The organism is uncultured Dokdonia sp. (genome assembly GCF_947492535.1).
In the GTDB taxonomy this organism is placed as follows: Bacteria; Bacteroidota; Bacteroidia; order Flavobacteriales; family Flavobacteriaceae; genus Dokdonia.
The window spans coordinates 1-57,671 of sequence record NZ_CANLNH010000005.1 but is presented as its reverse complement, the minus strand read 5'-3'; the positions used below and the strand labels follow the sequence as shown (position 1 = coordinate 57,671).

51 protein-coding genes are annotated in these 57,671 nt (G+C 34.6%); 33 read left to right on the top strand and 18 right to left on the bottom strand.

Going from position 1 to position 57,671, the window contains the following annotated elements; all coding sequences use genetic code 11:
• Positions 1-22: 22 nt before the first annotated feature.
• The 5 genes from Q1A60_RS08160 (at position 23) to Q1A60_RS08140 (ending at position 6,651) form a co-directional block, all read left to right on the top strand.
• Positions 23-958, top strand: a complete 936-nt coding sequence (locus tag Q1A60_RS08160) for a hypothetical protein (protein ID WP_299768069.1) — start codon at positions 23-25, stop codon at positions 956-958.
• 166 nt (positions 959-1,124) lie between these two features.
• On the top strand, positions 1,125-2,897 hold the full coding sequence (locus tag Q1A60_RS08155; protein WP_299768073.1) for a DUF6119 family protein: 1,773 nt from the start codon (positions 1,125-1,127) through the stop codon (positions 2,895-2,897).
• Positions 2,898-3,299: 402 nt separating this feature from the next.
• Positions 3,300-5,051 (top strand): hypothetical protein, encoded by a 1,752-nt coding sequence (locus Q1A60_RS08150; protein ID WP_299768076.1) that lies wholly within the window; start codon positions 3,300-3,302, stop codon positions 5,049-5,051.
• A 675-nt stretch (positions 5,052-5,726) separates the two neighbouring features.
• Complete coding sequence (locus Q1A60_RS08145) at positions 5,727-5,981, top strand: autorepressor SdpR family transcription factor (RefSeq protein ID WP_299681045.1); 255 nt, start codon at positions 5,727-5,729, stop codon at positions 5,979-5,981.
• A 19-nt stretch (positions 5,982-6,000) separates the two neighbouring features.
• Positions 6,001-6,651, top strand: coding sequence for an SdpI family protein (locus Q1A60_RS08140; RefSeq protein ID WP_299681042.1), 651 nt, complete (start codon positions 6,001-6,003; stop codon positions 6,649-6,651).
• On the opposite strand, the gene Q1A60_RS08135 is transcribed toward Q1A60_RS08140, so the two are convergent.
• From Q1A60_RS08135 to Q1A60_RS08125, 3 genes are all read right to left on the bottom strand, one after another.
• Positions 6,648-6,938: a type II toxin-antitoxin system RelE/ParE family toxin gene (locus Q1A60_RS08135; protein ID WP_299681039.1), complete on the bottom strand. Its 291-nt coding sequence runs from the start codon at positions 6,936-6,938 to the stop codon at positions 6,648-6,650. The two genes, Q1A60_RS08140 and Q1A60_RS08135, sit on opposite strands and share 4 nt — an antisense overlap.
• Positions 6,931-7,236 carry a CopG family transcriptional regulator gene (locus Q1A60_RS08130; RefSeq protein WP_363322579.1) on the bottom strand — a complete coding sequence of 102 codons (306 nt, stop codon included), beginning with the start codon at positions 7,234-7,236 and terminating at the stop codon, positions 6,931-6,933. Before Q1A60_RS08130 ends, Q1A60_RS08135 begins: the two co-directional genes overlap by 8 nt.
• 69 nt (positions 7,237-7,305) lie before the next feature.
• Complete coding sequence (locus tag Q1A60_RS08125) at positions 7,306-7,596, bottom strand: DUF493 family protein (protein ID WP_299768080.1); 291 nt, start codon at positions 7,594-7,596, stop codon at positions 7,306-7,308.
• Positions 7,597-7,852: 256 nt separating this feature from the next.
• Between Q1A60_RS08125 and Q1A60_RS08120 the strand changes: the two genes are divergently transcribed.
• From Q1A60_RS08120 to Q1A60_RS08080, 9 genes are all read left to right on the top strand, one after another.
• Complete coding sequence (locus Q1A60_RS08120) at positions 7,853-8,389, top strand: ATP-binding protein (RefSeq protein WP_299768082.1); 537 nt, start codon at positions 7,853-7,855, stop codon at positions 8,387-8,389.
• Positions 8,386-10,278 carry an ATP-dependent DNA helicase RecQ gene (locus Q1A60_RS08115; RefSeq protein WP_299768084.1) on the top strand — a complete coding sequence of 631 codons (1,893 nt, stop codon included), beginning with the start codon at positions 8,386-8,388 and terminating at the stop codon, positions 10,276-10,278. Before Q1A60_RS08120 ends, Q1A60_RS08115 begins: the two co-directional genes overlap by 4 nt.
• Positions 10,275-11,288, top strand: coding sequence for a methionyl-tRNA formyltransferase (gene fmt, locus Q1A60_RS08110; RefSeq protein ID WP_299768086.1), 1,014 nt, complete (start codon positions 10,275-10,277; stop codon positions 11,286-11,288). Before Q1A60_RS08115 ends, fmt begins: the two co-directional genes overlap by 4 nt.
• A gap of 185 nt (positions 11,289-11,473) precedes the next feature.
• Entirely contained in the window at positions 11,474-11,746 is a 273-nt protein-coding gene (locus tag Q1A60_RS08105) for an HU family DNA-binding protein (RefSeq protein ID WP_299681025.1), read from the top strand.
• A 165-nt stretch (positions 11,747-11,911) separates the two neighbouring features.
• Positions 11,912-13,108, top strand: coding sequence for an LETM1-related biofilm-associated protein (locus Q1A60_RS08100; RefSeq protein WP_299768088.1), 1,197 nt, complete (start codon positions 11,912-11,914; stop codon positions 13,106-13,108).
• A 102-nt stretch (positions 13,109-13,210) separates the two neighbouring features.
• Entirely contained in the window at positions 13,211-13,834 is a 624-nt protein-coding gene (locus Q1A60_RS08095; RefSeq protein WP_299768090.1) for a hypothetical protein, read from the top strand.
• 156 nt (positions 13,835-13,990) lie between these two features.
• Positions 13,991-14,638 carry a hypothetical protein gene (locus Q1A60_RS08090; protein WP_299768092.1) on the top strand — a complete coding sequence of 216 codons (648 nt, stop codon included), beginning with the start codon at positions 13,991-13,993 and terminating at the stop codon, positions 14,636-14,638.
• Between the two features lie 43 nt (positions 14,639-14,681).
• Entirely contained in the window at positions 14,682-15,248 is a 567-nt protein-coding gene (locus tag Q1A60_RS08085; RefSeq protein WP_299768094.1) for a hypothetical protein, read from the top strand.
• A 214-nt stretch (positions 15,249-15,462) separates the two neighbouring features.
• Entirely contained in the window at positions 15,463-15,969 is a 507-nt protein-coding gene (locus Q1A60_RS08080) for a hypothetical protein (protein WP_299768096.1), read from the top strand.
• 3 nt (positions 15,970-15,972) lie between these two features.
• Here the strand turns inward: Q1A60_RS08080 and Q1A60_RS08075 are convergent, their stop codons facing one another.
• From Q1A60_RS08075 to Q1A60_RS08045, 7 genes are all read right to left on the bottom strand, one after another.
• Positions 15,973-16,731, bottom strand: a complete 759-nt coding sequence (locus tag Q1A60_RS08075; protein WP_299768185.1) for a LytTR family DNA-binding domain-containing protein — start codon at positions 16,729-16,731, stop codon at positions 15,973-15,975.
• Between the two features lie 157 nt (positions 16,732-16,888).
• Positions 16,889-18,025 (bottom strand): amidohydrolase family protein, encoded by a 1,137-nt coding sequence (locus Q1A60_RS08070; RefSeq protein WP_299768097.1) that lies wholly within the window; start codon positions 18,023-18,025, stop codon positions 16,889-16,891.
• A 64-nt stretch (positions 18,026-18,089) separates the two neighbouring features.
• Positions 18,090-18,425: a 2TM domain-containing protein gene (locus Q1A60_RS08065; protein WP_299768099.1), complete on the bottom strand. Its 336-nt coding sequence runs from the start codon at positions 18,423-18,425 to the stop codon at positions 18,090-18,092.
• Positions 18,426-18,445: 20 nt separating this feature from the next.
• Positions 18,446-18,796: a 2TM domain-containing protein gene (locus Q1A60_RS08060; protein ID WP_299768101.1), complete on the bottom strand. Its 351-nt coding sequence runs from the start codon at positions 18,794-18,796 to the stop codon at positions 18,446-18,448.
• A 50-nt stretch (positions 18,797-18,846) separates the two neighbouring features.
• Positions 18,847-19,182 (bottom strand): 2TM domain-containing protein, encoded by a 336-nt coding sequence (locus Q1A60_RS08055; protein WP_299768103.1) that lies wholly within the window; start codon positions 19,180-19,182, stop codon positions 18,847-18,849.
• Positions 19,182-19,481, bottom strand: a complete 300-nt coding sequence (locus Q1A60_RS08050; protein WP_299768104.1) for a 2TM domain-containing protein — start codon at positions 19,479-19,481, stop codon at positions 19,182-19,184. The genes Q1A60_RS08055 and Q1A60_RS08050 overlap by 1 nt, the downstream gene beginning before the upstream one ends.
• 12 nt (positions 19,482-19,493) lie before the next feature.
• The gene (locus tag Q1A60_RS08045; RefSeq protein WP_299768106.1) at positions 19,494-19,775 is read right to left on the bottom strand and encodes a 2TM domain-containing protein; all 282 of its coding nucleotides are present in this window, start codon (positions 19,773-19,775) and stop codon (positions 19,494-19,496) included.
• A gap of 488 nt (positions 19,776-20,263) precedes the next feature.
• On the opposite strand from Q1A60_RS08045, the gene uvrB reads away from it, so the two are divergent.
• Positions 20,264-22,264: an excinuclease ABC subunit UvrB gene (gene uvrB, locus Q1A60_RS08040; protein ID WP_299768108.1), complete on the top strand. Its 2,001-nt coding sequence runs from the start codon at positions 20,264-20,266 to the stop codon at positions 22,262-22,264.
• Between the two features lie 237 nt (positions 22,265-22,501).
• Entirely contained in the window at positions 22,502-25,090 is a 2,589-nt protein-coding gene (locus Q1A60_RS08035; protein ID WP_299768110.1) for a CHAT domain-containing tetratricopeptide repeat protein, read from the top strand.
• Here Q1A60_RS08035 and Q1A60_RS08030 read toward each other — a convergent pair.
• Both Q1A60_RS08030 and Q1A60_RS08025 read right to left on the bottom strand, forming a co-directional pair.
• On the bottom strand, positions 25,070-25,780 hold the full coding sequence (locus tag Q1A60_RS08030) for a hypothetical protein (RefSeq protein ID WP_299768113.1): 711 nt from the start codon (positions 25,778-25,780) through the stop codon (positions 25,070-25,072). The two genes, Q1A60_RS08035 and Q1A60_RS08030, sit on opposite strands and share 21 nt — an antisense overlap.
• Positions 25,773-26,333 (bottom strand): sigma-70 family RNA polymerase sigma factor, encoded by a 561-nt coding sequence (locus Q1A60_RS08025; RefSeq protein WP_299768116.1) that lies wholly within the window; start codon positions 26,331-26,333, stop codon positions 25,773-25,775. The genes Q1A60_RS08030 and Q1A60_RS08025 overlap by 8 nt, the downstream gene beginning before the upstream one ends.
• 386 nt (positions 26,334-26,719) lie before the next feature.
• On the opposite strand from Q1A60_RS08025, the gene Q1A60_RS08020 reads away from it, so the two are divergent.
• From Q1A60_RS08020 to Q1A60_RS07995, 6 genes are all read left to right on the top strand, one after another.
• The gene (locus tag Q1A60_RS08020; protein WP_299768119.1) at positions 26,720-28,930 is read left to right on the top strand and encodes a tail fiber domain-containing protein; all 2,211 of its coding nucleotides are present in this window, start codon (positions 26,720-26,722) and stop codon (positions 28,928-28,930) included.
• Positions 28,920-30,941: a tail fiber domain-containing protein gene (locus Q1A60_RS08015; RefSeq protein WP_299768122.1), complete on the top strand. Its 2,022-nt coding sequence runs from the start codon at positions 28,920-28,922 to the stop codon at positions 30,939-30,941. The genes Q1A60_RS08020 and Q1A60_RS08015 overlap by 11 nt, the downstream gene beginning before the upstream one ends.
• A complete protein-coding gene (locus Q1A60_RS08010; protein ID WP_299768125.1) occupies positions 30,938-31,813 on the top strand; it encodes a hemagglutinin protein in 876 nt (291 codons plus the stop codon). The genes Q1A60_RS08015 and Q1A60_RS08010 overlap by 4 nt, the downstream gene beginning before the upstream one ends.
• A gap of 147 nt (positions 31,814-31,960) precedes the next feature.
• The gene (locus tag Q1A60_RS08005) at positions 31,961-34,312 is read left to right on the top strand and encodes a T9SS type A sorting domain-containing protein (protein ID WP_299768128.1); all 2,352 of its coding nucleotides are present in this window, start codon (positions 31,961-31,963) and stop codon (positions 34,310-34,312) included.
• A 251-nt stretch (positions 34,313-34,563) separates the two neighbouring features.
• Positions 34,564-38,550, top strand: a complete 3,987-nt coding sequence (locus tag Q1A60_RS08000) for a T9SS type A sorting domain-containing protein (protein ID WP_299768131.1) — start codon at positions 34,564-34,566, stop codon at positions 38,548-38,550.
• Between the two features lie 297 nt (positions 38,551-38,847).
• On the top strand, positions 38,848-41,394 hold the full coding sequence (locus tag Q1A60_RS07995; RefSeq protein WP_299768134.1) for a TonB-dependent receptor: 2,547 nt from the start codon (positions 38,848-38,850) through the stop codon (positions 41,392-41,394).
• A gap of 292 nt (positions 41,395-41,686) precedes the next feature.
• Here Q1A60_RS07995 and Q1A60_RS07990 read toward each other — a convergent pair whose 3' ends face one another.
• The 3 genes from Q1A60_RS07990 to Q1A60_RS21615 form a co-directional block, all read right to left on the bottom strand.
• On the bottom strand, positions 41,687-42,157 hold the full coding sequence (locus Q1A60_RS07990) for a hypothetical protein (RefSeq protein ID WP_299768137.1): 471 nt from the start codon (positions 42,155-42,157) through the stop codon (positions 41,687-41,689).
• A 227-nt stretch (positions 42,158-42,384) separates the two neighbouring features.
• A complete protein-coding gene (locus Q1A60_RS07985; RefSeq protein WP_299768140.1) occupies positions 42,385-42,867 on the bottom strand; it encodes a hypothetical protein in 483 nt (160 codons plus the stop codon).
• 339 nt (positions 42,868-43,206) lie between these two features.
• On the bottom strand, positions 43,207-43,350 hold the full coding sequence (locus tag Q1A60_RS21615; protein WP_363322578.1) for a hypothetical protein: 144 nt from the start codon (positions 43,348-43,350) through the stop codon (positions 43,207-43,209).
• Positions 43,351-43,367: 17 nt separating this feature from the next.
• On the opposite strand from Q1A60_RS21615, the gene Q1A60_RS21610 reads away from it, so the two are divergent.
• Positions 43,368-43,538 carry a T9SS type A sorting domain-containing protein gene (locus Q1A60_RS21610; protein ID WP_363322577.1) on the top strand — a complete coding sequence of 57 codons (171 nt, stop codon included), beginning with the start codon at positions 43,368-43,370 and terminating at the stop codon, positions 43,536-43,538.
• Between the two features lies 1 nt (position 43,539).
• Here the strand turns inward: Q1A60_RS21610 and Q1A60_RS07975 are convergent, their stop codons facing one another.
• Complete coding sequence (locus Q1A60_RS07975; RefSeq protein ID WP_363322581.1) at positions 43,540-43,944, bottom strand: TerB family tellurite resistance protein; 405 nt, start codon at positions 43,942-43,944, stop codon at positions 43,540-43,542.
• Between the two features lie 224 nt (positions 43,945-44,168).
• Between Q1A60_RS07975 and Q1A60_RS07970 the strand changes: the two genes are divergently transcribed.
• Positions 44,169-46,325, top strand: a complete 2,157-nt coding sequence (locus Q1A60_RS07970) for an SIR2 family protein (RefSeq protein ID WP_299768146.1) — start codon at positions 44,169-44,171, stop codon at positions 46,323-46,325.
• 86 nt (positions 46,326-46,411) lie between these two features.
• Positions 46,412-46,984, top strand: a complete 573-nt coding sequence (locus Q1A60_RS07965; protein WP_299768149.1) for a sulfotransferase family 2 domain-containing protein — start codon at positions 46,412-46,414, stop codon at positions 46,982-46,984.
• Positions 46,985-47,407: 423 nt separating this feature from the next.
• Here Q1A60_RS07965 and Q1A60_RS07960 read toward each other — a convergent pair whose 3' ends face one another.
• The gene (locus tag Q1A60_RS07960) at positions 47,408-48,640 is read right to left on the bottom strand and encodes an FtsX-like permease family protein (protein ID WP_299768188.1); all 1,233 of its coding nucleotides are present in this window, start codon (positions 48,638-48,640) and stop codon (positions 47,408-47,410) included.
• Positions 48,641-48,686: 46 nt separating this feature from the next.
• Here Q1A60_RS07960 and Q1A60_RS07955 point away from each other — a divergent pair, with 46 nt between their 5' ends.
• The 8 genes from Q1A60_RS07955 (at position 48,687) to Q1A60_RS07920 (ending at position 57,209) form a co-directional block, all read left to right on the top strand.
• On the top strand, positions 48,687-49,982 hold the full coding sequence (locus Q1A60_RS07955) for a DUF1343 domain-containing protein (RefSeq protein WP_299768152.1): 1,296 nt from the start codon (positions 48,687-48,689) through the stop codon (positions 49,980-49,982).
• A 54-nt stretch (positions 49,983-50,036) separates the two neighbouring features.
• On the top strand, positions 50,037-50,423 hold the full coding sequence (locus tag Q1A60_RS07950) for a hypothetical protein (protein WP_299768155.1): 387 nt from the start codon (positions 50,037-50,039) through the stop codon (positions 50,421-50,423).
• Positions 50,389-51,180: a hypothetical protein gene (locus Q1A60_RS07945; RefSeq protein WP_299768159.1), complete on the top strand. Its 792-nt coding sequence runs from the start codon at positions 50,389-50,391 to the stop codon at positions 51,178-51,180. Before Q1A60_RS07950 ends, Q1A60_RS07945 begins: the two co-directional genes overlap by 35 nt.
• Positions 51,181-51,244: 64 nt before the next feature.
• Positions 51,245-52,660: a S41 family peptidase gene (locus tag Q1A60_RS07940; RefSeq protein WP_299768162.1), complete on the top strand. Its 1,416-nt coding sequence runs from the start codon at positions 51,245-51,247 to the stop codon at positions 52,658-52,660.
• Between the two features lie 150 nt (positions 52,661-52,810).
• The gene (locus tag Q1A60_RS07935) at positions 52,811-54,001 is read left to right on the top strand and encodes an ABC transporter substrate-binding protein (protein ID WP_299768166.1); all 1,191 of its coding nucleotides are present in this window, start codon (positions 52,811-52,813) and stop codon (positions 53,999-54,001) included.
• Positions 53,991-55,019 carry an iron ABC transporter permease gene (locus Q1A60_RS07930; protein WP_299768169.1) on the top strand — a complete coding sequence of 343 codons (1,029 nt, stop codon included), beginning with the start codon at positions 53,991-53,993 and terminating at the stop codon, positions 55,017-55,019. Before Q1A60_RS07935 ends, Q1A60_RS07930 begins: the two co-directional genes overlap by 11 nt.
• Positions 55,019-55,810, top strand: a complete 792-nt coding sequence (locus Q1A60_RS07925) for an ABC transporter ATP-binding protein (protein ID WP_299768172.1) — start codon at positions 55,019-55,021, stop codon at positions 55,808-55,810. Before Q1A60_RS07930 ends, Q1A60_RS07925 begins: the two co-directional genes overlap by 1 nt.
• Positions 55,811-56,345: 535 nt before the next feature.
• Positions 56,346-57,209, top strand: coding sequence for a hypothetical protein (locus tag Q1A60_RS07920; RefSeq protein WP_299768175.1), 864 nt, complete (start codon positions 56,346-56,348; stop codon positions 57,207-57,209).
• Between the two features lie 84 nt (positions 57,210-57,293).
• Here the strand turns inward: Q1A60_RS07920 and Q1A60_RS07915 are convergent.
• Positions 57,294-57,671 (bottom strand): transposase (locus tag Q1A60_RS07915; RefSeq protein ID WP_299768178.1); only part of this gene is annotated, 378 nt, incomplete at its 5' end.

Genomic DNA, 57,671 nt, shown 5'->3' with positions numbered 1-57,671 from the left:
TACCAGTAAGCTGAAGAAAGAAATGAAAATATTCACTGAAAGATCGAGTAAATTTTTAATTTGGACAGGAATTACCCTAATTATTTTGGCTTTAATTTCTTTTCAATTCGGCGAAAAATTATTTGATTTTTCGAACCAGATTAAATCAGATAAAGTTGGACAATTAGGAGATTTTATTGGTGGTGTAATTGGTTCTATATGGGCCCTCGCTGGGGTAATCCTCTTTTATGCGGCACTGAACAAACAATCAGAAGCTCTAGAAGATCAAAAAGCGGCGACTACAGCAGCAATTAAGTCATTAAACATTCAATCAACCGAACTACAACTTCAACGAGAAGAGCTTTCAGCAACAAGAAAAGAGTTTTTAATGAATAGAACAACTAATATAGTTTTCCATCAGCTAGAACGTTTTGAAAAAAGTATTAAAGAATTATCCTTGAGTAGGTCGACAGGAACAATAGTGGAAGGAAGCGAAGCCATATATTATTTGGATGAAACCATTGAAAAAGTACATCCAGGAACTTACACCGATGATAAAGAATATAAAGCTGAGTTAAAACAAGCGACAATCAAAAATTTAAAAATTTACACCAGAAATATTTCTAGTCTAGAGACCTTCTCCAACGGTATATATAATTCAACAGAGGTTATAAAAAGACTTATTTTTAAAACAAATCTTGAAATTCAAGAAATCAACGACATTAAAAATTTGTTCTTTGTAAACATCGGATTTGTTACAATGGGAGTAATTGAACAAATATCAGATGATTTAAATAACAAATTAACATATCTGAAAGGGCAAGATTATATAGCTAATGATCTTTTTGTGAGTGACTTAATTAATTCCGAAATCTTCTTAAGTTCTATCAAGGAGTTTTATAACCTCAGTCTAACAGAAACCAACTTTGAAGAGGAAAAGAAGAAGTGGATTAGTAACCAAGGAAGTCACTTTAGATAGTAATCGCCAGCAGGTAACAGGGTATATAGCACATTGCCAGAATTTGGCTAACTTTAAAATCTCCCCAACAAATAAAACTCAGTCACGACTTAATTATATGAACTAATCAAGATAGCAACGCGCCATATACAAGACCGTTAGGAATAATTATAAAACCAGTAATCAAATGACACAAAATCCTAAAATATATAGGATTGACAAAGAGCATAGACTTTTAAAAAAATTAGCTAGCTGTAAATTAATTATTGAGAAAATAATCAATACTGAATTTAAAAAGCAAGGAATTAAAGGAAAATTTGATACATCTTCTTTAAAACGAATAATAAGAGATGATATCACTTACTATTTATATTTATACGACTCAAATGAAACAGTTTCAATATGGAAGGATTTTCTCCCCAAAGAACTTACAAGTAGTGAAGGATTTACCGAACAAAAACTTTCTTTGGTTCTTTTTGTCGAGACTGAATATGATATTTACTGTATTATTGGTGGAAATGCATTCCAAATCATTTTACCTTTTATAGATAAGTCTTTTGGGTTAAATGTATATTCAAGAATTATGCAACCTGAATTTGATGAAATTGCATCAATTAAGTCTAGAGGTATAACAGGTTCTCGTGCTGGATTAAGCGAACAATTCAGGAATAATTACAGAATAATAGATTATATAAAGTTTGGAAAGGTAACTCAGGAAATTCACTTAAAACTAAGTCAAGAAACTACAGATTTACATTTTAATTTCCTAAAAAATAAAGACTCGGATAGAATTCAAATTTACGTTAGTAAAGCTTTCAAAATAAAGAAAAATGTTGATTTTAATGAATTGCATTTAGTCATTAAAGAATTAGTAGTCATATCAGAGCTTGCACCTTCCGACTATTTAGATTCTTACAAAGAAATAACAGATAAAAATCTTACCGAAAATCTTCTACATCAAGAATTAATTACAAGATTATTTAATGATACTGAGAATTTAGGAAGTAGGATTTCTAGTGCTCATAAATCTTTTCAACACGATTTTTGTAATCCAAACAACATTGAAAAATTCTATGAAGCTGACGAATTTAGACTCAAAGAAAAAACAGATAATGGAGGTTATACAGTATTCAAAATTGTTCATGACAGAAATGATATCTATGATGCAGTTTTAATACGCGCTGTAGAACGTTTTGGAGTTAGTGATAGGTTTAAGTTTATGAATTTCGTTAGAAGCGCATATGTAACTTGTTATCAAGATGGTAAACATTCTATGGGTTCTGGATTTTTATTTCATATATCAACCGAATTTCCTTTTGATGGTACTCCAGTTTTTTTAGTTGATACTAAATGGTATCGATTACAAGATACATTTGTAGAAGATTTAAAAACCAATACGAAACATGTATTAAATACATATAAAGCGCCAATCAACATTCTAACAGAATCTTGGGACAAAAGTGTTATAAGAACTGAGGGAGAATATAATTTTAAATATAATCCAAAACCAAATTATATTGTCATAGACACAATAATTGCAGATGGATTAGAACTGTGTGATATTATGTATTACGATGATAATAATTTATATTTAATTCATGTAAAGTATGGTTTTCAATCGAAAATCAGAGAATTAACAAATCAAATCACAATTTCTGCTCGTCGATTAAGAGAAACATTAGGAACAAAGAAAAAACCATTATTAGAGAAAATATATAAAAGATTAGTTGAGAAAAAATATGATATTAATAAATTATCATTAGACGAATTTAAAGCTCTTTTCGACAAGAAAATATCATTTATTTTTGCTTTCGCTTCACATTTATCGACTGATTTAGTAGTTGAAAAACACATTGAAAAGTACACTTCAAATATTGCAAGATATTCATTAATTCAGTGTTCTAGTGAGATGAGAGCATATTACTATGACTTACTTAACTACCAAATTCCAAGAAAATAACTATTTCCAACAAAGACGTGTATAATTAACTGCTTTGGAAAATACGAACCCGAGAAAATTCCTTCGGAATTTTCTCGGGTTCGTATTTGTTTACTAAATTAGCTACTAAACCACACAACTAACCATATACAAAAACGTTGGTGTTAAGCAGAACTAACTTCATCTTAAAAAGAAATAATATGCTCTGAGTTTATGAATTCCAATTTATCCAAGAAAGATTCTCTATTGATACAAGCAATACAACTTCAAAGGCAGAGAAAATTCAATTCCGCTCTAAAAAAAATTTAAGATGCAATTTTAATTGAGCCAAACGATTATTCTCTTTGGACTACAAAAGTTTCATTGTTAATTCGACTCAAACTATTTAACAAAGCTATCCTCGATATTAAAACATTGATTTCGATGAGAGGTGAAAACGCATTTCCATATATCTATTTATCAACTGCACACAAAGGTAATAGAATGTATTTTAAGGCCTTAGATGCTTCTATAATTGCAACGAAAGTTGAGCCTAAATTATATAGTTCTTGGAATTCAATAGGCGAATCATACAGATTAGTTGGTAAATACGAGAAATCATTAAATGCCTATAAAAACTCTATTGACTTAATGCCCTATGGTTTTGATGCATACACTGGAAGGGCTCTAACTTTATTGAGGTTAAATCAATATGGAGCTGCTCAAGCAAATTTTCTTAAGGCATTCACTATTGATAATAATGAATTTAAGTTGTTTCTTCCAAAATACCTAGCAGAATTAGAAAATCATTCTGCTCCATTTTGGATAATAAGATTGTATTATGAGATCTTTCCTGTATTACTAATTACAAACTATAAAAGAAACATTTTGTTGCAAGCAGAGAATGAATCGAAAGAAGCTTTATTAATTCTCACATTAATTCCGGATCAAACGTGGACTGATAATCAGAAAAATAGAGTAGCAGGAATTATACATTACCAAATGGGAGATCCAATAATTAGCGCTATATTTTTTGAACAATTGTTAGTTAATACAAAAGGGAAATTCTTCGACATGTACTATTTTCTTTGCTCATTGAAGTCTTTTGAATCGTTAAAACAGGAAGAAGTTAATCGAATAACTCAATTAATGGAGAGTATTGATTATAAAACTTGGGACCATTCTCAATTATATTATGCAGGTCATATTTATTTGTTAATCGGTGAGAATGATAAAGCATTTTTCTGTTTTAAAAGTGTTAACAGTGAAAATGATCATTTCTTACCTGCATTGTATATGGAATTATATATGGCAAACCTTCTTAGAAAAAACCCTAATTCGATTGACGAACTCGTTGATAAAATTTATGCTAAAGAAAAGTACTTTTATGAATTTGGAAGCGGCAACTTGATTTTGGATCTTTACCCTGAATTTATAGGTAACAATTATGAGATTGATTGGAAAGCTTTTAGATTTAAATACATTTATTATAATGAAGTTCTTCCTGCCATATCCGTTCTGCTAGATTATATTGAAAATAATCCTAGCCATATCTTTAATCAATTTGTCAACGAAAAAGAAGCTATTAATCAACAAAAAGTTCGAAAAACATTCAAAAGAGTCGATTTTTATATTAGCAATTATGATCGAATGGTTGATAATTTAATTAATAATTTTAGTCAAGAATTTGAAGAAGAGTTGTTATTAAATACTATCAATTACAAGAAATTTAACTCATTACAATTTGAAGACTTATGTGCTTCACTAATAGATAAATTTGCCAAAGATAAGTTCAATCATTTGCAACAAGTAATTTTTTGGGGGTTGAACCAAAACAAAATATCAAAAAAAACCGCCACTTACTTGCTATTATACTCGATATGGATAAAAGAAGATGTTTATACACAAATTCGAAATTCTAAAATAGTTAAAGGAAAGATTACCTATACTATTCTTGTTGCCCTTATAGGGTCATTATTCACAAATGGTTTTATGGGTAGTTTAGTCACAAATCTTGGATTTTCTGCTACGTACCCACTCTATTGTAAGTTTATAGAAAATTTCATCAAAAAACCCGATTCGATTGTAGGCTATATGAATTTTAAACAAGATGTATTGTTATTTATTGAAGAAAGTCAATTCAAAGATAAAAATTCGTTCTCAAGAGAATTTGGTGATAGTATTTTACTTACTTAGAATACATTTCTTTTACTTACATAATCTAACCTGCCAACCGCCAACACCACACCTCATAAAACCGTTAAACCATTTATTTAAAAATAGTTACTATTTATCCCCTTACTTAAACCACTTTTCTCTTTTTTAAACACTCGGTAATTTCGATTTCATTTCCTTGAAGAAGGAAATCGTATACTCCGTAACTTATATCTTTTTGACTAACAATTAGAACTCATCCTTCACAAGTTATTGTCTTCTGGTAGGCAGGTTCGCACAAGCGTACTTAGTATTTTTTAAAACATACTCCATATGGACACATCCCTTAGTCCCCTGCTTCGGCAAGCTCAGCACAGCGTCTTTCTAGAGGAAACGCTTCTCTTCATATCCGTGAAGGCGGATATCCCATTACTATTTCCCAATCATTCAAAATAGTGTAACACTTTAATTCAAAGTAGTAAGCTATTTTAGTCTATGTTCTCTTTTCTCTTTTCTCTTTTCTTTCTTCTCTTTTTCAGATCATTCAATATACAATTTCGCGCAAGCGTAAACCCCATAAACAAAGGAATTTCTGAAGGTAAACGCTTCTATCCATATCCGCGTAGGCGGATATCTCATAATTATTTTAAACAAAACATGTAACATTTTTTGAAAATTACGTCTATTAATTAGATATTTGTCTAAATACTTAATTACTTGAACAAACTATTTAAAGCTCTTAATGACGAGACACGAAGAGAGATTCTAAATCTTTTAAAAGAAAAGGATCTCACCGCTGGAGAAATCGCAGCCGCATTTGATATTTCAAAACCTAGTATCTCACATCATCTGGATTTATTAAAGCAAGCCAATCTTGTAAGTAGTATTAAAAAAGGACAATATGTGACGTATAGTCTTAACACGACCATTTTAGAAGAGGTCATGCAATGGATTATTCACTTAAAAAATTAACCTATTAACAGCCATTATTATGAATGCACGTAAAGAATTTCCGTTACTATGTATTGTTGTATTACCATTTCTATATCTAGCTTTTATTTATACAAGCTTGCCAGATATAGTACCAACACACTGGAATATTGAGGGACAAATAGATGATCGAGGCTCTAAACAACTGCTTTGGATCATTCCATTTGCAACTTCATTTTTAGGCTATATATTAATGAGCATTATCCCTAAAATTGATCCTAAAAAACAGATCAAACAAATGGGGGCTAAGTTTTATCAGCTCAAGTTTATTGTGGTCTTATTTTTAACTGTGTTGGGGCTTTATCTTTTATATGCTACCAAACAAGAGTCCATGTCAAATCCAAATATCCTCTTGATACTCATTGGGGTCTTTTTTACAGCTTTAGGGAATTACCTCCCGTCTGTAAAACCTAATTATTTTGTAGGATTACGCTCACCATGGACATTAGAAAGTGCTACGGTATGGAAAAAAACACATAGACTCGCTGGAAGATTATGGGTCGTAGGAGGCATTGCTGTTATTGTAGCTTCTCTTTTACTACCACAATCACAAAACTTAGTTGTATTTTTTGTGATTCTTGGAGTCATCACACTGATTCCTCTTATCTACTCGTATGTATGGTATAAACAAGAGAAGACAGAAGTAGTTTAACGAATACTATCTAAATCTTGTTTTCCTATGATGGTCATAATTTCGACAATAGTATCACTCCCTATTCTGTAATAAATAGTATCTGATCCACAAACACAACGTCTGTAACCTCTTCTTATATAATCAACAGATTCAAAAGATAAAGGACGTTGTGCTATAATTTCGAAATATTGAAAAAATGACTCAAAGTAACTATCTGCTTGTTTTACTCCAAATTTCTTAACACCATATTGATGAATCCTAATAATATCTTCTTTTGCTACGTTACTGAGTCTGTAGTTAGCCATTAAGTAATGACTTAGATTGTGTTAATAGCTGCTCTTTAGTATCTGCAGTAAAGCCACTCTTTTCTGCTCTTTCAAGCTTAGCTGTAATCCAGTCAACTTGCACTTGTTGCTTTCTAGCTTGTCGCACTAAATCGTTAATGAGTTCACTTTTACTAGCATACTCTTTACTATCCACTTGAGATTTTAACCATTCATCATTCGGATCTGTAAATGAAATACTCTGTCGTGCCATAATTTCTTTTTGGTGTAAATCTACACCAAATATGCGCATATTGCAAAAAAGATGTAATAGTTTCATCAGAATTCTTTTTCTAAAAAAAAACAGGTGTGGAAGTTCCACACCTGTTCATATATTTAAAACGTACTATTATAAAGAAATAACGCCTTCTACTTTTCCTACTTCTTTATATTTTGCGATTACTGCATCAGGATTTTTCATACGCACATTTATAGATACACTAGTATATTTACCTGTACGAGATTCTTTTCTATTAATAACAGCACCTGTATGATCAAAAATATCTTCTATCTCCTTTATTTTAGAGAGATCTGTAGGCACTATAAATTTATATAAATAAGGAGCGGGCCATAGTGATGTATCACTAAGCTGTTCTTTTAATTTTTTATAAAACTCTTCTTGATTATTATTGGGTGTCATACCGTTTATTTAAGTTGGCAAAGATAAGACAAGCATATAAATTTGTTGTTCGTCTTGGTTTACCTAATTTTGTCTAAATTATACTAGGTATTAATTGAATTTATTGAAAAATAAAATAATGGTTTTTTTCTTTATATGAGAAAGAAAAATAAAGCATAGCATAAGCTACGGTTTATTTTTTTCATGAAATAGAAAGGCAAAAAAGGGTGTTTTATTACAGTAAACTCAATTAATAAATAGTAATAGTACCATTTTTATGCCAAAAAGCATTTTACTGATAGGAGGTCCCTCTACAGGAAAGACAACACTTATCAATCATCTTAAAACACTTGGATATCCTTGCCTTGAGGAAATATCAAGAGATGTTATAAAAAAGGCACAAAACGAAGGGATAGATCAGCTTTTTCTAGAGAAACCATTGCTGTTCAGTCAATTGTTAAAAGATGCGCGAATACAACAGTTTCAAGATGTTACTACCTATGATACTAAGTATGTATTTCTAGACAGAGGCATTCCTGACACTGTGGCATATATGGACTACATAGGACAAGAATACACAAAAGAATTCGTTAACGACTGTAAGAAGTATATATATGACATCGTATTTATACTTCCCCTGTGGAAAGAAATCCATCAAACCGATGGAGAACGCTACGAGAGCTTTGAGCAAGCACAACAGATACAAGATCATTTAATAGCGACCTATCAAGCCTATGGATATGCACCTATTGAAGTTCCCAAAGGCGACGTGGCTGCTAGAGCATCATTCATTTTAAACACACTAAAGGGTTGAAGCACACCCCAAAAGACATACTAAAACAATATTGGGGATATGACTCCTTTAGACCTTTACAAGAAGATAGTATACAAAGCATTTTAAATGGCAAAGACACCATTGCTTTATTACCAACGGGTGGAGGTAAATCGGTATGCTATCAAATACCCGCTTTAGCCAGTGAAGGAATTGCCATTGTTGTTTCGCCATTGATTGCTTTAATGAAAGACCAAGTCCTGAACCTTCAGGAGAAAGGAATTAAGGCACTAGCCATTACAAGCGGAATACGCTATAGTGATCTTGATGCACTATTAGATAATTGTATTTATGGCAATTACAAACTCTTATATGTATCGCCAGAACGATTACAACAAGAGCTGGTGATAGAACGTATCAAGCAGATGAATGTCTCTCTCATTGCAGTAGATGAGGCACATTGTATCTCACAATGGGGACATGATTTTAGACCTGCTTATTGTAAAATTGCCCGCTTACGCGAAATAAAACCCAACACCCCTATCATTGCGCTTACAGCAACAGCTACTCCCAAAGTAATTCAGGATATTACCGAAGAATTACAATTGGCAGACCCATTGCTTTGTAAAGGTTCATATCATAGGGAAAACCTCACCTACACCCTTATTCATAGCGCCGATAAGAATTTTCGCCTTGAGCAAATCCTAAAAAACACCTCCAAAAGCGCTATAGTATATGTCCGCAATCGAAAAGCAACCATAAACACAGCCCAGTTTTTAAAAAGTAGAGGGATTACCGCTACTTATTATCATGGAGGGATGTCACGAGAAGACAGACACACACATTATAAAGACTGGCGAGATAATAAAACACAGGTCATGGTCAGTACCAATGCCTTTGGAATGGGCATAGACAAAGCCGATGTAGATACGGTTGTACATCTAGAAATTCCTGATAGTTTAGAAAACTATTTTCAAGAAGCCGGACGTGCTGGTAGAAGTGGTCAATCGTCTAAGGCTGTCCTTATATATAATGAGAATGATATCATACGCCTTAACAATCAGTTTTTGCAAGTCATTCCCACGGTAGCATTCGTAAAAGAAATCTATAGCCGACTCAATAATTACTTTCAAATCTCTTATGGCGAAGGGGAAGAAAGCAACCACCGATTTAATTTCAGTACGTTTTGCCAAACCTACTCCTTACCCACCATGCGTACCTATAATGCATTATTGGCTTTAGATCGTAATAGTATTATAAGCTTATCGCAAGAGTTTACTAAAAAAGCAACCGTAACATTTAATGTTACCGATGTGGCTCTGACGTATTACTTGATTAAAAATCCGCAATGGGATGAGATTGTAAAAACAATACTGCGTACTTATGGGGGTATTTTTGAACAACCTACCGCCATAAACTATAGTGTCATTGCAAATAAAGCAGGTACTTCTATAGATAAGGTACACAATGCATTATTAATGTTAGCCAAAGATGATATCATTACCTATGATCATCAAAGCTATGACACGGCTATTACCTTTTTAGTTCCTCGAGAAGATGATCGTACCATTCATGTGATTGCGCCTCATATTACCACACAGGCCAATTATAAAAAGCAACAAATAGCGACCATAAAAAACTATGTAGCAAACACAACTACTTGCAGAAATATACAACTACTCTCCTATTTTGGAGAAGAGGTAACAACACCTTGTGGTACTTGCGACGTTTGTTTGTCTCAAAATACAACCTCAAAACAAAGTGGTACTATTACAGAAGCTATTTTATATGCGCTTTCGCGAAAAGACCTAAGTTCCCGTGAGCTGTCTGAGTTGCCGTATACCGAAACTGAAATTATTACGACATTACAATTGCTTTTAGATCAAAAAAAGATTACACTTACCCCAGTAAATACATATAAGATATTATGAGAGACATACGCATCGTTTTTATGGGCACACCAGACTTTGCCGTTACCATATTAGAAACTTTAGTTACACAAGACTATACAATCGCTGGTGTGATTACAGCACCAGATAGACCTGCAGGAAGAGGACAAAAGGTACGTAAGAGTGCTGTAAAGGTATATGCAGAATCCCAAGGACTCACCATACTACAACCTACTAATCTTAAAAATGAAGATTTTCATAAGGAACTAGAAGCATTAAATGCCAATCTTCAAATTGTTGTTGCCTTTCGTATGCTTCCAGCTGTGGTTTGGAAAATGCCAGAATATGGCACTTTTAATTTACATGCGTCCCTCCTACCTCAATATCGTGGAGCTGCTCCTATTAATTGGGCTATTATCAATGGAGAGACAGAAACAGGCGTCACTACCTTTTTTATAGATGAGAAAATAGATACCGGCGCCATTATATTTCAAGAGCGTCTTTCTATAGGAGAAAATGAAAATGCAGGAAGTCTCCACGACCGTTTAATGCATCTGGGAGCAGGTCTTGTAACGAAGACTGTAAATGCCATTGCAGAAGGCACTGTCACCACCCACATACAACCGCAATCTGGCGACCTCAAAACAGCGTATAAATTATATCCAGAAAACACAAAAATTAATTGGGAAGCACCTACCCAAACTATCCATAATCATATACGAGGTTTGAGTCCATATCCAGCAGCTTGGTGTTACCTTATAAATAATGATAAAGAAGAACGAGTTAAAATTTATAACGCTTTCGCGAAATCGAACTTGAGAGATTCACAACTGGAAGGAGAGCAAAGCGTTAAAGCGTATACAGAAACTTCAGAAAAAAATAAAGCAAAAGAGCCTTTAGGAACGATTCAAATAGAAGATGGCCACCTAAAAGTCACAACCCTAAATGGATACCTTTTTATTACAGAAATACAACTTCCAGGCAAGCGAAAAATGGATGTAAAGTCACTTTTAAACGGCTATAATTTTAACAAAAATGCCAAAATGCGCTAAACCCGCACTCCCATTGGGCTTACAGAAATCGCCAAAAAAGGCCTTCTTTATTAACAATCGCCTTGATTTATTAACAAAATCGCCGATTTCCCTTGCTATTACTTGCATGAGTGAATTTTACGTATAAATTTGTTGTAGAATTAAACACACAGTTTAAGTAACAATAATTAATTAAATTTTACATTATGAACAAATCAGAATTAATTGATGGAATGGCGGAGCATGCAGGAATTACTAAAGCAGCAGCAAAAAAAGCATTAGAGTCTTTCTTAGGAAACGTAGAAGGAACACTTAAAAGTGGAGGACGTGTTTCTCTAGTTGGATTTGGATCTTGGTCTGTATCTCAGCGTAATGCTCGTGAAGGAAGAAATCCACAAACTGGAAAAACTATCCAAATCGCTGCTAAAAATGTAGTAAAATTCAAAGCTGGTTCTGAGTTAGGAAACGCAGTAAACTAATCAGACTTTGATATAGCATATATATGAGATACTAATCTCAGTATATACATGAAAAGCTCAGCACTATTGCTGAGCTTTTTTTATGTCTAAAAATGGAAGAATTTTATCTTTAGGAAATATATGGTTGCCGCAATTCAATTACATTTGTGATAAAGTTATAGATACATGAACCCATCGGCCTTAGGTTGGATAAAAAAACATCTCCCATATTTACTCCAGTTTATGGATACTCATCCTATGGATGAAGAAGAAATGTATAGACAACTTAGACAAAATGGCTTTATTTATGGTACCTCTATTAAAACACTTTGCGATGAAGAAAGTGAACAATTAAAATGGACTGAAGAAGAAAAGACAAAAATCAATTTATTTGATGCACTTACCTTCACTTATTTTGATTGTATAGAAAATGGAAGCGCGACAGATTGTATTAAAAGCATCATTTCTTTTTATAGTCACCTCAATAAAAATCAAGGAGGCCCGCCTATTAAATTAGGAAGTTCTACAGATGCCAACTATAGAATTTTGGAGAAGATCATTACAGAACGTATCCAAACCAATGAACCGCTCTTTAAAAAGAATTTTAGTCATATTATTACCAATGCATTATTATTCTTAGATGTATTGAGTTTTGACCATTATCTAATTTCTGGCGAAGATCCATTACCTTATGCCGTATGCCTAGAAAAAAACCTTACTCAAATTGTATGGTTAGCACTTCGTCAAAAAGAAAATAAAGATCATTATAACGAACTGCTTATTAAACTGTTTGAGAGTTCTATACGTTATAATACTACGATAAAAAGTGACAATCTCACACTAGAAGATATACAAAGCAATGTGGTATCCCAACCACTAGAACAACTATACTTACTCGACTTATGTGCCTTATCCTTATTTGATGATGAACAAATAGACGCCCATGAGCAGATTTTTATGAACGAAATCTCTCAAAAACTCCATATCACAGAAACAGAGAAGGAAACCTCCCTTAGTGCGGTTGGACATTTTATTTCTGAACATAAGGAAGATATTGCCTATCTGAATTATAGCAATCCCGTTAAGCATTTTTACAACCAAACCACACGAACGGTTTCTACCTTAATACTTCGTAATAAGAAGCGCCTTATTAAAGAAATTACACAAAGTAAAGACTTAGTAATTCTATTAGGAAATTCTACTGTACGTGACCTCTCTGACGATGAGAAAAAAGTCGTTAAAAACCAGTTGTTAGATATTTGTAAAACCATTCCCTCTCTAGCGATATTTTTATTACCTGGAGGAACGATACTACTGCCTATTCTTATGAAGTTTATTCCTACTCTATTACCAAGTGCTTTTAATGAAAATCAGGTGGATTAACTGTTATTAATAATCACTACAATACAGTTTTATTAAAAACAAGTTTTTGAACGTTAATTATATCCATATATTTAAAGAGAAACACATAGTATAATTAATTTTATGAAAAAAGTACTACTCATATTAATAACACTTTCACTTTTCGGTTGCATAAAAGATTCAGAAAAAATTATACATAAACAAAATGGTGATACTTCTATTCATAATAAAAATCAATATAAACGTGGTAAAATAAATGATAGTATTGCATCTGATATTTTAGATTTAGGAGCTGAACAAAGTGCTAAAGGTAATTTTGAAAAAGCTAAAGAACTATACCTTAAAGCATTAAATATCGAGCCAGAAAATATTATCATTATTAATGCAGTTGCTGGAATTTATGCAGATTTAAATAACAAAAAAAAGTCAATTTATTATTTCGAAAAATCATTAAAAATTGATAGCACAAATAATATCACTTATTTGAATTTTGGTCAATCATATAATCAACTATTAGAATTTGACAAATCAATCGAAATTTTGAATAAAGGATTAAAATTTGTCAAAGTAAATAACAATGAAAGAAAAAGCTATTTTTATTACAACTTAGCAAACGGCTATTACAAAAAAAAGGACTATGAAAAATCTAAAATATTTAATAATAAAGCATTAAAGCTAGTTAAAAATAAATTCGTAAAAGAAGATATTATTGAATTAAGAGATGTTTTAGAAAGTGATGAAAAATAACTAATTACAACAATGGACTATAAGTAATTGCTTCTTTTCCTCTATAACTGAAAATTTTTGCGAGTTTTCTATTCTGTTTGTATTTGCTAACTTTAGTACTTGAACCTTGTAACATGTCATATACAAAAATGGTTAATGGTAATTAAAACTAAGAATATGAAAACCCAAAAAACGAGTGTCCTTATTACAATTATTCTGTTTTCTCTCAATGCTTTCTGTCAACAAGAGATCAACTTATCTCATAAGGTTCAAAACAAGAAAATAAAGGCAGTAAATCGTTCGATATCAGTATTCGGAGAGCAACAAGATGCTGTAGAAATGAATGCAAAAAATGGAGATGGTATTGGAATAATTAAAGATATAGAATTTGAAAAAGGAATTATCGAAATAGAACTTTTAGGGGAGAATAATCCAGGAAAAAGCTTCATTGGAGTTGCTTTTAATATTCAAGATGACAAAACGTATGAAGCTATATATTTCAGGCCTTTCAACTTTGTTGCCAAAGAACAAAAAAGAAAAGAGCATATGGTTCAATACATTTACCATCCAGAATTTACTTGGAAAAAACTTAGAAAAGAGAGAACTGGAGAATTTGAAAATGAAATTAAGATACCTCCAAATCCTGACAATTGGTTCAAAGCAATCATTCATATAGAAGAAAAAACAGTCAAAGTTTTTGTCAATAATATACCTGAACCTATTTTAATTGTTGATAGGCTAACTTCAACAACATCAAAAACAATAGGTATTTGGACTGGATTCGGTTCTTCTGGACGATTTAGAAATCTGATTATAAAAGAATAATTAGTATCAATATCACCTATAAAACCTCAATCATTAACATCCTATGAAAAAGTATTTATTTCATATATGTATACTCTTTTTTACGATAAGTTGTGCTAATAAAAAAGACGATATCTCCCAACGTGTGAGCGATTATTATAATGGCTTTCAATCATCTAATTACAGCCAGGTTCAAAACACACTATCAGATAGTCTTACACTAATAGAAGGTGATTTTATCATGCCTTTTAATCATAAGAGTTATCACGAACAATTTAAATGGGACTCTGTTTTTAAACCTGTATATGAAATCATTGAGATAAAAAAACTTGATGATAAGGTATCTGCTACTGTTTCTGTACACTCGCCTCGATTTGAGTTTCTTAAAAACAACCCACTTACCTGTACTCACTTATTTTCTTTTATATCAGGAAAAATAGCTAAAATTGAAAACCAAGATTGTAGTAATGCAGATTGGGAAGTATGGCAAAAAGAAAGGGATTCTTTAGTAAAATGGACTCGTATACATCATCCAGAACTAGATGGATTTATTAATGATTTATCTATGAATGGTGCCATCAACTACTTAAAAGCTATTGAGTTATATCAAAAAAGGAAAGCTCGGGATTAAATTAATAGTAAAATGAGGCCGTCTAAAAAGATGTAACCATCGTCAAACTGAACTTGTTTCAGTTTCTCATTACATTGGTAATTAATGTGATAAGATTCTGAAATGAATTCAGAATGACGTATTAAGTTGCTTTTTAGACAGCCTCATCCAACTAGTATATTCCAAAATATGTAAATTGTAACACTACAATAAAAATAAAACTGAATTAATAAAAATGAAATCATCAATACCTATTATAGAACATGATGTATTTACAATTCGTAAATTACTTTTGATAATAGGTGTCATTGCTTTTGTTTTAGGAAGTCTAGCAGTTGCCTTGAAATGGCGAAGTGCGGGTAGTCTTTTGCTACTTACTTCAACATTTGTCATTTTCGGATACTACCTACTCAACAAAAGATATAAAGCATATAGAGAAATCTACTTAGAATATATACCAGATCACAATGTAAATGACATGTTACATCATGGTTCTTTTGAATTTACAAATGCGTATCTAAATTATAAAAATAAAAAAGTAGATCAGAAAATACATTGGACTGAAATTTCAAGTTACAAACTTGTCAAGTTACAACATATGGTGTTGTTTCATAAAGATGCAAAAAAGAACATCATCATCAGTAAGACTGAAATGGATGCATCAGATTTCATAGCAGTCATTGATTTTATAAAACAACATGTTGAAAAAAACTCATTTGACAGATCTTATATAAAACCTTAATTTTTAGTCTATCCAAGTTTTAAAATCTTTCACGCGCTCTCTACTGACAATAATTTCCTGTTCGCTCCAATTATTCAATTTAATCTGTAATCGAGAATTGGTGTACGAGATAATGTCATTAATGGCATTGATGTTTATATAAAACTTGCGACTTACTCTAAAAAAGGTTTTAGGTTCTAGTTCATCTTCCAAGTTTTCCAGTGTCGTATCTAATAAGTAATTCCTTCCTTCGGTAGTTCCTGCATATGTCCCTTTATTTTCGCTGTAAAAGCACTCTATTTCATCTACAGGAATCATTTTAAGATGTTGTCCAATCTTGGTTGTAAAACGACGTTTATACTCACGTTCTACCGCGGTAACACCTAATAGTTTTTTAATATCTTCAAAATTCAGCGCTACATCTTGCTGTTTTGGGATACGTTCCTTGTATTTGGCGACTGCTTTTTCTAAATCTTCATCATCTATAGGTTTTAATAAATAATCAACACTATTCAACTTAAACGCCTGCAAAGCATACTCATCAAAGGCGGTTGTAAAAATAATAGCGCTCTTTACTTCTACCTGATCAAAAATTTCAAAAGATAAACCATCAGACAATTGAATGTCTAAAAAGATCAAATCAGGATGGGTATTGGTTTTAAACCAAGCCACAGCTTCCTCTACAGAATGTAACATTTCATTTACGGTTACATCTAGTTCTGCAAGCATTCTATTGAGTCTTCGTGCAGATGGTTTTTCATCTTCTATAATTAGTACATTCATCATGACAGGTATACTATACGTTTTATTAAAATTACTTTAAGTGTAGAACAGGATCTAATAGTAGATAACAAACTATTGATTTGCGTTTCTAATTTTGCTTTCGCGAAAGCGTATATTTTACTATATAAATATAGTTTTAATTTATAGTTGAAACAGATTATTTTTTAAGTATCGTACCAGCCTTCCATATTGTTTCGATACTTGAAATATGATCTATGGTATCTAAAGGGCTTTTTGAGAGTAAGAGCATATCTGCAACATAGCCTTCTTTTATAAACCCAGTCTTTCCTATATTAAATTTTGTAGCGGGTAATGACGTCGCACTTTTCAATACATCTATGGCTGGAATTCCTGCTTTACTAAAAAAGATAAGCTCTTTATACAAATCGGTTCCCATATTGATTTCTGCATTAGGTGGATCTGTACCAGCCAATATTGGGATTCCTGCATCATACAGACGTTTTACCTCTTTCAATAGCTTTGCTTCTACAGCTGCGGTCTCTTCTTCTGTCTTTCCAAAATACAAAGGTTGTACTAATACATTGGTAAGAATGGTAGGAATGACAAAAAAATCTTTATTCTTGACAAGGTCATCTAAGTGTTCTTGGGGCATGTCTATATCTGTCCAGATATGTACCAATCCATCAGCTCCATTAGACAGTACTTTGTACGCGTCTTCTTCTTTAGAGATATGCACCACGGCTACTTTATCGTTTGCATGTGCTTCTTCTATCAATGCTTTTGCGATCTCATGAGAGATGGTGGTTTTCCAAGGTTCTACTATAATTTTAATATGATCAACCCCTGCTTCTACTCTATCTGCTATCCATTGTTTTGCATCTTCAGGTTTTTCAAGTGTGGGTACTTCAAAACCATACTGTGTCCCATGACCTCCCGGAGCTGTAGCAGCATAGCCCGCTCTATATAATCTTGCCGTTCCAGGTTGATCACGCATATCTGTCATATAGTGCTGCATCGATTCTAACCCATGCATATCTAATAGGTTTAACACTCCTGCATTTGCAGCTTCATACAATTGAGGAACCATAAATGAGTGTACATGACAATTAGTGAGCGCTGGCATTAAAAATTTCCCTTTACCATCTATCACTTCATAATCCCCTTTGATGTGTTTGCCTACTTTCTTGACAACACCATTTTCTACAAGTACAGATGTATTTTCAATAACAGTATCACCATCAAATAAAGTAACCTCTTTTATAACAAAAGAATCTTGTGCTTGTACTCCTAAAAATGTAATCCAAATAATTACAATAGTGCTAAAAAGTTTCATAATACATTGTTGTTTTTGATTGATTATTCATTTCTATTCTCTTGAAGAGGGAAGTTTATTTCTGTTATTTTCTATTATTATTTATATAATCCTCTTCCTCTGATTCCATATACTCTTGAATCTTGCGTTGTTCCCATTTTTTATAAAAGGCATTGTAACGAACTCCTTTAAAAACATAGAACCAATGTAACAGCAAGGCTATTCCCCATAAAACAGGTGTTATTAACCGTGTCCAAAAAGGGATATAAGAGGTAAACGATCCGCCATCAAAAACACCTGCATAAAATAATTGACCTACAGTACAAAAAACGATATAAGCAAGTAGATGTGAATACCAACTTCTTTCATTTTTTATTTGTTTTTTGACACGTTCGTATTTTTCTTCGTCGCTATGATTCATTTTGTAATACTTGTTATTAGTTATTTTTTAGAACCCCTTCTCTTAATTACATGAGAAAAATCCTCTTCCTCTTCTTCCATAAACTGTTTTATTTTGCGGGCTTCCCAATCCTTATAAAATTTTATAGAACCAACTTTCTTAAATACTTTAAACCAATGACCCAATAATCCAATACCCCAGAAAAACGGTGTTGTAAAATGAACCCACCAAGGCATGTGACTTGTTATTCTTCCATCATCAAAGAGTCCAAAATAAAATAACTGTAAACAGATATTAATAACCAGGTAGATAAAGAGGTGTGTATACCATCCTTTCTCATCTGCTATTTGTTTTTTTGCTCGTTGTAATTTTTCTTGATCTATACCTTCCATCTTCTTTCAGTGTTTAATAGTCCGCATTCATTTTCTTAAAAAAGAAATAGTTACTTTTTAATTGTACGTATAAAATCCTTTTCTTCTTCTTCCATATACTCTTTGATCTTACGTTCTTCCCATCTTTTATAAAAATTTGTAAAACGTACTTTTTTAAAAGCATATAGCCAGTGTACAAAGACATTAAGTCCCCAGAAAAATGGTGTCGTAAAACGTACCCACCAAGGAATATACTGCGTAAACTCTCCGTCATCAAAAATACCTGCATAAAATAATTGTAACAGTATATTTATAGTGATATAAATGAAAAGGTGGGAATACCATATTTTTTCATTTTCAACTTGCTTTTTTATACGCTCATACTTTTCTTGATCCATAGCTGCCATTAGAACCAGTTTTGACTATTTCTATTTTCTTTTTCCATTTGCTCACGAATTTTACGTTGCTCCCAGTTTTTACCTAAAAATAAGTCTGTTCCAAAAAGTTTAAATGCTTCCATCACAATACCTAATCCCCAAAATCCAATAATCCATAAGAACCAAGGATAACTCAATCCATTTGAATAGTAATTAAATCCTAAAAATAAAAGTCCAAACAAAAGGAAACTACCTAATTTACCGTAAAACTTTCTAAGCGCTGTAACTCTCTCTCTCGCTCTTTGATATCTATCTTCTTGATCTTCCATAATTCCTATATTTTAAAATTCATCATTACGTAAAAACTCTTCTATTTTACGTTTCTCCCATTCTTTATTAAACAATGGGTTCCAATTAAATGTTTGCGATGCATGACTCAGCAAACCAATACCCCATCCTACAATTGGAAATATCGCCCATGGAAAAGAAGTTGTATAGTAATTTATAAAAATAAACACAGGTACCATAATTAGATATGTAATTAAGTGTGTGTAAAATTCTTTAAGTTCTTTGATATACGCTTGTGCTATTTCGTATTTATAATCTTGTTTTCTATTATTCATGATTTCTATGTTTTAGTTTGATGATGTAAAGATGCTACAAACACCTCTTGTTAGAAAGTAAGAGTCACCCAACTGTTATTTTTTAAGGATGAATTGCAAAAAATAGTCTCAAAGTTGATAAATACTTGTCTGTATATAGCTGAACATATCTTTTATAGCAGGTTTTAAATCACATTTATATATTCATAAATTATATATAAGTAATGATTTATCGGCATTCACCATAAACCGCTTAAGGGACACTATATTCATAGTATACAATTTCAAATAGTACGTGATATAGTATAGATTTGATTTTACATCACTATGAGATTGAACTGACAATCTTTATATAAAACACTATTTTGAATTCCATATACACTAAACTTGTAAAGCGGGCTAGGCTCGCTTTACTTTTATAAATTCCATCTAAGTTCCCTAATGTTTTATATCTAATTACGCTTTCGCGAAAGCGTAAAAAGCCTTAATTTAGCGTAGCTACTGTATCTATGAAATTCAAATTACAATCTGACTTTAAACCCACTGGAGATCAACCTACTGCTATCAAATCTCTTGTAGAAGGACTTGATGCACAAGAGACATATCAAACCTTACTTGGAGTGACAGGTAGTGGAAAGACATTTACTGTCGCCAATGTGATTGAACAGGTACAAAAACCCACATTGGTTTTGGCCCATAACAAAACTCTTGCAGCACAGTTGTACAGTGAGTTTAAGGCTTTTTTTCCAGAGAATGCAGTAGAATATTTTGTCTCTTATTATGACTATTATCAACCAGAAGCATTTATTCCGTCGTCTGGAGTCTATATAGAAAAAGACCTTTCTATCAATGATGAGATTGAAAAAATGCGATTGAGTACCACTTCTTCCCTACTCTCTGGAAGACGCGATGTACTGGTTGTGGCTTCGGTATCTTGTTTATACGGTATTGGAAACCCAGCGGAGTTTCAGAAGAATGTTATTGAGATCAAACGTGATCAGATTATAGCGCGTACCATGTTATTAAAACAACTCGTACAAGGACTATATAGCCGTACGGAAATGGAGTTTGGACGTGGTAATTTTAGAATCAAAGGAGACATCGTCGAAATTTTCCCTGGGTATGCAGATATTGCGTTTAGAGTGCACTTTTTTGGAGATGAGATTGAAGAAATAGAGGCTTTTGATCCTAAAACAAGTGAGGTGATTGAAAAATACGAACAACTTCGTATCTATCCTGCAAATATGTTTGTAACCTCACCGGATGTACTACAAGGCGCTATTAATCAAATAGGTGAAGATCTGGTCAAACAGGTTGATTATTTTAAAGATATAGGAAGACATTTGGAAGCCAAACGACTTAATGAACGTACTAATTTTGATTTGGAAATGATCAGAGAATTAGGGTATTGTTCTGGTATTGAGAATTACTCGCGTTATCTGGATGGAAGAGAGCCAGGTACACGTCCGTTCTGTTTATTAGATTATTTTCCTGAAGACTATTTAATGGTCGTGGATGAGAGTCACGTAACGGTTTCGCAAGTAAGTGCGATGTATGGTGGAGATCGAAGTCGTAAAGAGAATCTTGTAGAATATGGGTTTAGACTCCCTGCTGCCATGGATAATCGTCCGTTGAAATTTGAAGAATGGGAACTACTTCAAAATCAAGTCATTTATGTATCTGCAACACCAGCAGATTATGAATTACAGAAATCAGAAGGGACCTACGTAGAGCAAATCATTCGTCCTACTGGACTTCTAGATCCTATAGTAGAAGTGCGACCGAGTCTCAATCAAATAGATGACCTCATCGAAGAGATTAATAAAGTCATAGAACGAGATGAACGTATATTAGTAACTACACTTACGAAACGTATGGCAGAGGAGTTAACTAAATACCTCGCACGTATTGATATTCGTACGCGATATATTCACTCAGATGTAGACACTTTAGAGCGTGTAGAAATCATGCAAGACCTTCGTAAAGGGCTCTATGATGTGCTTGTTGGTGTGAATTTATTACGTGAAGGACTTGATTTACCTGAAGTTTCACTGGTTGCTATTCTTGATGCAGACAAAGAAGGCTTTTTACGTAGTAAACGTTCATTAACGCAAACCATAGGTCGTGCCGCGCGTAACGTAAATGGGAAAGCCATTTTGTATGCAGATAAGATCACTCGAAGCATGCAAGAGACAATCGATGGTAGTGACTACCGTAGAAATAAACAAATCGCCTATAATACGGCTAATGGACTTAAACCAGAAGCGATTAAAAAGAGTTTAGATAATGCGCTTACGCGAAAAGCAACGTATACCATAGAGGCTCAAAACCTCATTGATCTTGCTGCCGAAGACGCCGCAACTTATCAAACCAGACCAGAAATAGAAAAGAGTATTCGAAGTACGCGTAAAGCCATGGAAGCTGCTGCCAAAGAACTCGACTTTATGCAAGCTGCCAAACTACGAGATCAGATTAAAGTACTTCAAGAGAAATTGAAGGAATTGGCGTAAGGGGTTTTGGTTATATACGCTTTCGCGAAAGCGTATACAGTACATTCATTTTTTATAATTTTGGTAAGAACAAAACATATAAAAATACTACCTTAATAAGACCCTCTAAAAATTAAGGAATTAACCTAGTCTATTGAAGTTCTCAGGTTGTTTGTATATTAGTAACTAACTAGTAGAAACTAATCTCCTTTCTCAAAAATGTATATCCCACTCCTAAAGAAACATATACTTTTCTCGATGTTATGTGTTCTAGGTTGTATCTGGTGTACAACAGAAATCGTTGCTCAGACGGTACCTTCATCCCAAAATCGTATAGATCGTGAAGCTGCTGACATCTATTTCGCGCAAGCAAAAACAGTTTTAAAGAAAAGAGATACAGATACGGCGTTACCCCTTATTCATAAGGCAGATTCTCTATATCAAAAGCTAGTACTTCCCGAAGAAATAATCGAAACAAAATTACTAGAGTATCGATGTTTTAATTTTTTAAAACCAATATCTGAATGGAGTACACCATTATACCAAGCATTATCTTTTGAAAAGGAACTAGAAAAACCTAGCATGACAAAGGTAAAATTATATGCCGCTTTAAGTACCAATGCGAGTCTTAATAACCAATCTACTGTTGCTTATTATTATGGTTCAAAAGCATTAAGTTTACTTCAAGGAGAACACCTCACTAAAGATCCTGAATACCAAGCTTTCTATATGTCCATTTTATATAGAATGGGGAAAACAGAAGAGTTTCAGTACAATTATAAAAAGGCTGAAAATTTCTATAGGCAATCATTAGAAAAAGCTAGGAAACATAAATTACCCTTTTATTTAAGCTATGGAGGGCTTTTTAAGACATACACACTTACCAATCAGCATCAGAAGGTTACAAAAATGATTGAAGAATTTGAAACGAAGAAGTATGCACAATCACAACCTTCATTCTTTGTCTATGATTTCTATTCCTATCATATAGATTATTTAATAAAAAACAGCCTCTATGATAAAGCCATAAAGCAATCTTTAACATTAAAAAAACTACGAGATACTGATAAATTTAAGTCTCATTTTTCTGAATGGTTTTTAAGCGAACGTATTGCTGATATTCATAATTTACAAGGAAATCATCAGGAAGCAATCAACGAGTTACTTAGTACAAAAGCATTACAAGAATCTCTAGAAATCAGAAATACAGAAAGAGCGGCACTCCTTATTAAACTAGCGAAATACTATCTAGACCTTAACGATTATAAAAATGCCCAATATTACAGCGAAGAAGCGCTTACGGTAAATACTAAAATACAACGTGACACGACGATATTTCATATGCCTCTAGATCTAGATAATATTGAAAAAGCACATAAAAATATTTTGCTAGACAATCTATTATTTAAAGCACAACTCGCAGAAGCATTCTATACCAAAACAAAAGACAACACCTACTTAAAAACAAAAAAACAATCGTATACAACTGCGCATGAATTGATAAAACTCATGGGAGGGATTAGTGATGAAGATGCTTTTTTAGATGAAACGCAGTTCAAGAATGTATATGGTAATTTGATGCAGTTATACCAACAAGAATGGCAAACCAATAAAGAGCAAAAAACGTTTGATAGTGCTTTAGAATTACGTCTACAAAGTCAATATGTTACTATACTCAACGAACTTAAAGATGCGCAGCAACATAAGGATATTGACTCCATTCCATTTATTAAAAATAGTAGAACTACTTATGAAGGATACAATAAACTATACTATTTCTGGGGACAGGAAGCCATTTATGTGCTACACGAAAATGACACGATACAGCACTTTGATAAAATACCACTCACAACCGAATTAGAAATAGCTATCGATAAAGTGAGTTCTGACGTTCGAGAAATAAATACACCTATCCATAAGGAATCGCATCAATTGATATACAAAACACTCTTTGAAAAATATATCCGCCCTGACACAAAAACTGCCATATTACTAGATGATAAATTGCATCTTATTCCTATAAGTTCGTTATGGATTGAGGAAGAAAATAAGTATTTATTAGCAAAAACGAGTATTGTTCATATCACAACAACCAGAGACCAAGAGGAGACCTCAACATCAAATCAAGCGTTACTCATGGCTCCTTTTGCTACACGACAAGGGGTTTTTAATAATCGGCTTTCCAAAAGTGCCGATGAGATAAAAGCCATAGGTCAGTACGGTAATCACAAAACCTATTTAGATCAGCAAGCATCTAAAACTTCTTTTCTTAATAACGTTACTACAGCTTCTATTATTCATTTGGCTACGCATGCCACTACAAATACAGAAGAACCAGTATTAAGTAAAATTCAGTTTTATGAAGAAGAAGCTATAGATCCAACACGTACGAGTTTAACACTTTCAGAAATTTACGACCTGAAATTAAATGCAGATTTAGTTACTCTAAGTGCTTGTGAAACGGGTATCGGCAAAGAAATTAAAGGCAAAGGAATACAAAGCATGGCCAATGCTTTTACACATGCGGGTGCTGCTAGTACCGTCATGAGTCTTTGGAAAGTACCCGATACAGAAACTACCGCTATTATGACAGGATTTTATACCCATCTATACAAAGGAATCCCTAAGGATGAAGCTCTTCGTCTTGCTAAACAAGATTATCTTGATGCTCATACAGAGTACCCAGCCTTACAGCATCCGTATTATTGGTCTGGTTTTGTGATTTCTGGAGATCCAACACCTATCCATCAAAAAGAACAGTCTTGGAAAAAATGGGGACTCATTTTAGGAGGAATCTTTCTTCTTTTATTTATAAGTAAGAAACTCTTATTCCAACGATTTCAATAATTCTTGAGCTTCTTTATGCTTAAAATTTGAATTGGTAGTAAGCAAGGTATTCAAGTGACTTTTTGTTTTCTCAATATTATCCAGTTTTAAATAACTTAATGCTAAATACCACTGTGCTTCGGCATAGATCGTATCTGTTTTTTTAATGCGAGATTCTAGCGTCACAATAGCCTCTTTTGTTTCTCCTAGCTGTAACTGAGCATTTGCTTTATAAAGTACTAAGATACCTTCCTCTTTATTTTCTAAAAGTGTCTCTATATATACAATAGCCTCCTTATAATTTTGTTCATCATAGGCTCTAAAAGCTAACACTTTTATGTCTTCTGACACCTCACCGCGAACTATAGGTTGTACAACATTTTTATACGGTTCAAAATACTGAGCATAGAGTGATTCTGTAGAATCTATAGTATTGAAATACCATACACTACTCAATCCAATAAGGATTAAAAGTGTAGCAGCAACAGACCATTTTCTCCATGAGGAACGTTTTTCTTCTTTATAAAAAGAGTGTAACTGTGCTTTTGTTTGATCGTAGTCCGCTTTCGCGAAAGCGTACTTAAGATCATCATAAAAGGGAATATCATCTGCAAACGAAGGATCATTCTGAATGTACTCCTGAAACAATTGCTCTTCGGCTTCATTTAACGTTCCTTGCAAATATTTTTGAATTAATAGGTCTTTATTCATAATTGGGGGATTTTACGAGGGTCTTCAAACTTTTAAGACATCGAGATTTTTGACTTTTGGCTACATCCTTACTACTATATCCTAGCTTCTCTACAATTTCATCTAAACTGAAGCCACGATAATAAAATAAGTACAAGATTTCTCGGCACTTTCCTCCTAGTTGTTCTAAAGCTAGTTGCATTTGATGTTTTCGCTCTCCATCAGGAATCGTAGCTTCTACAATTTCTGACATAACCGTTTGTTCATTATACATTTCAGAGAAATCTTCTACTAGATGCACTTTTTTCTGTTTACGCAAATGCGCATAAATCAAATACTTCCCAATACTAAAAAGGTAGGTTCGGAGTTCGCTTTTTAAATTGTCGAGTTTCCCTTGACGTGCATTATCTCTCAAAATAATAATAGCGTCTTGATACACATCTTCAGCCATAGAGCTCGTGATAGGATATTTCTTTGCATAACGCAAAAAAGCCTTGCGATGGGCAAGGTATATATCGCGTAATGCATCCGGTCGGTCTTCTTTTAATCCAGTGATAAGGCGTTGCTTTTTCATATTAGTGCATTTCGGAAGCCGAGGTAAACATTTTATGCTAATAAACCCACATTCTGCATTAGAAAATCTATTCCGTTTTGAAACAACTGCAAAATATATCGCTACGCTACGTTTTTGAGTTTAACTATAGCGGTGCTATGCTAAAACTCAGAAAACATCATCTTTTATTGCTGTTTCAAACCTCATTGTAAAGTTCTAATACAGAATGTGGGTTAAAAGTATAAAAAAGAAATGACGCCTATAAAATTAGTACGATTACCTAAACATCAACCACTCCCTAATCACTAACAAACAATCAGTTACAAATAAAAATTAAAAAACAGTACATCTTGATGTTTACTTTTTAAAAGCAATAACACCAATGAGTAAACTAACCCGTATTGTTTATGAAGGTCTTTCAGAAATTACTATGTATAAGTTGTTGTATACTTCCTTTCTATATAGGAATAGCGCAATCACAGTCTATTAACTACAAAGCCATTATTAGAGATAACACTGGTACTATTTTAGCCAATGATCTCATCATTATTCAGTTTACGATTCTAGAAGGCGCTACAAATGTATATTCTGAAAATCATACCCCAACGACAGATGCCAACGGACTTGTTATTTTAAACATTGGAGAAGGAACAGTATTAAGCGGAGATTATACAACGATTGATTGGTCTACAACCGATCACTTTTTAAACGTACAAATCAATACTGGAGGCGGGCTTGTAGATATGGGAACCACTCCGTTTCTATCTGTTCCGTACGCATTACATGCACAAACCGCAGAAAACACCATGGGCTTGGAAGATATAGATGAAGGTAATGGTATTGGATGGCGATTAAAGGATCGTGATCCTGATAATTATGGAAATATTGGTGAAAATGCTATTGATTTAAGTATCACAACTTCTCCAAATACCAACCGAGGTGCTACAGGTAATAGAGCGTTTGCAGTAGGAGTTTCAACCATAGCGTCTGGAGACACCTCTTTTGCTACAGGTTCTGCTACAGAGGCTTCTGGGGCTTTCTCCTTTGCCGCAGGAGGAGCAACTACAGCTTCAGGCACGGGTTCTGTTGTTTTTGGTAGTACCAGCGACGCTATAGGAGATGTATCCTTTGCTCAAGGAATAGGGTTGCGTGCAGATGCACTTCTTTCGGCAACTTTTGGTCGTAATAATATTGGAGGAGGAAGTGTAGGTTTATGGACTCCTAGTGATCCGCTTTTTGAAATAGGAAATGGTAGTAATAATTCAAGTGGAAGGAATAATGCATTAACCATCTATAAAAATGGGAATATCACTATGGATAACTCTATGGTGAGTGCGAATGGTACTACAGGAGAACTTGCTGTTGCTTTAGGAAATGAAACTACTTCTAATGGTGTATATAGCTTGTCTGCAGGAAGCGGCACTATTGCCAGTGGTCAAACTGCTGTTGCCTTTGGATCTACAACAACAGCGTCTGGCGCAGCATCTTTTACTACAGGTCTAAGCACAACGGCAACGCAAGCAGGAGCTGTTGCTATGGGCGCTTTTACGGAAGCCTCGGGAAGCTCATCTTTTGCTGCAGGAGCGAGTACCTCAGCTACCAGTACTAATGCTGCTGCTTTTGGTAGTGGTACGACAGCCTCAGGATTTGCATCGTTTGCTACAGGTTCTTTAACAAGTGCTGGTGGTGCACGATCTTTTTCCTTTGGTTCTCAAAGTAATGCTGATGGTGTTCAAACAATGGCTGGTGGAAATGCCACCATTGCTAGCGGGGATAACTCAGTAGCCTTAGGTACTAATTCTCAATCCTTCGGAGATCATTCTTTTTCCATGGGAACTAGTGCTATTGCATTCTCAAATTCTGAATTTGTTATTGGTCGTTATAGTGAACTATACGCATCTTCTTCCTCTGGTATAGCTGGTACAGATCGACTATTTGTAGTAGGAAATGGCACGAATGTTTCAGATCGAAATAACGCAATTACGGTCCTTAAAAATGGAAATACTGGTGTAGGTACCTCCAATCCTCTGGAACGATTGCATGTTGCCAATGGACGATTACGTATCGGCACCGAAACTGTAGAAGATACAGGTACTAATCGATTAGAATGGAATTGCGGTCTCTTTCCAGATACCGATGATATTTTTCAACTAGGCGGTTCTGCCTTACGATGGGAAGCAGTTTGGGCAACCGATGGAACCATCAACACCTCAGATCGTAGAGAGAAAAAAGATATTAAAGGATTAAACTATGGCTTACGCGAAATTTTAGACCTCAACCCTGTACGTTTTCGCTGGAAAGCAAAACCTGAACAAGGGGAAAAACTCGGACTGATTGCTCAAGATCTATTAGAGATTATTCCTGAAGTAGTCAAAACACATGAATATGTCACTACTGGGGAAGGTGAACATGCAACCCTCGAAAAAAAGGAGTTAGACAGACTAGGCGTATACTATACCGATTTGATTCCCGTACTCATCAAAGCTATCCAAGAACAACAAAAGATCATTCAATCTTATAAAAACGAACAACAGCAAAACAAAGCTGCCATTGCCGATTTACAATCACAAATGAATCAGCTTACAGCGCTATTACAAAACAAAACCTATGAAAAATAATATACTCTTAGTATTGGTTGGCTTTTTTGTTTGTCTGATAAGTCAGGCGCAAAATAATATCAACTATAAAGCGGTCATTAATGACAATCAAGGGACGCCATTATCTAATCAATTAGTTGTCATCCAATTCAATATTCTAGAAGGAGATGATCAAATAATGGTATATTCAGAAAACCACACCCCTACTACAGACACCAATGGATTGATCATACTCAACATTGGAGAAGGGACAGTATTAAGTGGCGATTATACAGCTATTGATTGGACTTCAGATACTCATTTCCTAAATGTTCAGGTGAATTCTGGCGGTGGACTAACTGATCTAGGGACGACTCAATTTCTAACAGTTCCCTACGCTATCAGTGCACAAACTGCTCAAAACGTAAATGGCTTGGAAGCTATTACTGAGGGTGGTTCAACAGGATGGCGCTTGGTAGGACAAAATCCTGATTTTTTTGGTGACATAGGTTCAGGAGCCGTTGACTTAAGTCAGTCGGATAGTGATTTTGCTGAGTATGGAGCTGTAGGTTCTAATGCTGTTGCTTTAGGTTTTAGAACACGAGCTGAGAGCTTTGCAATTGCTGGTGGTTTTGATACTACAGCTTCTGGACTTGCTTCTATCGCTTTTGGTAATGAATCAACAGCCAGCGGGTTAAGTGCTATAGCTATAGGAAGTAGCACTATAGCACAAGGAGATGGAGCTACATCTATTGGTGTACAAACTTTTGCAGGAGGAGAACGATCTACAGCTATGGGAAATGTGACGACAGCTTCTGGAAATCAAGCTGTCGCTATAGGTTCTAATGTCAATGCACGTTCTTTTGCTGAAACTGCATTAGGTAGCTATAACACAAGTTATACGCCTGTCTCTACTACAAATTTTAATTCAAGTGATCGTTTACTCGTAATTGGAAATGGTACTGCTTCCAATACTAGATCAAATGCATTCATTCTATATAAAAATGGCGCATTACAAGTAGGAGAAGAAAGTGAAGCTACTGGAGTTCAATCGTTTGCTTCTGGTAGGTTTACAGAAGCTTCTGGTGCTACAACTACGGCAATGGGTAACTTTTCACAAGCCTTAGGAGATCGCTCTACGGCCTTAGGATTTGAGACACAAGCATCGGGAATACAGGCAGTCGCTATTGGGACTTCATCTGTAGCTAGTGGCGAAGGCGCTATAGCACTAGCCACAGTATCCAATGCTTCTGGAAATTATGCTATGGCTTTTGGTTCAGGAACAAGAGCTCCTTCATATAGAGAAACTGTAATGGGCACCTATAATACCGAGTATACTCCTTTATCAACAACAAACTTTGTCAGTCTTGATCGCCTTTTTGTTATTGGAAATGGAACAGGTTCGTTAAGCCGAAGTAATGCTTTCACCATTCTTAAAAATGGTAATACGGGTATAGGTACCTCAGTTCCCCAAGAGCGCCTTCATATCGCTAATGGTCGTTTACGTATAGGTACTGAAACCGTAGAAGATACTGGTTCTAATCGGTTGGAATGGAACTGTGGACTCTTCCCAGATACCGATGACAGTTTTCAATTAGGTGGTTCTGCTTTACGATGGGAAGCCGTTTGGGCAACCGATGGTACGATAAACACATCAGATCGTAGAGAAAAAAGAGATATTCAACAATTACATTATGGCTTACGCGAAATTTTAGAACTCAATCCTGTTCGTTTTCGCTGGAAAGCAAAACCAGAACAAGGAGAAAAACTTGGGTTGATTGCTCAAGATCTACTAGAAATTATTCCTGAAGTCGTAAAAACACACGAATATGTAACTACTGGCGATGACGAAGATGCAACCCGCGAAAAAAAGGAATTGGACAGGTTAGGTGTGTATTACACTGATTTAATTCCTGTTTTAGTTAAAGCTATTCAAGAGCAACAACAACTCATTGACCAGCAAAACAAAAAAATAGATCTGCTATCACAACAAACCATAGCTATCGCACAATTACAAGAACGTATCGTACAACTTGAACAGAAAAACCAATGAAAAAAGCATTCATTTTTATCTCACTACTATTCATGAGCAATGTATTTGCTCAGACCATTGACCGTTTTAGTATTGATAGTGGCGGTGCTAGCACCGCTGCTGGAAATATCAGTATTTTATATACGATTGGCGAAGTACAAATCGCCGAACGTAACACTGCAACACTTTCTATTTCTGAAGGTTTTATTGCACCTCAACGTATACGTATACGTATACACCCTATTGTATTCTTACAAGGCGCATTCACTAATCCAAATGCTGGAGAAGAATCATTGATGCGAGATGACTTGCGTATTGCTAGTTCAATCCTTATTCCAACAACAAGTCCCTATGACAGCACTACTTGTGACCCTTCCGTTTTTACTACAACAGGAGCAAATGCCATTGTAGATTGGATACTCATTGAACTTAGAGATGAAAATGATGCTTCTAATGTACTGGTATCGCAATCGGCATTATTGCAACGTGACGGAGATATCGTCGCTACCGATGGTACTTCCGCTGTGGCAATAAATAGCCCTTCAGGAAATTATTATATAGCTGTTAGGCATCGCAATCATTTGGGTATTCTTACAGCAAGCACTGTTTCACTTTCAGAAACTGTAACAAATCTTGATCTCAGTACAGATATCAATGCTGTGATTGGAGGAGCACTCGCTTTAAGAGCTATGGGCAATGGGATTTTTGCGATGTATGCAGGAGATGTTAATTCTGATGGGAGCATTTTAAATACAGATATAGCTAGTGCACTTTCTGCTTCTGGAGGCATTAATGTATACGCTGGTTCTGATGCCAATATGGATGGAAATATTCTCAACACAGATATCGCACTTATCATTCAACCCAATGCTGGGCGTATACAGCAATTTTAATTTATAAATATATACGCTTTCGCGAAATCGAGCTTGCGAGATTCACGACCAGAGGGAGAGCGAAGCGTTAAAGCGTATAAAAGCTCACAAACCACTAATTCAATAACAATGAAACAAAGTATACTCACTCTTTTTGCCCTATGCGCAATGTTCACAATCAACGCTCAAAACATTGAGCTCTCTTTTGAAAATCCTCAAATCACTAATGATGGCATGAACGATTTCTATGAAATAGATGTCATAATCACTAGTGATGTAACCTACTCTCAAGGATCAGGACAATTCTTCTTAGATTATAATACAGTTGCCTTTGGAACGCTTATTAATGGTTCTAGTAGCATTACCTTTGAACGACCTAACACAACCATCTTAGGAGGACAAACCACTATTGAACCCATACCAGATCTTGTTATCGTACTTGGAGATCATTACAATGATTTCTTCATCAATGATGCTACAAATTCTAAAGTATCGTTTATCTGGCAACAAAACGGTAGTGGTGGAATGATAGGTGATAATATTGTAGCCAATACCCCTACGGTATTAGTACACGTAAGAATGCAATTCTTAGATGGCGCATCTGCGGTATCTCCTGATCTGTGTTTTGATGCCACCAATCCGTTTGATGATCAATTCTTCACAGCCTGTGGACCATTTGACCCATTTACAGGAGCATTTGAAAATGCCAATTGTGTCACTGATCCACCAACTCAAATTCTAAATTACACACCTGATTGTACTATCCCTGAACTTCCATTATGTGTAGGATTGCCTGTAACTACGTTTACAGACATGGGATGGGATAATGGAACGCCTGATGGATCTATGAATGCTGTCATTGATAGTGATTATAACACGACTACTGTTGATGCAGATATTGTCGCTTGTTCATGTACCATTAACTCAACTGCTACTGTCACCGTTACTGCTGGAAGATATTTGCAAACAACAGGTGATCTTACTATCGATGGAACCCTTGATGTGGCTCATGAAGCTAGTATGGTACAAACTGATGAGAGTGCCGTGACTATCAACAACGGATCCATCTCTGTAGCGAAGACAACGCCTACTTTAGATGATCGTAACTTTGTAGCCATGAGTAGCCCTGTGACTGCCGAAGTTAGAGACAGAGCCTATGGAAATTCTAGAGCTATATTTAGTATCATCCCAAGTAACTTCGTACCTTTTGATATAGACTTAATGGCATTCCCAGAATTTATGGGTGCTGAAAACTTCCTGGATGATGATAATGACTATTTACTCCCTGTCACAGGAAGTACTGCTTTACCTGATGCAGGAATTGGACAACTCGTATTCCCACAACCTGAGCCTAATGTAGGTGATGGTGCTTATACCATTACCTATACACAAAATGCTATGAACCCAGGGACGTTAAACTCTGGAACCATTAGCGTACCTATTAACTACAATGGGCCTGCGACCATTAATAACTATAACCTTCTTGGAAATCCATATGCATCGGCTATTAATGTTACCGAATTTATCAATGCCAATGATGCCGTGAATCAAGTATACTATTGGGATCACTTAACCATACCTACTGGTGACTTACCAGGGTTTGGAACCAGTAACTTCTCTATGAATGATATCTCTATACGTAATGCACTCCTTGGGATAGCTGCCGTTAATGGAGGTACACCTCCTGGAGAGTTTATGCCATCTGGACAAGGATTTGGAATCAAAGCTGATCAATTAGAGGCCGGCGCTAATACCCCTGTCGTATTTACCAATAGTATGCGTGTGGCTGGAAATAATGGCGGGTTTAGAAATAGTGAAAACAGTGACATCGATAGACTTTGGTTAAACCTAACCACAGAAGCCTATGAAGAAGCTACTTCTCAAACAGGTATTGGATTTACAGTCAATGCAACACTAGGATTTGATCCTGGGTATGATAGTCCGCGTTTAGGGACCTTTATCTCTTTATTTACAACTCTAGAAGCAGGAGAACAACTATCCATTCAAGGAAGAGAAGCGTTTGATGATGAAATAGAAATTGCATTAGGATTTGCTACTTCGTTAGAAACCGAGGAGAGTTACACCATTAGCATCGATCATTTGGAAGGGAATAACATTGAAAACGCAACGGTGTATTTAATTGACAACCTAACCAATACAACAACTAACTTAAATGAGAATAGATATTCATTTACAGCAACAAGCGGTATTCAGCCAGAGCGTTTTACTGTGGTATTCCAAAAACGCGAGGTATTAAGTACAGACGAATTTAGTTTTCGCGACAGCGTAACCCTCTACCCTAACCCAGCAACACAGCAGGTAACACTAGGATATGCAGGACAAGCTCAGCTGCAAAAGATAACGATTATAGATATAAATGGAAAAGTTATTCGTACAATATCACTGGAAAACTTCCAAAACGCTCAAGTCATCCCAACCAGTGATTTGGCAAAAGGAATGTATTTCTTAAACATCGAGTCAGATATTGATACTATAGTACAAAAACTAATCATTGAATAGGTGTTTTAGTGAGATTCTATCGATGAAAAAAAGGAGGCTTTTAGGCCTCCTTTTTTTATGCGCTATTTTTAAAATAGACGTATTGACTTACATATAACTTTGTGTAAAAAACTATATGAATTCATAGATTTTTTCTTACATACAGAATTCATAGATAACATTTAAACCATTCTAAAATATATTGCAGTGTTATAATCTACTCCCCTTACAACCATTAAACTAACAAAACCAATTCGACAAATTATAACATTATGAAACAAACAATACTCTTTTTAACATTGATTTTATGGGGATTTACAATCAATGCACAAGCACCTAATGATGAGTGTATAGATAGAGAAACCATCACAGTAACCACCAGCGATTTTTCAGAATACACGATAGATACCTCAACAGCTACTGAAAGTATCGACACTTCATGTGAATTTGTAGGTACAGACAATCTAGATGTGTGGTATGAATTTACCATGCCAGTAAATGGAAATGTACGTGTCACTAATATTCCAAGTACAGTAAGTATTACACTCTTTGACACCTGTGGAGGAAATGAACTCGGCTGTTTTTTTAATGATGGATTTATATATGATTTAAATGCAACAACCACATATGTATTAAGAGTCAGTGAAGTTGGCACTTCTGCGGGTACTGTTAATTTCAGAATACAAGCCTTTGAAAGAGCAACAAATGATGCATGTTCAAGTAGAGAAACAATCACCGTAAATACAACAGAAGCATTAGAATATACAACCAATACAGCTACTGCAACAGAAAGCATCGATGCCTCTTGCGAATTTGCTACTACAGATAATCTAGATGTCTGGTATGAATTTACCATGCCTGTAAACGGAAATGTGCGTGTCACCAATATTCCATCATCAGTGGGTATGAGTATTTTTGATACGTGTGGAGGGAATGAGTTAGGATGTTTCTTTAATGATGGATTCTTTTATGATTTAAATGAGATGACAACCTACGTTCTTAGACTAAGTGAAGGTGCTTTTTCTTCTGGAGATGTGAGTTTTAACATACAAGCCTTTGAAAGAGCAACAAATGATGCATGCTCAAGCAGAGAAACAATCACCGTAACTACAACAGAAGCATTAGAATATACAACCAACACAGCTGCTGCAACAGAAAGCATCAATGCCTCTTGCGAATTTGCTACTACTGATAACTTAGATGTCTGGTATGAATTTACCATGCCTGTAAACGGAAATGTGCGTGTCACCAATATTCCATCATCAGTGGGTATGAGTATTTTTGATACGTGTGGAGGTAATGAGTTAGGATGTTTCTTTAACGATGGATTCTTTTATGACTTAAATGAGATGACAACCTACGTTCTTAGACTAAGTGAAGGTGCCTTCTCTTCTGGAGATGTGAGTTTCAATATACAAGCCTTTGAAAGAGCAACAAACGATGCATGCTCAAGCAGAGAAACCATCACCGTAACTACAACAGAAGCATTAGAATATACAACCAATACAGCTACTGCAACAGAAAGTCTTAATGCATCCTGTGAATTTGCTACTACTGATAATTTAGATGTTTGGTATGAATTTACCATGCCTGTAAACGGAAATGTGCGTGTCACCAATATTCCATCATCAGTGGGTATGAGTATTTTTGATATGTGTGGAGGGAATGAGTTAGGATGTTTCTTTAATGATGGATTCTTTTATGATTTAAATGAGATGACAACCTACGTTCTTAGACTAAGTGAAGGTGCCTTCTCTTCTGGAGATGTGAGTTTCAATATACAAGCCTTTGAAAGAGCAACAAATGATGCATGTTCAAGCAGAGAAACAATCACCGTAAATACAACAGAAGCATTGGAATATACAACCAATACGGCTGCTGCAACAGAGAGTATGAATGCTTCCTGTGAATTTACCACTACTGATAATCTAGATGTCTGGTATGAATTTACCATGCCTGTAAATGGGAATGTACGGGTCACTAATATTGCATCAACTGTAGGGGTGAGTATTTTTGATGCGTGTGGAGGAACAGAATTGGGTTGTTTTTTCAATGACGGGTATTTTTATAGCTTAAGCGAAATGACCACCTACATTTTAAGAGTAAGCGAAGGAGCTTTCTCCTCTGGAGATGTTAGTTTTACTATCCAAGCGTTTGAAGCCGCTACAAATGATGCATGTGACGCGCCTCAACCCATAGAAGTGCTCCAAGAAACTACTACTGTTATTCCAGTAGATAACCGCGGTGCCACTGAAAGTATAGATGCATCTTGCGACACTGCAAGTGTAGATAATTTAGATTTATGGTATAGCTTCACTATGCCTGTAAATGGAACTGTTGAAATTTCTGCTGTAGCAAATTCTGAAGGGTTTACATTATATGAAGAATGTTCTGGAGAAGAAATAGATTGCTTTTATAACGACGGAAGCTTCTTTGAACTCATTAATGGTAATTCCTATCTCTTACGAGTAAATAAGAGCTCTTTTAATTCTAATGCCTTTGACTTTACCATACAAGCTGTAGAGACAGACCCACAACCTTGTTCTGACAGCACCATATGGGATGGAAATAGTTGGTCTAACGGTGTTCCAGACAATACAAAATCGGCATTATTTAATGGGAATTACAACACCATTTTTGAACCTGAAAGTATCAATGCTTGTAGTTGTACCATAGCCTCTGGACGAACGGTCGCAATAAGTGATGGTTTTTATTTACGATCGGTCTTTGATATTACTGTAGAAGGTACGCTGAATGTTGCTAATGAAGGAAGTATTGTACAAGTAGCAGAAGATGCGGTTACTATTAATAACGGATCTATAAACGTCACAAAAACAACACCCTCTATTCAAGCGCGTAATTTCATTGCATTGAGTAGTCCTATGAATGGTGAAAGCAGAGACCAAGTATACGGAAGTTCGCGTGCTGTTTTTGGAATCATCCCTAGCAATTTTGTTCCCTTCGTTATTGATTTTGTGGAGTTCCCAGAATTTGAGTTTGCCGAAAACTTCCTAGACGATAACCTTGATTATTTAGATGAATATACAGGAACTAGAGATGTACCAGAGGCAGGTATTGGATTATTAGTATTCCCATCTGCCGAAATTGATTCTCCTGAAGCTACATATGATTTAACCTATAATGAAGGTACACTTCACTCGGGAACGATCACAGTACCTATCAATTATAATGGTCCAGAAACAACCAATAATTATAACCTACTGGGAAATCCATACGCCTCTGCCATTGATGTGAATGCGTTTATTACAACAAATGATGCTGTAAATGAAGTATTTTATTGGGAGCATATCACAAATCCATCAGAAGATTTACCTGGGTTTGGATCTAGCAACTTCTCTATGAATGATATTTCTGTACGTAATGCATTGGTAGGGATTTCGGCAGTCAATGGAGGAACAGCACCAGGACAATTTATGTCTTCAGGGCAAGGATTTGCCATTAAAGCAGATCAATCGCAAGCGATGAGCAATACACCCGTAACATTTACAAATGGTATTCGCGTCATTGGAAACAATGATAATTTACGCACATCAGAAAATACCAGTACAGACTTACTGTGGTTAAACCTAACAACTACGGCGTATGAAGATGCTACATCACAAACTGCCGTTGGTTTTACCCCACAAGCAACACCTGACTTTGATCCTGGATATGACACCATTCGTTTAGGAACGTTTATTTCTCTATTTACCACCTTAGAGACAGGAGAACAGCTTGCTATACAAGGAAGAGAGTCTTTTGATACGGCAATAGAACTTACCTTAGGATTTGCTACTTCGGTAGAAACAGAAGAAACCTACACCATTAGTATTGATCATTTTGAAGGCGTTACTATTACAAACACTCCTGTATTTCTGATTGATCAGGTGGAAAATGAAATCATCAATTTAAAAGAAAATGACTATCACTTCACAACGCAAAGAGGGATCCAGCCAGAACGATTCCTAGTTGTATTCCAAGAACGTGATGTATTGGATATAGAAGATATACGCTTTCGCGAAAGCGTACACCTCTACCCTAACCCTGCAACAAATCAGGTAACACTTACTTATGCAGGTCAGGCATCATTACAAGAACTAACGATCGTAGATATGAATGGAAAAATACTACGAACTATATCATTAGAGAATTTCCAAAATTCACAATCAATCGATACGAGCACTTTAGCGAAAGGCATGTATTTCTTACGCATTCAATCTACAGAAAATATGAGTACACAAAAACTGATCATTAAGTAAATCTTCGGGGGGAAGATTGGAGATCATGATCAAGGGAGGCTTAACGGTCTCCCTTTTTCTATATATAACTACATAACAAATAGTTACTACACAGACATTAACTCCAACTGTAAATTCCTTGAACACCTTAACTCTTAAAAAAAATAAAATTAAATGTTAAAGTCAAAATTCTTCGTAACATTTAGGACACACTAGACGTCTTGTTATCATAATTGCGACGTTGTGTGCAATTATAGTATGTTATACAAGGTAATATGTGTAACATACAACATTCATCAATCAAAACTCAATCAGAAAATGAAACAACTCTTTTTAGCACTTGTGCTATTATTGGGTAGTATAAGCTACGCCAATCCAACCCATCCAGTAGATAAAATAGGAACCGTAAAAGGGAAAGTACTGGACAAGCAATTACAAGAACCACTTCCTTTTGTTACTGTATCGATACTGAACGCAACTGGCGAAATCATAACAGGAGGAATTACAGACGATAATGGTCTGTTTGAAATTAAAGGAATTCCAGAAGGAGAAAACACAGTAAATATTCAGTTTATAGGATATAAATTATATAGTGCGCCCATCAGTGTTAGTCGTAAAAACAGAGATATAGATTTAGGAACTATCTCTCTTGAAGAAGAAGCGACAGGGTTAGATGAAGTAACGGTTGTCGCAGAACGTACCACGATTCAACAAAAGATAGATCGTAAGGTAATTACCGTAGGTAAAGATTTAACAACCTCAGGTCCTACTGCGGGAGATATTATGAATAATCTTCCTTCTGTAACTGTAGATCAACAATCTGGTAATTTATCATTACGAGGCAATCAGAATGTACAGGTAATGATCGATGGGAAGTTATCTAATGTGCCTGTGGCACAGTTATTACGACAAATCCCTTCTACGTCAATCAAACAAATAGAATTAATTACAAATCCTTCGGCAAAGTATAATCCTGAAGGAATGAGCGGATTGATTAATATCATTCTTCACAAGAATGCTAATCTAGGAACCAACGTCAATATCAATACAGGATTTACCTACCAAGACAATCCTAAATGGAATACGGGTATAGATGTGAACTACAGAAATGGGAAATTCAATGTATTTGGAAGCTGGGGAGGTAACTACAATAAAAACGCCAACTTTGGTTTTGTAGATCGCGAGCAAGAGCAAATCTTTCAAGATTTTGACTTCTTTGATGATAGTAACTCCAATCTATTTAAAGTAGGATTGGATTATTATATCAATGATAAAAACACTCTATCTGTTTTTACCAATCAGAATTTATTTAATGGATTTGTCACTGGAACAACTATCGTAGATTTTCCTACAGATGCCAATGATGTAAGTCAGCTATTTGATAACCGAAATGACAATACATCACAACAATATAATATTGATTATAAACTAGAACTTGCCAAAGAAGGGAGCTCTATAGAATTAGAAGTAGATCACAATATCTTTGATGCCGATGAAAACGGACTCTTTCTTTTTGATGGTCAAAATGTAGCACAAGATTTTGTAGACTTTATAGACACAGAACGTAATAGAACAACGATCAATTTAGATTATGTAAATCCTATTTCGGAAACATTAAAATTAGAAGCTGGTGCACAGGCTCGTTTATTTGATTCTGAAATAGGTCGATCTACAGATCAGTTTGTGATCAATCCATTTAACTTATCGACAGATCCTACTACATTTATCAATGCACCTACGACCAATTTTGAGTATTCAAGAGATATTTACTCACTATATACCTCTGTAAATAAGAAGTGGGAAAAATGGTCTGCACAGTTTGGGCTTCGTTTTGAATCTGTAGACGTAACTGCAGATACACGAGAAACCTTTCAGGAGGGTGTCGTTACGGATGATTTATCAAACTTTGACACAGATCCTTCTGTAAATGTATTTCGTGATGGAAACAGTGTATTACGTAACTTCGGAAATGACTATACGCAGTTATACCCATCGGCATTTATTACCTATAATCCATCTGAAAAGAACCAATATCAGTTTAGTTATAGTCGTCGTGTAGATCGTCCAGGTATTGGGCAAGTGAACCCAATTAGAGAGTTTAGCACACCGCTTATTTCGGCATTTGGAAATCCGTCATTAATTCCACAGTTTACAAATTCACTAGAGGTAAACTATACACGTAATCTTGAGAAAGGATCTATTACCACAGGTGTATTTTACCGATCGGTATCTGATTTAATCAACCAAGCATTATTATACAATCGTACAGATCCGAATTTAAATAGTTTGATTTTTACCAATGACAACTTTGATGACACCTCATCATACGGTTTGGAGATCTCAGCGAATTATAAACCATTAAGTTGGTGGAGTTTTAATGCAAGTTTTGATGTGTTTTCTCAAACACAACAGTCTTTTGCAGAAACAGTAGATCCTACTATAGAAAACCCAACAGTAACTGATATTGTAAGCAATAACTTTGAAATAGACAATGTGGTTTGGAACTTTAGAGTATTCAACAACTTTAAGGCTACAAAAAAACTGACCTTCTCTGCTTTCATTTTATACAGAGGTGCTAACGAAAACATCCAATTTGAAGTAGACCCGATGTTTATGACCAATATTGGAGCGCGTTATAATTTCTGGAAAGGAAAAGCAACGGCAAGTTTGAATTATAATGACATCTTTAATACCATGAAGTTTCAAGGTACAGGAACGCGTCCATTTAATCAGAACATACAATTTAACTGGGAGAGTAATACGATTAATGCAGCCTTATCACTTCGTTTAGGAAGTAATAAATACCGTGCTAAATCTAGAAAGCGTCGTGATAATGACGAGAAAGAAGGCGGTGGGATATTCTAGACCATTTTAATCAACAAGAAGGTACTGTAGAAACAGGTCCCGCCATTGGGCGGGATCAATTCAACATATCGTATTGAGTGCGTCTTACAGAGTTCTCAGTACTTAATTTCATTAGGTAATGCGACGACCTAACTTCCAATGATTCCCTCGCATTATCGACTGCTTGAAAACCGGAGTTTGATCACTTCGGTTTTCTTGTTTTTTATGCTTTCGCGAAAGCGTATACAGTAACAATATCATTATACAGGAAAAGCTCACTTATGCAAAGTGAGCTTTTAAATTATGAATCCTACTACCAAAGCTTTCCCATTTTCTTAGCTTTATTTTCTCTTATAAAGAAAAAAGTACCTGAAATTATTGCAAAAATTGGAATATGGAAATACCATTTAGAAACTTTTGTAGCTATTAAAATAGCATCTATTATAAAAAAAACGAGAAAGACAAGAATCCAACTATTCTTAATGGTATACCCATAACCATCTCTATCTAACTTACTAAGTATCGGATGAATATATTTTTTTTCTAATGTATAAATATCCTTCATTGTTACATCATCATAATTAGCATGTACTAATACATGTAAATAATCAATAATTAACTTTTTTTCCTTTTTGATTTTACTCTGAGGTGTATACCCTTTTAAGTCATCAATTAAAATTAATAGTTGATTAAATCGTATTTTAGATAATGTTTCTTTTGGTAGTTGATCTTGTACCATTTGCATTTTACTTTCAACTTCTCTAATAAACATTTCTTTTTCCATTAGAATATAAACTTTTGTATCGTTTCTTATTGAAAGGCAAATAACTATATCAGAAAAAACGGTTCCTGTAAGTAAAATTAAGTGTTTTGATTTTTAAACTGATTTTCTAAAAATACAAAAGCCATACGTATATCACGTATGGCTTTTGTTCTGAATTGTATCATCTATTACTCTTGACGGCACCCGTCACAGACGAGCGCTAGCGGGGGAGAGTTCTAGTGGAAATGTCACTCATTATATAGAATTCTATTTAGTTTCGGCACTTCTATATTCATACTATCCAATGTTTTTACTAATCTGTCATTAAAATGTATATGAAATTGAGTGTCTAATATATCACCAGTAATTTTATCAAAAGTAAAATCAGATTCATGCCGTTTGATTAAAAAAATAGTATCTCTAGTAGATTCAAGTTGATAAGTGTAATCATTAATTTTATTTATTAAGTACTTGTATTTATAGATTTTGTCATTTTTTATATTTAGAAAGAAAGTATCATCTTTAATTTTATAATTATTCTGAATATATGAAAAATCAAAGGTGTATTTAAATATTCTAATAGTAGAATCTTTTATTTTAATTTCATGATACTTATCAGACTCTATCATACTCCAGTTTCCTTGTAAGTTATAATATATTGATTTTTTGCATCCAAAAACGCATATAATAATAATTAAGAGATAGATTAATTTAATTCCTTGATTTCTCATAATCTTGTATTCTTTGTTTAGTTGTTTCTTTAATATATTTAAAAACAGAATCAAAGTGCTCCTCTGCTGGCGCTCGTTTATAACGAGTGACCACTACCATTTTTCAAATTCTATTCCTATCTCATCATAAATATACCTTTTCAAAACTATATATTTTTATGCCTCCGCTGGCCCTCGTTTGCAACGAGTGCCTAAATCATTATATTATTCTAAAAATCCTATAGCATCAATTTCAAGTGCTACATCAGGATCACCTGCTATATTTCTAGCGCTTGAGTATTTCCAATCCACAGGATTAATGACAAAACCAGAAGCCACAGGATTGTTATGTATATAATCTCATTTTTGTTTAATTACTTTTGGACTCCATAATTCAATAGGTTTATTATGATGTTGCCAAAATTGATATTTAGCAATATTTCCTTTTTTCTTAGCAGCTTGTTCTTTTTCCAAATCCTGCAAAAGACCAAGTGCAAGTAACATATCATGGAAAAGAACCAATGATATCACTATCAATTATAGACATACAAGGGAAAAAACTTCAGGATCAACAGCTTGATACATCAAAAAATATACATACAGTATACATTGACACATTACCTAAAGGCATGTATTTTATACGTGTTACTAGTACAAAGGACGTGATCGTAAAAAAGTTATTGATTAACTAATCTAATTATAAAAGCGCTTAAAAATTTGCACCAAACGATCAGATGGAATCATATTGTTTTCATGATCTTCCATTTCGTTTAAAATTTGCTCAATCGCTTCTGGACGAATCCCAAGTTTTAATCCATAATTACGTAAAGCATCCATTTCTGCAAAATGGGTTTCTTGATCTACATTCATTAATAAAAGAAGTCTATGAAACTGTGTAATACGTTGTATCTCGGTCGTAAGTACGTTTATTTTTAAAGGATTGGCATGTATTTCATCTACATCAGTTTTAGAAAGTCCTAAACGTTCTGCCACTGCAAGGATAAAATCGTATTCACGCTCATGCAAAACATTATCTGCTTTTGCCAATGCAATCATATCGGAAATGATCTGTTTTTTTTCTGTACTCAAAGCTCTTATTTTTTGCGATACAATATAGGGGTTATTCTGTTTTTATGAAAGTGGGATTTTTACGGGTTTCCGTATACTATATTATTGATAGAGAACTACATTAAAAAAGGATGAACGATTTGTGTTTATGATCGAGATAATGATTGCTTTTATCTAAAAGCAACTCATATACAGTCATTTAAATAAAAAATCCATTATTTTAGGAATAGCTACTCTTTAAAAGTTGTATTAGAATGAGCAAAACAAAAATACCTGTAGAGTTAAGACAAGCCATTGCTGAAAATAAATTGATCATTTTTGTAGGCGCAGGTCTTTCCTATAATCTAGTAAATACTAACGGACAACCACTAAAAGGTTGGGGGAATTTGGTAAGAGAGATTATCATTCAATTACAAGACAAAGGACACGATATAAAATCTCTTTTATCATTACTTGATATGTATGAACCTATAGAGGTTTTACACCTTATTGAAAAGCATCCTGATTTCTCTAGAGAAGCTATTTATGATATTACAGCAGATTTTTTAGAACTAGATGATTCGAAAAATGACTATTCATTACATCAAAAGTTAAATACACTTTCTAAAAAGATTATTACAACTAACTATGATATTGCTTTTGAGAAAGCAGTACCCACTTTGCGAAGAAATAAAGCTTATAAAGGAAGAAATTATAAACTGAATAAACATAGAAACTCAGATGCTGAATTGCTTTTTAAACTTCATGGATGTTTGGATCATTTAGATAATATGATTTTGTTTCCTACCGATTACAAAAGATTTTACCATCCCTCAAAAAAAGCTAAAAATGAAAAATATGCTTTGGATGTTTTTAAAAATATCATCAACAACAACTCCGTACTTTTCATTGGAACAGGAATGGGTGATTTTCAAATCAACAACATTTTCAAAAAGATTAAACGAATCCAAAAAGACTATGGCAAAAAACATTTTATTATTACCAATAAGTCACTAGATAGTTCCTTAGATTTTTTAACTCCCATCGAAAAAAAGCATACCGAAATAGTTGATTTTATTGATGAATTGCTAACTATAAAGAAACACTATAATTCTCAAGAACCTGAAGAAGTTTCAAAGCTCAAAGAGCAGATTAAAGAATATGAAAATAGATTAAAAGAATTAGAATCAAAAACATCTGATGCTACAGCAAAAGAGCTCTTAGAAGAAGAAGCCCTTAAATATTTTACTAAAGGATTAAAATATCAACTTGCAGGTAAATTTAAAAAAGCAGTTAAACAGTATAAGAATGGTTTACGATTAAACTCAAAAGAATATACAGCATATACAAATTGGGGGAATATTTTATCAAGTTTTGCATCAGAAAAGCAAGGAGAAGAAGCAGAAAGACTATTTAATAAAGCTATTGAAAAATTCCAACAAGCTATTAAAATAGAACCAAATGATAATGTAACTCATAATAGTTGGGGTGTTACATTAGGTGATTTTGCTAAAACAAAAAAAGAAAATGAAGCAGAAAAATTATATTTAAAAGCTTTTGAACATTTTGAAAAAGCAATAATTATTGATAATGAAGATTATTTATCGTATGCCAATTGGGGTATATATTTAAGAAACTTAGCAGATAAAAAACAAGACAAAGACAGAGTTCCTTTATTAGAATTAGCAATTAAAAAGTTTGAAAAGGCTATACTAATAAACCCTAATGAGCATAAAATTTTTCTCAGTTTAGGCACAAATATTTCAAAACTTGCAATCATAAAAGAGAGCAAAGAAAAAGACAGTTTATTTGAACAAGCCTTTGAAAAATATAAAAAAGCTGCTGAGATATCACCTAACGATCACGAAATTTATAGTGATTGGGGAAATTCATTAGGTAATTTTGCTAATTCAAAAGAAAAGTCTGAAGCTGAGATATTATACAATCAAGCTTTTGAAAAATTCAAAAAATCGATCTCCCTTAATTCCAATTACTATTTTCCATTTGTTAACTGGGGAGTTCATCTAATGAATTTAGCAGATATAAAGCAAGAGAAAGAAAAAACTCCATTGATTAAATTAGCCATTGAAAAATATCAAAAAGCAATTAAAATAAGTCCCAACAGTTTTGAAATATATAACAGTTTAGGTTTCGCATTAACATATTTAGCTAAAATGAAAAAAGGCAAAGAGTATGAAAAATTATATTCACAAGCTCTTCAAAAACTTAAAAAAGGAATTGAACTTGGCGGAAACCCTTACAATCTTGCCTGTTTATATGCCTTACAAAACAAAAAAGAAGAAGCTATATTATATCTAAATCAAAGTTTACAAAATAATGATATTACTATAGACTTTACTCTTGAAGATGCAGACTGGAAAAACTATTTAGAAGATCCCGATTTCTTAGCGGTTATAGAGAAATATAAATAAGCAAAAACCTCTCATTACTGAAACAAGTTCAGCACAGGCTCTAGACTTCTCCCTAAAAAAAAAATGACTACCCACATTTCCATAACATGATTCTTATAAAAAAGAAAAAAACCATCTTTATCCATATTCATAGAACAGGAGGTTCTAGTATGATTTCTCTTTTAAAACAAGCATTACCCAACCAAGTAGACATTATCGCTCAACACGGTAATCCATCTACCATGGAAGGCAAATTACTTAAGCAGTATCCAGACTATTTTATATTCGGCATGGTACGTAATCCATGGGATCGATTACTTTCTTGGTATGCATTAATTCATAAATCTGATCCGCTAGATATAGAGGCAGAACGTATACGATTTGAACAGTATTTGATGAATAATGCACAAAATGACGGAAGTGACTCTTTCCTCTTTAATCAATTAGATTATTTCGAAACGACAACACATACCATAGATGATATTACCATCTACAGATATGAACAGTATACAGAAGAAGTTCAAAAAATAGCAGATAGACTTGGCATTATTATAAAAGAAATTCCTAGAGTAAACGATACAAAAACAAAAAAGTATCGTGATTATTATACGGAACAAAGTAAGGCGCTTGTCGCTGAAAAATGCGATCGAGATATTGATTACTTTGGGTATTCGTTTTAAGCATTCTCTCTAGTTTTCCCCATTACTGAATTGAGTTCAACTCAGATTCTATCCTTTGCTCAAAATAGAGTACTACTCTAAAATAGAGTGTTACTCTATTTCACACCTCTCTACCCCCTTACTTCGACAGGCTCAGCAAAGCGCCTTTCTAGGAGGGAATTCTCATACGCAAAGCAAAAAAACACCATAACAGTTTCCCCTCTAGAAAGAGGGGAGTAAGGGGTGTGTTTATAATACGTTAGAATATATGTTTTCAAACTTAAACACCTACCCCCTCTTACTTCAGCAAGTATTACATTAAGCTTGTTGAAGTTTTACACCTCCCTACCCCTCCTTTCTAGGAGGGAATACTCAGATACAAACAATAACGAATAACCCATTAACAAATAGCAGGAAACAAATGACTATTAACAGATAATAAATTTACTCAAATCGAATAGACTTCGAAGGACTGATTTTGGTGATGATATACGAAGGGACTAAAAGCATGAGAAGACATAAAACAAACACTCCAATATTCAATAAAAGAATATGTCCAAAATTAATATATACAGGCGCGACACGCACATAATATGTCTCTGGATTTAACTCAATAATTCCAAAATACTTTTGTGCATAAATCAATGCCAGGCCTATGAGATTCCCCCAAAACAAGCCCATCCCGATTAAGTACATCGCATTATAGATAAATACTTTTCGCACGCTAAAATCAGAGCTTCCTAACGCTTTTAAAATACCAATCATGCGCGTTCGCTCTAAAATGAGCACCAGCAAAGCAACAATCATATTAATACCCGCCACAATAATCATGATAGCAATGATAAGTGCGATGTTAAAATCAAATAATTTAACCCATTCAAAGATATTTCGGTTACGCTCTATAACTGTGATAGAACGTAAAAAAGAACCTGTATTATTATAGACTTCATTATTGATTTCTTGTACTTTATCAAAATCGTCTACAAAAACTTCAAAGGCTCCTACCTCATCTTTTTTCCATTTATTAATACGCTGTATATGGCGTATATCTGCCATGAGATATACCTTATCAAACTCTTGATACGCACTTTCATAAATCCCTACAATATCCAGTCGTAATGGTCTTGGGATATCAGACTTATTATCTATAAAATAGACAATGACTTTATCACCCAATGTAAAACCAAGTCTATTAGCAAGGTATCGGCTTATAAGCATTTCGGTATTGAGACCTTCTGTAAATACAGGAAAGCGCCCTTCTACCAAATAATCATCAATACGATCCCAATCATAATCGCCGCCAAGACCTTTTACAAGCACGCCTTCAAAATCGGTTGCGGTGCGGATAATACCTGCACGAGTGGCTACCGCTTGTACATGAGTTACTTCGGGCACTGCATCAAAATCAGGATAAAAATCTTGTTGTAAAGGAACAGGATTTACAGTTTCTTGGCTATTATTCCCATCAAAATTTGATACCAATATATCGCCATTAAACGCAGAAACTTTATCTCGAATCTTCTTTTGCAATCCTAATCCTGTAGCAATGGCGATAAGCATCGTGATCATTCCAATCACAATCGCAATGATGGCAATTTTTATAATCGTAGTAGAAGCACTACTTTTATACGATGTTGCCTTATTTAATCGTTTTGCTATAAAATACTCCAGATTCAAAATGCAGATTCTTTTGCTCAAAAATACCTTTTTTTTAACGCTCTTTATGTTATTTTCTTGTGGAAATACACAAAGTACGAAGTCAGATGTACAAAATACGAATGACAATGACGCTTCTTCCATTTCTAATGATGCTAATTACGCTTTCGCGAAAGCGGACTCAACCGCAATAAATACGAAAAACGAAAAGCAAAAAACGAACGGAATACGTTCTCAAGAAGAACCTATTATCGTTGGTGCCAATCGAACAACCGAATATCTCCCATTACTACAAAATAAAAAGGTCGGCGTAGTGACCAATCAAAGTGGTCTCATTTTTAAAACCTCTAATCATAGTAAAGAGCAAAGTACCCATATAGTAGATTCCTTACTACAGCTTGGTGTAAACATTAAGCGCGTCTATTCTCCAGAACATGGATTTAGAGGCACTGCAGATGCAGGCGAAAATGTAAAAGATGGAAAAGATGCTACCACAGGATTAGCTATCATTTCGTTACACGGAAAAAACAAAAAACCCACACAGGAACAGCTTGAAGATATTGATGTATTATTGTTTGACATTCAAGATGTAGGCGTTCGGTTTTACACCTATATTTCGACACTTACCTACGTGATGGAAGCCGCCGCCGAAAAGGGAATTCCTGTCATTGTCTTAGACAGACCGAATCCTAATGCGCACTATATAGACGGTCCAACGCTAGAACCTGAACACAGTAGTTTTTTAGGAATGCATCCTATTCCGTTGGTGTATGGAATGACGATTGGCGAATATGCGCATATGGTAAATGGCGAGCAATGGCTTACAAATGGCATTCAATGTGAGATTACGGTTATCTCGTTACAAAATTGGGATTATGAGACGCGATACTCGTTACCAACCCGGCCATCGCCTAATTTACCTAATGATCAAAGTATTAACCTCTATCCTAGCCTTGGGTTTTTTGAAGGAACGACCATCAATGCAGGACGTGGTACAGAAATGCAATTTCAGATATTTGGTTCGCCAAAATTTCCTGCTGAATACTTCCCATTTGCCTATACACCACAACCTAATTTTGGTGCTAAAAGTCCTAAAGAGAAAGGAAATCTATGTAATGGAATGGATTTACGGGAGCAAGACTATCTCGCACGTGTGAATTTAGAATGGCTCGTAGAAGCCTACACAGCACATACTGACAAAGAAAATTTCTTTAAAACACAAAGTTTCACATTGCATGCAGGTAGTAAAAAATTGCAAGAACAAATCATGCAGGGCTATACTTTTAAAGAAATTAAAAAAGGATGGTATGCCGATCTAGATCGTTTTAAAGAAACACGAAAAAAATACCTCATCTATCAATAACAATAATTACTAAAGAAATTCATGACAAGATATATACGTAACCCGTTGTGCATTTTGACAACACAACTGTCATATTATCCTATCAATCTTCATTATTTTCCTCAAATCCTAAAGGAAGTACTAAAGATTTCTTCGATTCACCCTTCAGGGAGGGGAAAAAATCAAGAAATCTATTCAAAATGCACAACATATATACGTATTGCTTTCATTCTCTTTTTTTCTATTTCGAGTGTTGCCCAAGAGTCAGATATCCCTATAGAAGCTATCATTGCGCAAGGATATGAATCGTATCTGGAAGAAGATTATGAAACGGCTATAGACGTATTTAAAAAAGCACTTGACATGGATGCTTCTTCTTCACTTGCCAATAATCAAATTGCATTAAGCTATTTTAAACTAGGAGATTATGACAATGCTATTTTATATAGTGATACAGGATAATAATGATCCAAAATATGTACTTTCTTCCTATGTAACCAAAGGATCTTGTTTAGATAGTATTGGAGAAACAGAAGCTTCTATAGATTTGTTTAGAGAAGGCATCGAAAAATTCCCTAAAGACAATTACTTACATTACAATCTTGCGATTAATTACTTTAAAATGAATGACCCTTCTCATGCAGAACATCATGCTATTCAAAGTGCATTATTAGATTCAGGACATCATACGTCACATTTGTTATTAGCGCATATCAATAACCAACAAGCAGAAAAAGTACCTACGCTTCTAGCCTCTTATTATTTTTTATTAGCAGAACCACATACAAAAAAGTCGGTTGAGGCGTTAGATATGGTATATAGTAATTTTAGTAAGGGTGTGACTGAAGAGGCTACTAAAGAAGGAACTCCTAAGAATATCAATATTACATTGAATCCTTCTACTGAGTTTGGATCTGCCGAGTTAATGCTTTCTTTATTGGAAGCTTCTAAAAGTTTAGAAGAAAACAAAGACAAGTCTGATGATGAATTATTTACAGAAAATACCACGTCTTTCTTTACGATTCTAGGAGAAACAACAAAAGAAAAAGAAGGCTTATGGAAAGGGTTTTATATTCCGTTCTTTTATAAATTAGCACAAAGTGAGCATATGGAAACGTTTTGCCATTATATTCAACAGAGTAAAAATGAAAATTCTATTGCTTGGCTTAAAGAAAATGAACAAAAAATAAATGCTATGTTTACATGGCTTAATAGTTGATACAAAAAACGAGAGATTGCTGCTATGAAAATCTCTACACACATTAAAAACTACGCATATGAAAATGAAAAAGATTAAATTTTTACTACTAGGTCTTCTTGTATCCTTATCTATGGTAAATTGTTCTGATGATCTAGATGATGTTATCAGACCTGCGAGTAACCTAGAAATTTCAGAATTTATTTATAGAGGTCTTAATTTCTGGTCCTTGTATAAAGCAGATGTACCTGACTTGGCAAATGATCGTTTTGAAAGTGATGCAGAACGTGCTGCTTTTTTAGAACAGTTTGAATCACCAGAAGCTACTTTTGATGGACTTCTCTCTCCAAATGATCGTTTTAGTATTATTAGAGATGATTTTATCGAATTAGAAAATGCCCTTAGCGGGATACGTCGTTCTACAGGAATGCGTTTCGCTTTATTTAATGATCCATCTGGAAACGGAAATGTATTTGGTCTTGTACGCTTTGTGATTAATAATAGTCCTGCTCAAGATGCGGGAGTGCAACGCGGAATGATTTTTACAGGTATAGACGGTGCACAGCTTACGAGTAATTCTGACTTAGGAGCTATTTTTGCACAAGATGCATTTACCATTAACCTCGCCGATTATGATCCAGATACAGAAATCTTTACGCTTAATGGTACCGATATTACACTAAATCAAGTAGAACTTACCATTAATCCTGTACATACAGCTAGAACATTGTCTATTGAAGGTGAGCAAATAGGGTATTTACATTATACAGGGTTTACCAATGAATTTGATGACCAATTGAATAATGCATTTGCACAATTTCAAGCAGACGGAGTTACAGATTTAATCTTAGACTTACGTTATAATGGAGGCGGATCTATAGAAACCGCAAATGATTTAAGCACGATGATTACAGGTCAGTTTAATGGAGAGCTCTTTATTAGACAAACCTATAATGAAGATCGTAATCCTGATAATCAGTTTGATCGTTTATTCAATTCTAATATCGGTAATGGAAATAATGGCGCTACTATTAACAGCCTTAATTTAACGAGAGTGTATGTGATTACCACAGGAAATACAGCGTCTGCAAGTGAGCTGATCTTAAGTGGTCTTGATCCATATATAGACGTGATTCAAGTAGGAACGACAACTTCAGGAAAATTTGAAGGCTCTTTCCTTCTCTATGATTCACCTAATTTTAGACGAACAGATGACATCAATCCAAATCACCGATATGTGATGCTACCTTTGGTGTTACGATCTGTAAATGCAAATGGCTTGACCGATTATTTCGATGGATTTACACCCGATATTCTAATTGCAGAAGACTTCGCTAATTTAGGACAATTAGGAGTTCAAGGAGAACCCCTTTTAGATGCTGTTATTAATGAGATTCTATTAGGAAGAAGAGCGCTACCAACGTATAACACACATGAATTACCTGCTGTATTTAACAGTGATCAAAATGATATCTTATACCAGCGTATGATTAATGAATAATTTTTCTAGTACGCTCCTGCCTGCCGGCATGCAGGTTCGCGAAAGCGTATAAAACACAAAATATAAAAGCGAGTACTTCTAAAAAGAAGTACTCGCTTTTTTTAATGATACGCTCTTACGTTATCATTTTTAAAATAGTACTTTTGAAATATGAAAAAACACCATCTATCTTTTTTTCTAATTGTACTCTTAGGCCTTTGTGTTATTTCTTGTAAAGAAGAAACCAAAGAGACAGAAGAGATACATACTAAAGTTGCTACTGAACAACCTTTTACGGTAGATTATGCTACGGGATTTACACTTACTGAATTTCCTGATTATACGCTATTAGAAGTTTCTGGTGCATTTCCAGAAAGCAAAGACACCTATAAATATGCACTTGTAAAGGCAACTCAAAACATCACAAAAAGCGAAGGTTCGCTTACACAAGCCTTAGAAAACAATACCATAAACGCTATCATTAAAGTACCACTAGCATCGGTTGTGGTCACCTCTACGACACATATTCCTTCCTTAGAAATGCTAGGAGTAGATCATACATTAACTGGGTTTCCAAATCTAGATTATATCTCAAGCGAGCAAACCCGTACACGTATTGAGGCAGGAGACATTAAAGAATTAGGTCAAAATGAATCCTTAAATACCGAAGTGGCCATCGATCTAAATCCAGATGCTGTGATTGGATTTGGTGTAGATGGACAAAACAAATCTTTAAATTCTTTAGAAAGAGCTGGCATTCCTGTATTATACAATGGAGATTGGGTGGAGAAAAGTCCGCTGGGAAAAGCTGAATGGGTAAAGTTTTTTGGAGCCCTTTATGGAAAATCGAAAGAAGCTGATAGCATTTTCACTGCTATAGAAACTGCCTATTTAGACACAAAAAAACTAGCACAAAATGTTACGAATCGTCCTACAGTATTAAGTGGTGCGATGTATAAAGATATTTGGTACTTACCACATGGCGAAAGTTGGCCGGCGCAACTTATTGAAGATGCTGGAGGCGATTATCTCTGGAAGGATACAAAAGGAACGGGTAGTATTGCTTTAAATATAGAATCTGTACTTGAGAAAGGACAGGACGCCCAACTTTGGATCGCTCCTGGACAGTTTGGTAGTTATAGCAAACTCGCCGAAGCCAATAAAGTGTACACCCAATTTGAAGCCTTTCAACATAAAAAGACCTATACTTTTACCTCCAAAAAAGGAGCCACTGGCGGATTATTATATTATGAGCTTGCGCCTAACCGACCGGATATTGTTTTAAAAGATTTGGTCTATTACCTACATCCTGAATTGATTCCAGACTATCAACCCTATTTCTATACACCTTTTGAAGACTAATCAATCGTATACCATTCCGCTGATCGTATTAGCTATAGGACTTGTTTGCTGCTTTTTTGCAAACATAAGTCTAGGATCTGTTGCGATTCCTTTTTCGGATGTATTTTCAAGTTTAGTAGGCGGCGAAGTCACAAAGCCATCTTGGGAGTTCATTATTCAAGAATACCGACTCCCCAAAGCCTTAATGGCAATGATTACAGGAAGTGGTTTAGCCATTGCAGGTCTTTTAATGCAAACATTATTTCGCAATCCGTTGGCGGGACCGTTTGTATTGGGAATTAGTAGTGGAGCGAGTCTAGGCGTTGCTTTATTTATTTTAGGTGGTACGGCATTAGGAATTTCTAGCACCTTAAGTTTTGGGAAATGGGGACTTATTTTAGCTGCGGCTACCGGAAGTTTCTTGGTATTTCTGATGGTATTAGGGGTTGCCTCTAGGGTACGCGATACGATGGCATTACTCATCATCGGACTCATGGTAGGAAGTCTTACATCTGCTGTGGTAAGTGTGCTTTCTTATTTTAGTAAAGCCGAAGAATTACAACAATATATCTTTTGGTCATTTGGGAGTTTAGGGGATGTTTCTTGGCAAAGTATTCAAATCCTTTTATACTGTTTTATGGCAGGTCTTATCTTGACCGTTGCAAGTATCAAACCGTTAAATGCCTTATTATTAGGAGACACCTACGCAAAGACCTTAGGGGTAAAACATACAAAAAGCAGAATCATTATTATCATTGCGACGAGCATTTTGGCGGGAAGTATCACCGCTTTTGCAGGACCTATTGCGTTTATTGGGCTTGCGGTGCCACACTTAATACGACAAGTGATTTCGACATCCAATCATCGTATTTTGATTCCTGCGGTGCTATTAGGGGGTGCCATACTCATGCTCATTTGTGATACGATTGCACAAGTGCCGCTCAGCGAGTATACACTTCCCATTAATGCAGTCACTGCCTTGGTGGGAGCTCCTGTGGTGATTTGGTTGTTAGTTCGTAAAAAGAAATTACTGTTTTAATGGATCATCAAACGACACATACCATTCTAACATTAGAAAACCTCAGCATTGGCTATACCTCCAAAAAAGGGAATGCAGTCATAGCCTCCGATATTGATATCGAATTATCGAAAGGTCAATTGGTGGGCCTCATCGGAATTAATGGTGCGGGAAAATCAACATTATTACGTACGCTTTCTGGATTACAAAATCCCCTTTCGGGAAATTGTATACTGGACCAATCCCCTATTCATACGATGGCTCCAGAATTGGTATCTCGAAAACTAAGCGTTGTCCTTACGGGACAAGCGATTTCTAAAAATTTAAGCGTTTTGGAATTGGTGAGTTTAGGCAGACAACCCTATACCAATTGGTTAGGAACACTCACCGAAACAGATATACAAACCATCACCGATGTATTAACAGCCACAGACACGAGCCATTTAAAAGAAAAAAAGTGTTATGAACTAAGCGATGGCCAATTACAACGTGTGCTTATTGCACGGGCGATGGCACAAGACACCGCTAGTATGATTTTAGATGAACCCATGACCCATCTAGATTTACATCATAAAGCGTCTATTTTAAAACTATTGACAAAGATTGCTCACGAGCAACAAAAACTCGTCCTCTTCTCTACCCATGATATTGAGCTTGCCATTGCACATTGTGATCAACTTATCGTATTACAAAATGGAAAAGCAACCATAAACACCCCAAAACAATTGATTCAAGACGGTGTATTTGATACTTTATTCCCTTCAGATAATGTAACGTTTGATAGTAAGTCTGGAAGGTTCTTGATTTCGTGATTTTCCTTTTTGGGTTTGAAGTTTCAGATTTCAAGTTTCAGGTTTCAGATTGAAAAACGAATACAGTCATCTCGACGGCAGGAGAGATCGCACAAGCAAGCATTTTCGACTTCAATTTCGACTTCAATTTCGACTTCGATTTCGATTTCGATTTCAAAATATGAGATGTAGACGGAGGGGTGTGACACATTCTACCACAATTGAATTCACACAAGCAAGCGCAAACATTTTCAATTTCAGCTTCGATTTCGATTTTAAAAATAGATTTCTCATTATGGAAAACCGTAACGAAGTATAATAGAAGTTATGTAGTTTAGAAATGGCGTAACCGTTTGTAACGGTTATAAACGTTTAAAAACAACGAACTCAAAAACAAGCAAACTACCAGAATATCTATAAACACATGATTTACAGCAATCTTGTTTCAAAAAAACAGTAGATTTGTGAGTAGGCACACATAAAAGATATATCGTGAATGTGTGATATAAAGTAGTTGTGCTTAATTAACCAGAACCGACAGAAAACATAGAAATAGATGATAGAATTAATTCAACAAAATAAATTTCAAGAACTTAAAGAAAAAATTGAAACTGCTGAAAATTCATTTCAAATTCATAAATTTCTTGGAGATGTTCTGAATCAAACTAAAGTTGAAATTGATGGAGAAAGTTTTAATGCTCAAAAATTTCAAGAAGAGTTTTTTGAGGGTTTGGAAATTTTTAAAGCTCTCAATATGTCCAATATTCCCAAAAATGATTTTAAAGAATATTCAAATATTTTAGTCCAATTAGCTTTTAAAACTGGTGGATTTACCAAACTAATGGCTAATACAGCTATGAAAAATGGAGTTTTTTTATCAGATATTAGCGATACTTATAAAGTGCATCCCGAATTGAGAGAACGTTTTCAAGAATTTATTAATTTATTGAAAGAAAAAAATGATGTTAAATCATTAGCTAATGTAGCTGCTGCAAAAGCACAAATTACTACCTCAATCGGTAATTTATTAGAAAAAAAAGATATTGGAATAGATATGCTTCAATTTGCTGACTCTTATGCGAATGTTGGACAATCTGAACAAGCCATTCAGATATACAAAGGTATTCTTAATGACTTTGAATCTGAATCAGTTAAAAACTCAAGTGGACTTTTCCCTGAAATAAGCCAAGTTGATACACGACCAGAAGCCGAAATAGAAATCTTTGAGAAAGCAAAAACTCAATACGAGAAATTATCAGGAGAAAAATTACCTGAAGTGAAAAGAGTGCACGTAAACAAAAATGAACAAGCTAAAAAACTTATGCAAGAAGTTCACAAAAAAGAACAGGAAATAAGAAACGAACAAGTAAATAAGAAAGCAGGTTTCTTTGACAAGTTAAAGAACATATTTAAAAAATAACTAAGCACAACACCGGTAACCGTTGCACAAGTCCGTAATTTTAGTAAAAACGACTGATTCTAAGCCTCTCTATGGAAACTTATTTTATACAATCTCATATGAAGGTCTTATTTTAAAGTCCTTTATATCAAAGAAAAATCGCTTATCACAAGTGATTTTATAAAATCCAGATGAAAGTTCCTTCCCCACTCCACTTTTCACCTTTTTATGTGTGAATTTCAGGTACTTCTTCAGATTATAAGCCATCGCACTCAGATGCATCACCTTATTAGCCTGTTCAATACCTATCGTATTGATCTTTCTGAGTCCCATAAACTGGGTTAATGTTCCAAAAACAGGTTCTACCGTACTTTGCCGTTTGGCTTTCATATAGCGTCCTTGTGGGCTGTTGACTCTGGCGATGTTGCGTTCATACTCCCATCGGTAATACGTAACCGTAAATTTCTTCTCCTGAGCGCTCTT

What these genes read in the sequence shown, in the direction of transcription:
- fmt (WP_299768086.1), top strand. Translation starts at nt 10,275, where the DNA reads ATGAGAGACATACGCATCGTTTTTATGGGCACACCAGACTTTGCCGTT.
- Q1A60_RS08000 (WP_299768131.1), top strand. Translation starts at nt 34,564, where the DNA reads ATGAAACAAACAATACTCTTTTTAACATTGATTTTATGGGGATTTACA.
- Q1A60_RS08100 (WP_299768088.1), top strand. Translation starts at nt 11,912, where the DNA reads ATGAACCCATCGGCCTTAGGTTGGATAAAAAAACATCTCCCATATTTA.
- Q1A60_RS08155 (WP_299768073.1), top strand. Translation starts at nt 1,125, where the DNA reads ATGACACAAAATCCTAAAATATATAGGATTGACAAAGAGCATAGACTT.
- Q1A60_RS08010 (WP_299768125.1), top strand. Translation starts at nt 30,938, where the DNA reads ATGAAAAAAGCATTCATTTTTATCTCACTACTATTCATGAGCAATGTA.
- Q1A60_RS08070 (WP_299768097.1), bottom strand. Translation starts at nt 18,025, where the DNA reads ATGAAACTTTTTAGCACTATTGTAATTATTTGGATTACATTTTTAGGA.
- Q1A60_RS08055 (WP_299768103.1), bottom strand. Translation starts at nt 19,182, where the DNA reads ATGGCAGCTATGGATCAAGAAAAGTATGAGCGTATAAAAAAGCAAGTT.
- Q1A60_RS08125 (WP_299768080.1), bottom strand. Translation starts at nt 7,596, where the DNA reads ATGACACCCAATAATAATCAAGAAGAGTTTTATAAAAAATTAAAAGAA.
- Q1A60_RS08015 (WP_299768122.1), top strand. Translation starts at nt 28,920, where the DNA reads ATGAAAAATAATATACTCTTAGTATTGGTTGGCTTTTTTGTTTGTCTG.
- Q1A60_RS08080 (WP_299768096.1), top strand. Translation starts at nt 15,463, where the DNA reads ATGAAATCATCAATACCTATTATAGAACATGATGTATTTACAATTCGT.
- Q1A60_RS07925 (WP_299768172.1), top strand. Translation starts at nt 55,019, where the DNA reads ATGGATCATCAAACGACACATACCATTCTAACATTAGAAAACCTCAGC.
- Q1A60_RS21610 (WP_363322577.1), top strand. Translation starts at nt 43,368, where the DNA reads ATGATATCACTATCAATTATAGACATACAAGGGAAAAAACTTCAGGAT.
- Q1A60_RS08020 (WP_299768119.1), top strand. Translation starts at nt 26,720, where the DNA reads ATGAAGGTCTTTCAGAAATTACTATGTATAAGTTGTTGTATACTTCCT.
- Q1A60_RS07995 (WP_299768134.1), top strand. Translation starts at nt 38,848, where the DNA reads ATGAAACAACTCTTTTTAGCACTTGTGCTATTATTGGGTAGTATAAGC.
- Q1A60_RS08035 (WP_299768110.1), top strand. Translation starts at nt 22,502, where the DNA reads ATGTTATGTGTTCTAGGTTGTATCTGGTGTACAACAGAAATCGTTGCT.
- Q1A60_RS07940 (WP_299768162.1), top strand. Translation starts at nt 51,245, where the DNA reads ATGAAAAAGATTAAATTTTTACTACTAGGTCTTCTTGTATCCTTATCT.
- Q1A60_RS07955 (WP_299768152.1), top strand. Translation starts at nt 48,687, where the DNA reads ATGTTATTTTCTTGTGGAAATACACAAAGTACGAAGTCAGATGTACAA.
- Q1A60_RS08075 (WP_299768185.1), bottom strand. Translation starts at nt 16,731, where the DNA reads ATGAATGTACTAATTATAGAAGATGAAAAACCATCTGCACGAAGACTC.
- uvrB (WP_299768108.1), top strand. Translation starts at nt 20,264, where the DNA reads ATGAAATTCAAATTACAATCTGACTTTAAACCCACTGGAGATCAACCT.
- Q1A60_RS08090 (WP_299768092.1), top strand. Translation starts at nt 13,991, where the DNA reads ATGAAAACCCAAAAAACGAGTGTCCTTATTACAATTATTCTGTTTTCT.
- Q1A60_RS08135 (WP_299681039.1), bottom strand. Translation starts at nt 6,938, where the DNA reads ATGGCTAACTACAGACTCAGTAACGTAGCAAAAGAAGATATTATTAGG.
- Q1A60_RS08150 (WP_299768076.1), top strand. Translation starts at nt 3,300, where the DNA reads ATGAGAGGTGAAAACGCATTTCCATATATCTATTTATCAACTGCACAC.
- Q1A60_RS07935 (WP_299768166.1), top strand. Translation starts at nt 52,811, where the DNA reads ATGAAAAAACACCATCTATCTTTTTTTCTAATTGTACTCTTAGGCCTT.
- Q1A60_RS08045 (WP_299768106.1), bottom strand. Translation starts at nt 19,775, where the DNA reads ATGAATAATAGAAAACAAGATTATAAATACGAAATAGCACAAGCGTAT.
- Q1A60_RS08005 (WP_299768128.1), top strand. Translation starts at nt 31,961, where the DNA reads ATGTTCACAATCAACGCTCAAAACATTGAGCTCTCTTTTGAAAATCCT.
- Q1A60_RS08025 (WP_299768116.1), bottom strand. Translation starts at nt 26,333, where the DNA reads ATGAAAAAGCAACGCCTTATCACTGGATTAAAAGAAGACCGACCGGAT.
- Q1A60_RS07920 (WP_299768175.1), top strand. Translation starts at nt 56,346, where the DNA reads ATGATAGAATTAATTCAACAAAATAAATTTCAAGAACTTAAAGAAAAA.
- Q1A60_RS07985 (WP_299768140.1), bottom strand. Translation starts at nt 42,867, where the DNA reads ATGAGAAATCAAGGAATTAAATTAATCTATCTCTTAATTATTATTATA.
- Q1A60_RS07970 (WP_299768146.1), top strand. Translation starts at nt 44,169, where the DNA reads ATGAGCAAAACAAAAATACCTGTAGAGTTAAGACAAGCCATTGCTGAA.
- Q1A60_RS08130 (WP_363322579.1), bottom strand. Translation starts at nt 7,236, where the DNA reads ATGAAACTATTACATCTTTTTTGCAATATGCGCATATTTGGTGTAGAT.
- Q1A60_RS08065 (WP_299768099.1), bottom strand. Translation starts at nt 18,425, where the DNA reads ATGAATCATAGCGACGAAGAAAAATACGAACGTGTCAAAAAACAAATA.
- Q1A60_RS08085 (WP_299768094.1), top strand. Translation starts at nt 14,682, where the DNA reads ATGAAAAAGTATTTATTTCATATATGTATACTCTTTTTTACGATAAGT.
- Q1A60_RS21615 (WP_363322578.1), bottom strand. Translation starts at nt 43,350, where the DNA reads ATGTTACTTGCACTTGGTCTTTTGCAGGATTTGGAAAAAGAACAAGCT.
- Q1A60_RS07945 (WP_299768159.1), top strand. Translation starts at nt 50,389, where the DNA reads ATGACAATGCTATTTTATATAGTGATACAGGATAATAATGATCCAAAA.
- Q1A60_RS08030 (WP_299768113.1), bottom strand. Translation starts at nt 25,780, where the DNA reads ATGAATAAAGACCTATTAATTCAAAAATATTTGCAAGGAACGTTAAAT.
- Q1A60_RS08060 (WP_299768101.1), bottom strand. Translation starts at nt 18,796, where the DNA reads ATGGAAGGTATAGATCAAGAAAAATTACAACGAGCAAAAAAACAAATA.
- Q1A60_RS08105 (WP_299681025.1), top strand. Translation starts at nt 11,474, where the DNA reads ATGAACAAATCAGAATTAATTGATGGAATGGCGGAGCATGCAGGAATT.
- Q1A60_RS08050 (WP_299768104.1), bottom strand. Translation starts at nt 19,481, where the DNA reads ATGGAAGATCAAGAAGATAGATATCAAAGAGCGAGAGAGAGAGTTACA.
- Q1A60_RS08120 (WP_299768082.1), top strand. Translation starts at nt 7,853, where the DNA reads ATGCCAAAAAGCATTTTACTGATAGGAGGTCCCTCTACAGGAAAGACA.
- Q1A60_RS08095 (WP_299768090.1), top strand. Translation starts at nt 13,211, where the DNA reads ATGAAAAAAGTACTACTCATATTAATAACACTTTCACTTTTCGGTTGC.
- Q1A60_RS07990 (WP_299768137.1), bottom strand. Translation starts at nt 42,157, where the DNA reads ATGGAAAAAGAAATGTTTATTAGAGAAGTTGAAAGTAAAATGCAAATG.
- Q1A60_RS08160 (WP_299768069.1), top strand. Translation starts at nt 23, where the DNA reads ATGAAAATATTCACTGAAAGATCGAGTAAATTTTTAATTTGGACAGGA.
- Q1A60_RS08140 (WP_299681042.1), top strand. Translation starts at nt 6,001, where the DNA reads ATGAATGCACGTAAAGAATTTCCGTTACTATGTATTGTTGTATTACCA.
- Q1A60_RS07965 (WP_299768149.1), top strand. Translation starts at nt 46,412, where the DNA reads ATGATTCTTATAAAAAAGAAAAAAACCATCTTTATCCATATTCATAGA.